This is a genomic window from Nostoc sp. UIC 10890, assembly GCF_054786515.1.
In genome coordinates this window covers 1,973,015-2,030,685 of sequence record NZ_JBSGKF010000001.1, presented here as the reverse complement: position 1 = coordinate 2,030,685, position 57,671 = coordinate 1,973,015, and the positions used below count along the sequence as shown (strand labels likewise).

The following is a 57,671-nucleotide window of genomic DNA, read 5'->3' as shown; positions in this document are numbered from 1 at the left end:
AGCTTGCCCAGCTTGCTGATAAAGTCGAGCATTTTCTAAGGCTATTGCTGCTTGAGAAGATAGTAGGCTAATCACTTGTAAACGGTTACTAGTAAATACTCCTTGATTCAGTTGATTTTCTAAGTAGAGAATCCCCACCAAATGACCTTGGTTAATAATGGGCGCACATAAAACACTTTGAGGTTGATGTAGGAGCATATATTCCCCAATTACACCAGGAATACTTGTTTTACAATTGTCTATGATGACGGTTTCTTGGGTATTCTTAACATAATTGATCAGTTTTCTAGGAATATCTTGGCAAGCATCTAGTAGTTGTGAATCAAGAATGGTTTTGACATCCGTCTGAGAATTTGTCTGTTGATCGATAAAGGTAATTGCCCGCACTTGCCAAATATCTTCTTGAGGAAGAATTAATACAGACGTTTTCGCACCAGAATTTTCTAGGATAATGCGAGTGAGACTGCTAATTAATACGTCTAATTCGATACAACTGGAGATAGTTTGAGCAGCTTTGAGAATGCAGGTTAAATCTAGAGCATCAGAAATATTAGTACTGCTGGTGGCGTAAGTTGATGTACGGGAAATGCTAGCTATGCTTTCTAAGGGATTGAAGTTGAATTCTTGCTGTTGCAAAATAGATTTGAGTAATTTGGGATAGCGTTTTTCCAAGTCATCAGTTTTGGCTTTTGCTCCCCAACGGGCATAACTGTAATATGCTTGTTGCAGATATCCTTCTGCGGCTTTTTCTTTACCCCATTCTAAGTAAAATTTGGCAGCAAGTTCATTCGCGATCGCAACTTCCTGAACATATTCATTGGCGATCGCTTCTTGGATAGCAATTTCATAATAATCTGCGGCTTGTAAGCGATCGCCAGTTACACGAGCTTGTTCAGCTAAAATTAAATTGTACTTGTGCTGATAATTGACTGGCGCATGATCTGCCCATTCTTGCATTTTTGCTTGGTTTTGGGCTACTTTCTGGAGATAAAGCTGTTCCTGCGCTTCATTTACCCCAGAACAAAGGGCTAACAAGCTCAGAGATTGATAGAAATTCCGCAAAGGAACAATTAATAAGCCTGCTGCTCCCTGTTCATACTGCTCAAATTTTTGGGAATATTCCCAAGCAGATTCGTATTCACCAAAAAGATAAGCCAGTAGCGTTTTTGCCAAATAGACATAACAAATACCATTGATATTGTTAGTTTCAATCAAATTTGGTAACATTTCTACTTCGTGAAAATGCTTACCAGTTAAACAGCAGGGATCGATTGCTTCTCCTTGTAAATTTAGAAGCGTTTGCCGCCAAATATTTCCCCAAACAAGAGATACTTCTTGTTTAATCTGCTGCATTAGTTCGCAATATTTATCCGCCTCCAACACAGCATTTTCTAGGTTTTCTCCACTCCAAAATAGAAATTGACAATAGCAATTAGCGCAATAGCCGACATATTCTAAATTTCCGGTTTCTAATCCACTTTGCAATCCATCCAAAAATAAACTTAATGTGGATTTAATTGAATCTTTCCAGTGTTTAATAAACAGGCTGAATGTTAGATATACTCTGCTTTTAAGCTCTTTGGTTTGAAATTTTTCTAAAAGTTGTACTGCCAGTTTTCCAAAGTTATACCCATCTTCAATTGCACCAATACTGCACAAAAATAATCCATAGAGACTGTAAGCAACAGCTGCCTGTGGTGAGTTGCCATACTGGATGCAAATTCGGATCATTGTAAAAATCTTCAGTGGCAACAACATCGGTTTGGCTATATAAACCGGGGCAAACAAACCTGATAAAATGCGGAGTGCAACTAATTTTTGGGGATCGGTTATTTCTGGCAAATCTGCCAATGCTGAAATCGATTGATGAACCAACATTTGTTGCAACTGGTGATGTTCATCAAAAATCATTTGAGGATTACCTTCTTCAGGTAACCTCAAATCTAGTAATTGGAGTGCTTCTCTACCTGTAGCGATTGCTTCAACGAATTTATTTTGTGCTGTATAAGATTGGATTTGAATCTCGTATGTACGAACTTTTTCTAACGGAGATTTAGCGTTTTTGAGGATAATCTCTACTAATGATTTTGATGACTCAAAGTTTGTATTGAGATATTCTGCTTCAGCCGCAGATTCGTAAACAGAAAGGGCTAAATCGTAGCTACTTTGCCAAGCATTTATCGGTAATAGAAGCATCGCCACTTTTAAATACTCAACTGCTGTCGCATAAGCAGTGGAGTTCTTGGCTTTACAACCAGCTATCAGATTTAACCGGGCTAGATGTTCTCGTTCACCAGGTTCCTCTAATAAATCCAGTCCGTAATTGAATTGGTTAGCGATCGCAAAAATTCTTGACTCTTGGTGCTCTGGAAGTGTATTCTGCAACAACAATCGCCCAATTTGCAGGTGTGTTGACTGTTTTTCGGCTTCTGGAATGAGTGAATATGCAGCTTGCTGGACGCGATCGTGTAAAAATTTATATACAACCATCTCAGAATGTTCTTGAGTAGCTGCTTGATTTTCTGAACCAACAAAAAACTTATAAACCTCACTTTGCGGCAAAATCAACCCTTCTTGCAAAGCCTTCCACAAGCAATCTGCGGTTTCTACCTCCGATTGTTTAGAAACAATCGTTAATGTTTTTAAATCAAACTGATTTCCAATACAAGCAGCTAGCTTCAATTGTTGTTGAGTTAATTCTGGCAGTCTTCGTAATTGAAATACCATAAACTCAACAACATCATCTGCGAGAGTTTGTTGATTTATTTGGGAAATGTCACATTGCCAACATCCCTCTACAAAATTGAATTGAATCAGTTTATCTTGATATAATGATTTGAGAAGCTGAGTTGCGAAAAATGGATTACCTTGAGCTTTACGATAAATCAATTGTGAAAGAGATAATGCCACACTTTCTGCACAATTTAACGTATCAGCTACAAGTTGATTTAATTGTAATTGGTTAAGCGGCTTCAGAATTAACCTATTGACAGTTACACCTGTTTTGTGAATTTTATCCAACATCACCATCAACGGATGTGCTGGAAATACTTCATTGTCTCGATACGCACCAATTAATAATAAATAGCCCTGATTAGCTTCATTCATTAATAATTGCATCAGTTTCAATGAAGCCGAATCTACCCACTGTAAGTCATCTAAGAATATGACTAAGGGATGTTCTTTAGTTGTAAATACTTGAAGAAATTTTTGAAATAATAAATTAAATCGGTTTTGTGCTGCATTACCTGATAATTCTGGTGCAGGTGGTTGTCTGCCAATAATTCTTTCTAATTCAGGAATGACTTCAATAATTACCTGTCCGTCTTCACCTAATGCTTGAACAATTTTATGCTTCCATTCTTGTATTTTAATAGCGCTTTCTGCTAATAGCTGCTCCATAAAATTACGGAAAGCTTGGACAAATGCGGAAAAAGGAATATTTTTATTAAATTGGTCAAATTTACCTTTGATAAAATAACCGCGTTGTCGAACAATAGGTTTATGAATTTCGTTAACAACCGCAGTTTTACCAATCCCTGAAAATCCAACTACCAGTGTTATTTCTGTTGCCCCTAGACTGACATTTTCAAATGCTTGTAGTAAGATTTGTACTTCTAATTCTCGACCATAGAGTTTATCAGGGATAATAAATCTATCGCACATATCCCTTTGGGCAATGGGGAAACTTTCAATTTGTCCTGTTGTCTTCAGTTGAGACAAACTAATTTCTAAATCATACTTCAATCCGAATATACTCTGATAGCGATCTTCAGCATTTTTTGCCATCAATTTGCTGACGATATCTGAAATTACAGGCGGTATTTGTGAGTTAATTTGATATATTAAGGGGGCTATTTTAGCAAGATGGGAATGCACCAACTCCATTGCTTCATTTGATTGAAAAGGTAAATTTCCTGTGAGTAACTCGTAGAAAGTTACACCAAGTGAATAAAAATCAGTCCGGTAGTCAATCCCCCGATTCATTCTCCCTGTTTGTTCTGGAGAAATATAAGCTAGTGTTCCTTCTAACACATTGGGGCTGATTAGCGTTTGCGTTTCTCTTGGTAATAGAGAGGCAATACTAAAATCGATTAATTTAACTTGTTTGGAATCAGGATTAATTAAGATGTTGCTCGGTTTGATGTCTTTATGAATAATGCGCTGACTATAGAGTATCTCTAAGGCGTTACACAGTGCGATCGCTATTTGCAAAAACTCTTGTAAAAACCTGATATCTCGCGTATGTTCACTAGTAAAATAGTCTTTGAGAGAAATGCCGCCAAAATCTTCCATCACCAACGCATAGCCATTTTGATACACATCCAGGCTGTAGGTTTGGATGATCAGGGATGAGTTGAGATTTTTGGCAATGGTGTATTGATTGCGAAACTGCACCAGTTCATTGAAGGAGGGATATGGATTTTTCAACAGTTTGATCACTACAGGTAATGAGTCAGTTTCTCGATACCCCCGATAAACTATAGTTCTCGAACCATTATAGATTTCTTCAATGACCTGATATCCAGAAATACTAACATGAGTGCTGAACATATTGCTAAATCCTAGTGATTTCTAAACTTATTGTTCCCAAATTAGTAACGATAATTTAATGTTTATTGGTAAATATTACTGTGAGTTAACTTTAGATTTAAAACTACCAGGCTGTTGATAAAACTCGGTGACAACCAAATTTATCTAGACGTTATTTCTAAAGTCCAGCAGTGGAGAAAAAACTTTTAGGCATCAAATGCAGACATAGGATACCCCACACAAAAGTATCGATTTTTTCAGCGGGGTTGCATATTTGTGGGATGATTTTACTATTTTTGTGGGATGGGCATCTTGCCCGTCTCTTGTATTTCCGGGCGGGCAGGATGCCCACCCCACAAGAATCATCCCTTAATTCAGCAACGCCTTTTCAGCAGGAAACTGCAAAACTTATGTACCATTTAAAAAAATGATTGCGACAGATATAGGTTGGATTGAAGAACTAAACTCAATCTTAAAAACCTAAATTTTTTTTGGGTTTGACTACGTTTAACCCAATCTACGCATCTGTCGCATTATTTTCGCAAATTGCTATAATCTAATAATTTTTCAAGCCAAAAATACCTTTGTTAGGGCTGGAGAAAGATTAAAGGGAAAGGGATTAAAAACCTTTCGCTCTTTCCCTTTAACTTTTAAAGAGCCAAGTTAGAGAGACGTGATAAATCGCCGTCTCTACAGAGGATTTACCCATCAATTATTGCGAATTGCGAATTGGTTTAATGGAGAGGCTCACTGCTCCCTTGCCTCTTGTTTAATCACGCTTTTCTGGAATTACCGCATAAGCATCAATTTCAAACAACATACCGTCAAGTGCAAGTCTAGGAACGGGAATAAGAGTGTTTGCTGGTGGTTTATTCCCCCAAAAATTAATAATTTCACGCCCTAACGGTATCAATTTATTTTGGTTGTAATCCGCTATAAGAACAGTAGTTTTTGCTACATCTTGTGGCTGTGCACCAACCGCTGCTAAGGCATAACGGAGGTTTTTAAAAGCCTGTATTAACTGCTGTTCAAAGTCAGCGGAGACGAGATTACCTTGTAAATCCGAACCAAATTGACCAGAAATATAGACGGTTTTCGCCCTTGCTGGTGTAATAGCTATATGACTATAACCATTTTGGGTTGGATTATATAAGGTTGGTGGGTTCACCAATTTCAACTCTTGCTTGTCTTTAGCGCTCACTTCATTTTGTGTTGCCACCATCAAGGCGGTAGTTACTCCGCTACCTCCAAGCCACAGAAGTGCATTTCGTCGGGATAAGTTTGTCACTAGTGAATTTACAGCATTGGTAATACGTCTAGTCATTAAAGCTCCTGAAATATGAGTTCTCTATTTTTGCTCATACTTAGTTCTATTATCTACCAAATTGGAGTAAAAAAGCACTAGTTAAGAGGTAAATTTAAGGGTGCTCACGTAATTGCAATATATGACATACTCCCCGCGCCGCCTCTTCGAGGATGGCGGAGGGAGGCTCCTCAGTGACACCCGGCAACCCATCGGACATTACATTTTGCAAAAATTAATCCACTCTACAAGTTGTGTGATAAAACCTACAATTGGTTCAAACTAGTTTTAGCACCCCGCCACCCATGTAAAAGAGGCATGGTAAACAATCCCCACGCCAAACCTGTAATCAACCCAAAAGGCGTCACCAGATAGTTATTAAAACCCCACCAACCGAAAATCTGTGCTGCTAATTCCAAGGGATAAGCCATCATCAGCACACTAGCTAAAGCAGCACCACTCCAGCCATACTGACTTAACCAGTAAAATCCTTTACCACCAGTTAGCCCATACAGCAGACGAGTAATCAGCAAACCCGTCACAGTGCCGTAGCAGCGCATACACACAGCCATAATAAACGGTGGTGCTAAATCTAACCCCATCTCTGGTTGTGGACACACATGATTACCCATGAAATAAATGATGTCCGCAATCCCAGGAAGCAAAGGTACTCCAGACGCAGCCAGAAAGGGAGCCACTGGCGGGCCAAAAACCATTCCTACCAACAAGAAATCAGCAATCAAACTGACCCAACTAACCTGCAACTCTTCACTGAAAGCTACTCTTGTCATCTCCCTTTCTCTGCATCCTTTGTGGTTCGTCTCTTAACTTATATTTTGCACCAGGCGACTAGAAGTCGCGGCTATACAGGCAAAACCCGCCTACGCGGGTTGAAAACTTTTAATCCGCCTGCGCGGACTTTGTTTAGATAGCCGCGATTTTTAATCACTAGGGCTACGGGCGTGTTTACAAACTATTTGTTTAGCCTCCTAACTTTTTAGATCCCCCTAAATCCCCCTTAAAAAGGGGGACTTTAAGAGACTCTCCCCCCTTTTTAAGGCTACGGTGTACACACAAGTCTGAAATAGCGGATTAACCAAGTTTTTACCCCACCCTAACCCTCCCCTTGCAAAGGGGAGGGAACCGGATTGATTTCTTTTTCCCCCCTTTGCAAGGGGGGATTAAGGGGGGTAATTCGATTTGTGTGTACACCGTAGCCTTTTTAAGGGGGATTGGGGGGATCTAAGACTTTGAAAACACGCCCTAGGTGCAAGATATGAATTAACCTACCTTATTGATGTATGGACTTGTCAACTTATCCAACTGCTGAATCAACAGACTAAGGAACAATCCTACATCTGTAACTACACCTACCGATTCTACAGAACCGCGATCGCTTAATTTAGTCACCACAGCTGGATTAATATCCACACACACCATTTTCACACCAGCCGGAGTCATATTCCCCACGCCAATGGAGTGCAGCATTGATGAAAGCATCAAAATCATCTCTGCACCTTCTAGGTGTTTGGCATATTCCTCCTGTGCTTTAATCAAATCCATTTGGGTGTCAGGTAAAGGCCCGTCATCCCGAATCGATCCCGCAAGCACAAAAGGCACGTTATTGTGGACACACTCATACATCACGCCACTTTTAATTGCTCCCGCTTCCACAGCTTTGGGAATGCTGCCATAACGGCGGATACTGTTAATTACCTTGAGGTGATGGCGGTGTCCACCACGGACGGCGACACCCCGCTTCATGTCCACACCCAAGGAAGTACCCATGATATTTTGCTCGATGTCGTGAACTGCGATCGCATTCCCACCAAGCAACGCCTGTACATATCCTTCCCGAACTAGTTGCGCCAGATGTTCGCCGCCACCAGTGTGAATCACCACGGGGCCAGCCGTGACAACTACTTTACCGCCAGCATCGCGGATTTTACGTAATTCCCAAGCTACTTGCTCAACGACTAATTCCACGCGCCGTTCGCTGGAAACACCTGCCGACATGAAGCTGAATTCTTGAGTGCTGCGTTGTTCGCGTGATTCAGTTTTGCGGATGGTGCGGATACCTAATACATCTACAATTACCTGTTCACCAACTTCTAAATCGCGGAGTATTTTACACCGAGCAACTAAGCCAGAGGGAGTTTGAGTAATTGCGATCGCGCCATCCATCCGCTGATTTTCTACCTTCACCCACTGACCCTTAATTCGGACTTCGGTAGGATAAATTGTACTGACGTAGAAATCATCGGGCGCAACCCCATTTTGAATCACAGGCTCCAGGATGGCATCTCGCTCGTCATGGGGTAAATCTACTGCACCCAAATCAATCAATAGGGAGATGATTTCTTCCATCACCTCATGAGATGGTGCTGATACCCTCACCTCTGCGGCTGAAGTACTTTGCCGTTGTTCTCCCAAGTTGAAATTCAGGACTTGGAAACTTCCCCCGGCATCTATAATCAAATCCAAGGCGCGGTTAATTAAGCCAGCATCCAGCAAATGTCCTTCCATGCGAATGATACGGCTTTCTACCGAGACATTGGCATGAATTTCATCCCTAACTGGCTCTGTTACCCGCAAAGTTAAGCATTTAGCCGCACCACCAGCTTTGAGAAATTCCGTCAGTGGTGTTTCCAGCACTTGGAAACCTAAATCTGCAAGGCGGGTTTTCAAAGCTTCACTCGCCTTGTTCATGATCACAATGCTGTCCACATTCACCGCATTACAAGCGAAGTTGACTGCATCGGCTTCCGCAAGGGCGATTCGCTTTTCGGGTGCGACTCGCATTTCAATTAAGCGGTTGGAGTAAGAATCAAAAGCGCCTGGATAGTACAGCAAATAGCCATTTGCTAAAGGACAAAAACAGGTATCCAGGTGATAGAAACGTTCATCGATGAGTCGCAGTGAGAGAACCTCAATATCCAGCCATTTAGCTAGATAAGGGTGAGAATCTAATTCCGAGCGGAAACCGTATCCCGCCCATAACCAGCGTCCTTCCCGATCTAGCAGTGCATCTCCTGCTCCCTCAAAGGGCAAATCTTTAGGAAGTTCATTGACTGTATAACCATTTGCCTCAAACCATTGTTTGAAGAAAGGTTCCTCTCCCTGACGTTCTTTATGTAAAAAGCGACTGAGGACGACAGTATCCCCTAGTACTAAGCCAGCGTTGGCGGTAAAAACCAAATCAGGCCAACCTTTTTCCGGTGGTACTAAGTCTACAATGGCGTGTTGTTTCAGAATCTCGTGTAGTCCCTGCCACTGTTCCACGGCGCGATCGCGCGATGATTTGTGAATATTCCCTTCCATCCAAGGATTAATCACATAGTCCACATCGTAGTGGTCAGGAGGACACATTAAAAAGCGAATCCGGGAAGTCATAAAAATCTTACAAGCGTTTTATATGCTACAAGCTTACTTTGAATACAGATTTTTGTTTTTCTACACTTGGTAAAATCTGCTACTAAAGCTTTACATTTTGATAGTCGAAGGCTTTACAAAGGCTTCGTTACTAATTCTATTACTCGAAGATGGTAATAAGTACAGAAGGTGGCAAAATGCCAATAATGCCAAAACTGCTCGGTTAAGGGGAAAAGGGAAAGGGGTAAGAAAAAACACTATGATAAGCAGCAAATAGCAAATATTAGTGGCGATCGCTCTCTTCTTCTATCTAGTTTGCACCAAAGCACGGGCGTCCGAAGTCAAGAAAATTTTTCGCTTAACTTCGGGCCAGGTATGTACCAAAAAACTCGACCAATGACCAATGACAAATGACAAATGACAAATGACCAATGACAAATGACCAATGACCAATGACCAATGACCAATGACAAATGACAAATGACCAATCAAGCAGCAACTACATAAGGCGAGTTGATCGCTACTACACGACCAGCATCTACCAAAGCTTGATACACGATCGCTGCTACTTCACCGCGTGTAGCATCGCGGGTAGGATTGAGTTGTTTCAGGTTCGGGTAATTGACGATAATTTCTTTGTCTATAGCTTTTATTACCTCATCCTTGGCATATTCAGGAATCTTAGATTGGTCATCAAAAACTTTGATGTTTGCTGTACCATCAGCAGATAACTTCAGTCCATTCACCAGAGAGACAATCACTTGCACGCGCTGAATATTTTTGTTAGGGCCAAAGGTATTGTCGGGAAAACCAGAGAGAAATGAACCTTGATATGCCTGCTCAATAACTTTAGATGCCCAAAAGTCTGCTGGTACATCTTTGAATTTGATCGCCGCGCGGTTGGGCGATGGGTTGAAAGCTTTTACCAGTAATGCGGCGTATTGTGCCCGTGTCATAGTTGCATCGGGTTTAAATGTGCGATCGGGAAAACCGTTAATTATCCCCAATTTGACTAATTCCCGAATAAACCCACCTGCCCAATGATTCGCAATATCGGTTAATTCGATAGTGGGAGTAGGCGTTGGAGTAGGTGTTGGCGTTGGAGTTGGCGTTGGAGTTGGTGTGGGAGTTGGAGTTGGAGTTGGCGTGGGAGTTGGAGTTGGAGTTGGTGTGGGAGTTGGAGTTGGAGTTGGCGTGGGAGTTGGAGTTGGGGTTGGTGTCGGTGTTGGCGTGGGCGTGGGTGTTGGAACCGAACTATCTGCAAACTCTACATTTCCAGTGACTTTAGACGCATCTATTTTATTTCCTAGAGAAATCAGCTTATTGGAACTGGCATTTTGCAAATCAAATTTACCGTTATTGCGTAGAGTATTTCCTCCTGGATTATTGGTACTGCCGATATCTGGTAGGGCAGTTCCAATTACTGTGATGCCATCATCAGTGTTATTTTCACTGACATTATTACGTAATAGAGGACGAGAACTACCAGAGATGACAATTCCAGAACGGTTTTCGTAAATTCTGTTATCTCGAAGGATGGGTGATGCAGTATCACTAATAGCGATGCCAAAACCTGTTTTAAAGAAGGTATTATTTTCAATTTGGCCTTTGGAATTTTTTGCGATCGCAATTCCATTAGCTGCATTCTCACTGAACACATTACCTAGAATAACTGGATTAGCCTCGCCTGTAGCAAATACACCCTCACGCTTACAGTTTTTGAAGGTGCTATTAGCTACAGTAGGGGCAGTTGATTCAATCCAGATACCACTACCACGGCTAGCCAGATTTGTTACAGTCACTCCCCGGAGTTCAGCTTTATCCAGTAACACAAATGTGACATTCTGACCAGCAAAAGTACGGCTTAGATAATTACCACTCCCTTCAATCAAAATGCGATCGCCTTTGTTGGTTTCATTACCTACCACTGTCACCCCAGATGGAACCGTTAGGGGAAAGACTTCACCGCTAGCAGCATTGTAATTACCATCTGCCAGTTGAATCTTGGTATCAACAGTAGCTACCTTGAGGGCTTGGGTAATAGTTTTGAAGGGGGCTTGTTGACTACCTGGGTTAGTATCACTGCCTGTTACTGAATTTACGTAAAAAATTTGAGCCATATTTATACTTTAAGAAAATACATAGCTATCGTAACGCTAACCATGAAAGTAGGTAGCGGTTGATGCATTAAGTAACTTAAAGTATTTTTCACTGCAAAGTTCAAAAGTTATGCAAATGCTTTTCGGCTTCACTACTAATCTGTCCCATTAATTTTGAGGAGAGAATAAGTTTGTAGTCAGGACTTTAGTCCTGGATTTTTAAGCACTAAAGTGATTATAGGAATCCGCTTTGATTTCTGAAATTATTTGCGTAGGTAGGCAATAGGCAATAGGCAATAGGCAATAGGCAATAGGCAATAGGCAATAGGCAACAGGAAACAAGCCTCTTCAAGTTGTACTGATTTTTTTCAAAAATCAAATAGGAGTCCTATACTACGAACTCAACTAAAAAAGGGAGAAGCAGGGAGAAGCAGGGAGAAGAGTTTCCCCTCTGCCTCTCTATCGTTATCCCCTCTTAATACGGCCACTTCCAATCGCGAATTTCCGGCATATCGTCGCCGTACTTCTCAATGTAATGCTTGTGTTCGATCAGCTTATCTTGCATCTGCTGTTTGACATAAGCTGCCTTGTATCCTAATTTCGGCACGCGATTAATTACATCAATTACCAAATGGAAGCGATCTAGATCGTTAAGCACAACCATATCAAAGGGAGTGGTGGTAGTTCCCTCTTCCTTGTAGCCACGCACATGGAGGTTTTTGTGATTAGTCTGGCGATAGGTTAGGCGATGAATCAGCCAAGGATAGCCATGAAAGGCAAAGATAATTGGTTTATCGGTGGTGAAAATTGTATCAAAGTCTTTTTCACTCAAACCGTGGGGATGTTCACTTTTTGGCTGTAGTGTCATCAAATCCACTACATTTACTACCCGTACCTTTAAGTCGGGGAAGTGCTGGCGCAGAATGTCTACAGCAGCCAAGGTTTCTAAGGTGGGAATATCCCCAGCACAACCCAGCACTACATCTGGTTCGCCGCCTTGGTCGTTGCTTGCCCATTCCCAAATACCGATGCCTTTGGTGCAGTGCTTGATAGCAGCATCCATGTTGAGATATTGCAATGCGGGTTGCTTTCCGGCAACGATAACGTTGACATAGTTGCGGCTTCTCAAGCAGTGGTCAGTTACCGATAGCAAAGTGTTGGCATCGGGGGGCAAATAAACACGAACGATTTCTGCTTTTTTGTTAACTACATGGTCGATAAAACCGGGGTCTTGGTGGGAAAAGCCGTTATGGTCTTGTCGCCAAACGTGGGATGTGAGTAGGTAATTGAGAGAAGCAATTGGTCTACGCCAGGGAATATCTCTGGTTGTTTTCAGCCATTTGGCGTGCTGATTGAACATCGAGTCAATGATGTGGATGAAGGCCTCATAGCAAGAGAAAAAGCCGTGGCGACCTGTGAGGAGGTAGCCTTCTAGCCATCCTTGACAACAAGTTTCGCTGAGAATTTCCATCACCCGACCATCGGGGGAAAGGTGGTCATCTTCTGGGAGTTTCTCGGCTACCCAACTCCGGTCTGTGACTTCCAATACACCGCCTAAGCGATTTGATACCGTTTCATCGGGGCCGACGATGCGGAAGTTGCGGCTTTCTTGGTTAAGTTGCATGATATCCCGCAGGAATTTTCCTGCAACTTGGGTAGCTTCAGCGATCGCCTTCCCAGGTTGAGAAACATCTACAGCATAGTCTTGAAAGTCGGGCATCTTCAGGTCATGCAGCAAGATACCGCCGTTGGCGTGGGGATTGTCACCCATGCGTCGATGACCTTTGGGAGCCAATTCTGCTAGTTCTGGAATCAGTGTGCCGTTAGCGTCGAAGAGTTCTTCTGGTTGGTAACTCTTCATCCAATCTTCTAGGAGTTTTAGGTGTTCTGGCTGTTTGGCTATGTTGCCAAAGGGAACTTGATGCGATCGCCAATAACCTTCGGTTTTTTTGCCATCTACTTCCTTGGGCCCTGTCCAACCTTTGGGGGTTTTCATGACAATCATCGGCCACTGAGGACGTTCGGTGAAACCATGTACGCGGGCTTCTCTTTGGATGCTTTGAATTTCTGCGATCGCTATATCTAGAGTCGCCGCCATCTGCTGATGTACATCTGCGGGATCGTCACCTTCGACAAAGTAGGGCTTGTAGCCGTAGCCTACAAATAAGCTTTCTAATTCCTCATGGCTGATACGTGCCAATACCGTTGGGTTAGCAATTTTATACCCATTCAAGTGGAGAATCGGCAGTACAGCCCCATCATGCACAGGGTTAAGAAACTTGTTGGAATGCCAGCTAGTTGCTAAAGCACCTGTTTCAGCTTCGCCGTCACCCACAACAGCAGCAACTATCAAGTCAGGGTTATCAAAGGCAGCACCGAAAGCGTGGACAAGGGCATAACCTAGTTCCCCGCCTTCGTGGATAGAACCGGGGGTTTCCGGTGCAACGTGACTGGGAATACCACCGGGGAAAGAAAATTGTTTGAAGAGTTTTTGGATTCCTTCAGCATCTTGGGAGATGTTGTGATAATACTCGGTGTAAGTGCCTTCTAAGTAGGTATTGGCTACCAGTCCAGGACCTCCATGACCAGGGCCAGCAATATAGATGGTGTTGAGGTCATATTTTTTGATGACTCGATTCAGGTGAACATAAATCAAGTTCAGCCCTGGTGTTGTTCCCCAGTGCCCCAAGAGTCTGGGTTTAACGTGTTCTAGCTTTAGAGGTTCTCTTAGTAGCGGATTGTCGAGTAGATATATTTGCCCAACGGAAAGATAGTTAGCTGCACGCCAGTAGGCGTTTATCTTCCGTAATTCTTCATCTGTTAAAGGCTTTGTTTGTGGAGTCGTTGCTAATGTCATTTCGACACTCCATTCCAAAAGGTTTTTGATGGGTTCATCAGTAAGTAATTATACTTGTTTTGCAAATGATGGCCATCTACCTATGATGATTTTTTCAGCCTTAGTGACTAAATTGCTTAGTTTTGGGCACAGGATGGAAAGCAATGTCTACAAAGGGCTATGCCTACTAGTGGTCTGCCAATCCAAAAATGCTGAGGTCTGGGGAAAGGGGAAAGGGTAAGGGATTTAAAACCTTTCCCTTTACCCCGCCAAGTTCACTTGGCGAACTACTAATGGTCTGTCCCATTAATTTTGCTGGGCTACGAGATCCCCGACTTCTTTAAGAAGTCGGGGATCTGACCACCGCTAACCACTCATAACTAATGAGACAGACCACTAGTCTGTCCAATTCATTTTGAGTCTCTACAGGGAATTTATCCATCAATTATTTATTGACAGACTACTACTCTGTTGATTAATACTATTAATACTGCATTTTATTCAGTTTGATTTATTAATGGATAAATCAAACTGCTCTGTCTTGAAATTTATGAACTATCAATTAATAATTATTTGCTCAAAATATGTCTAAGTTAAAATATTACCCGCTTGAAAAATCTGTTTAGCAGTGAGATTTAACTCTGGAAATGTTGGGGAATGGATAAGGTCTGTATTCCTAAACTTGCTAACTTGATACTCACCTTCATCCAAAGAACAAACTAAAATTGTAGATTGCTTTGGTTTGCCAATAAACTCCCTACCACCGAAAGCAGCATAATCAACAATCCAGTACTCAGTAATCCCCATTTCTTCATAATCCGCGTATTTTTTGAGATAGTCATCACGCCAATTTGTACTAACAACTTCAATAATTACAGGAATTGATGCAGGTTGAATAACAGTAGATTCTGTTTTCCACAGAGGTTCATTGATCAAATTAGGGCGATTCAACAACAGCACATCTGGCGAGTAACCTGATTCATTTACAGGTGGTTTGACTAGTACTGTCTTGGGTATGAAGTAGGGGAGATTTAAACGAATACATTCTCTAGTAAGTTCAAAAGCTAAAAATCCTGTTACTTCTTCATGGTCTCCTACAGGTTGAGGCATTTTGACAATTGTTCCGTTGTGCAATTCATAGCGCTCATTCTCCGGTTTCCACTTGACAAATTCTTCAAAAGTTACGATTTTTGGTAAAGCTTGAGTCACGTCGCTTTGCTCCGAATTAAAAATTAAAAATTCCCATTCAATTAATGACCTAATTATTAATTTCCAATAACCCAGGCGGCGGCGTGATTTCAATGCGATTAGATTTCAAGTCTACTACTGGTGCGATCGCTTCCACAAATGGAATCAAAACAGTCTTTTGCTTTTTGTCAGTAGTAAATGATTCATGGAACTTTACTTCTAACAAGTCATTTCCAGCCGGGATGATGTCTACCACCGTACCAACGAGTTCGCCAGATGCTTGCATGAAGACTTCCAAGCCAATCAAATCGAGGACATGATATTCATCTTCGCCTAATTGGGGGCGATCGCTTGCTGGCACCATTAACGTACAACCACGCAATGCCTCCGCCTGATCGCAATTTTCTACGCCAGCTAATTTAATTACATACAAGTTTTTGTTACTGATATAACGTCCTGTCAATAATTCGATTGGTTGTGGTTCTTTTTCACCTGAACGCAACAACCAACGTTTTCCCGGCACTTCAAATCTTTCGGGAAAGTCAGATACAGGATAAACCTTTAATTCTCCAGACAATCCTTGAGGGGAAACAATCTTACCAATTTCTAACCAATTATCGAGATTAGGGACTGGGGATTGGGTATTGGGAACTACGGGCTGGGGATTAGGGGCTGGAGATTGAACATTTTTAATTTTTGAATTTCCTCCTACTTTCTTGCCCCTCTGCCTCTGTGCCCCTCTGCCTCCAATATCTTTATTAGCTTCTTCGTGTTTCATTTCCATCTTTCCTACTAGTACAACACGGTGGAAATAAACCACCCATTCCAAATCAATGAAACGCTTAGAGGATGTTTTAAAAGTCCTCTGGTTGGTAGCAAAACGTTTTAGATCCCCCTAAATCCCCCTTAAAAAGGGGGACTTTTAGAGACTTTGCCCCCCTTTTTCAGGGGGGTTGGGGGGATAAACAAGTGCCTAAAATTACAGCCAACCACTTTTAAAACATCCTCTTAGGCTGTATTCATTTTTAATTTTTAATTTTTAATTTTTAATTCCGCCTTGCGGTGCTAGGCAGTCACAGGCGCACGCTTATAAGCTTCCTCAGTCACTTTTGCTAGACGTTGCATTGCTGTGGTAATCTCTTCATCACTACCGGTAAGGCTGATGCGGAAGCATTGGTGTTTGTGCGCCCACTCTTCCTCTAATCCAGGGAAGAAGGTACTTCCAGGGACAATAATCACACCTACTTGCTTTAATTGCTGGTAAAATTCCCAGTCACTAATGGGTAAATCCTGTAACCACAACCAAGCAAAAATTGCCCCTTCACCGCGATGGAGAAACCAAGGTAAATCCTTGGGCATCGCTTGTTCTAAACTGGTTTCTAAAACGGTAAATTTATTTTGGTAGAAGGGACGGATGACAGTGTGAGAAATTTCCACTAAGCGGCCAGAATTAATTGCAAGAGCTGCGATCGCTTGGCCGTAACGTGAAGAATGGAGACTCATATTTGCCTGAAAACACTCCAGCACTTCAATCCACTTTTCATCTCCAATGGCAATACCAATCCTTTCTCCTGGTAATCCCGCTTTTGATAAACTCATGCAGTGAAGGATGTTATCACCAAACACTGGTGTCATTTCAGTAAAGTTCAATGCTGGAAAGGGAGGTGCATAAGCTGAGTCAATTAAGACTGGCAGATTGTAAGGTGCAGCCAAGGCAGCAATCTTTTTCACCTCATCATCAGTGAGGACATTACCAGTGGGATTACAGGGGCGAGAGAAGAGAACACAACCTGTATTTTCTGTAATTGATAGTTGGCTGAAGTCGGGGCGATATTTAAATCGGTGGGCGGCTTCATCAATATCGAGAGTCGGTTTGTAAGCAATTAAGGCTTTTGGAACTAAGCAGATACCGCCGTAACCTGTGTAGTCAGGGCTGAGGGGCAAAACGATTTGTTTTAACTCACCACTGGGGGTGTAGCCACCGAAGCTATTAACTGCGTAGAAGTAGAGGGTTTGACTACCGGGGGTGATGAGGATATTGCGATCGCTTAAGTTTAACCCGTAGCGTTTGTTAAAATCATTTGCGATCGCTTCAATTAATGGTGCATAACCCTGACTTGAGCCGTAGCGACAAACTACCTCACCATATTCTGGACTAGCAAGAAGTTGTGCAGTGCAATCCCGCCATAATTGTTCTACCTCTGGCAAAATCAACGGATTACCAGCACTCAAATTAATAAACTGCTGCCCTGCACCCCCTCGTAATGTCTCGATAATATCCTTCATGATTGCTCTGACGCCAGTCAGGTTGGACATTTGAGCGCCAATTTGTGTTAGGGCAGGGTTCATAAGCTGTGACAAAATGTATTAATTGAGGGGTGAACAAATTATTTGGGAGTTGCTGCTGACATCCAGTTTACATCGTTGTCAAAACAGCTGTTGCCGTCTTTAACCAATCTAGCTAGAGAATGATATTTTAACAAAGGTAATAATATTTATCGTTATAGTGGCGATCGCGCTTAGTAAATCTGATGAAGTGATACAAAAGTGTATCATGCGCTCAATACTGATGAGGGGAGATGAGGTTAAAGGTTAAAGGTTAAAGGGTAAAGGGTAAAGGATAAAGAAACAAACCCCTTCCTCTTTACCCTTCTTCATAATGCCCAATGACAAATGACAAATGACAAATGACAAATGACAAAACTATACAGGAGTGCTGAAATTGGAAGTTAAAGCAGCAGTAGCTTACAGTGCAGGTAAGCCGTTAACGATTGAAACTGTTCAACTATCGGGGCCAAAAGCCGGCGAAGTTTTAGTTGAGGTTAAAGCCAGCGGGGTTTGTCATACCGACGCTTTTACCTTATCTGGTGATGATCCCGAAGGTTTGTTTCCGGCAATTTTGGGACATGAAGGTGCTGGTGTAGTAGTGGAAGTAGGGGCTGGTGTCACCAGTCTTAAACCAGGGGATCATGTGATTCCCTTATACACTCCCGAATGTCGCCAGTGCGAATATTGTTTGAGTTTTAAAACTAATCTCTGTCAAGCCATTCGCCTAACTCAAGGACGAGGTGTTATGCCCGATGGCACTAGTCGCTTCAGTCTCGATGGGCAAATGATTCATCATTATATGGGTACATCCACTTTTGCCAACTATACGGTGCTGCCGGAAATCGCCTTGGCAAAAATTCGGGAAGACGCCCCATTTGATAAGGTTTGCTACATTGGCTGTGGTGTAACTACTGGTGTTGGTGCAGTTATCAATACTGCCAAGGTGGAACCTGGGGCAAATGTCGTAGTTTTCGGCTTGGGTGGTATTGGCTTAAATGTCATCCAAGGGGCGCGGTTGGTAGGGGCAAATATGATTGTCGGGGTGGATATTAATCCCAACAAACGCGCTTTGGCAGAAAAGTTTGGTATGACGCATTTTGTCAATCCCCAGGAAGTAGAGGGTGATTTAGTTCCCTATCTGGTTGATTTAACAAAAGGCGGCGCTGATTACAGTTTTGAATGTATCGGTAATGTCAAAGTTATGCGTCAAGCATTAGAATGCTGCCACAAAGGTTGGGGCGTTAGCGTAATTATTGGTGTTGCTGGTGCTGGACAGGAAATCAGTACTCGTCCTTTTCAGTTAGTAACTGGACGCGTTTGGAAAGGTTCGGCATTCGGTGGCGCTAGAGGACGTACAGATGTGCCAAAAATAGTTGATTGGTATATGGAAGGTAAGATAAATATTGATGATTTGATTACTCATGTGATGCCCGTTGAGCAAATTAATGATGCTTTTGAATTGATGCACAAAGGTGAATCAATTCGGAGTGTAGTAACTTTCTAATTCGTAATTTGTAACTGATGCTTAGAGGTTGTTTTAAAAGTGGTTAGCTGTGACTTTCAGAACCTATTGGTCCCCCCTAGCCCCCCTTAAAAAGAGCTACGGTGTAAGTAAGTGGGCAAGAATAAATCAAACTACATTAAGTAATGTAAAATTCAATTGAATTAGCTCGTAGTAAGGGCTTGATCCCTTAAAAGAGGACTAAAGTCCCCACTACAAACCTTTAATTATTTACGCCGACTTACTTACACACAAGTCAAAAAAAGATCAATTTCCCATTTTTCTCTCGTTTATCTCGTTCCTATGCAGAGCATAGGAATGCCTGATTAGAGGCAGAGCCTCTAGTCAGATATTGAGTCAGAGACTCAATGAATGCATTCCCAGGCGGAGCCTGGGAACGAGAAAATACTTATCAAGCTAGGATTTTAGGACTTGTGTATACACCGTAGCCTTAAAAAGAGGGGAAAACTTCTTAAAGTCCCCCTTTTTAACGGGGATTTAGGGGGATCTAAAACTTTTCGCTACCAACAACAGGACTTTTCAAACAACCTCTTATATACTTTTGAGGAAATTTTGAGCGATCGCTTTTATCCAGGTGAGCCTGCGACAGATGATTTAATGGGATAAAAGCGATGTCTAGGACGGACTACGCTTACGCACTCATAAGATAGTATTGATCAATTTCTGCTGTAAGTATTTCAAAGTCCACAGGCTTGGTCAAGTGGCATTTAAAACCAGACTTAAGCGCAAGTTCCTTATCCATTTGGCCACCGTAGCCGGTGAGCGCAATCAGAATTGAGCGAGTAAATTTAGAGTCTTTACTCAGTTCTTGTGCAACTGCGAATCCATCCATCTCAGGAAGCCCGATGTCACAAATAATCACATTAGGCTCCAACTCCCTCGCAGTTTCTAACCCTACAATTCCATTCTTGGCAATGGAAACTTCATGCCCAAAATGCTCAAGTACTGCTTGTAATGATACGGCTGAATCGTCGTTATCTTCGATGACTAAAATTTTCAACGATTTTTTAGCCGCCTCTTTAATCTCCAAGTTGTTATCTAAGGTTGTCATCTCTTCGCATACAGGGAGAGTAACTTTGAATTCTGCTCCCAAATTAATCCCTCTACTTGAGGCTTCAACATTACCACCATGAAGTTCCACAAGACTTTTAACTACGGATAGTCCCAAACCTAACCCGCCCCTCGAACGATCTAAACTGCGATCGGCTTGGGTAAATGGCTCGAAGAGTTCTGGTAAGATTGTCGGGTCTATCCCTATGCCTGAATCTCTTACAGATAAGGCCGCTACACTGCCTGAGCCATTCTCACCAGGAATAAATGACAAATCCACCCAAATCGTCCCATCTGGCTTGGAAAACTTTAAGGCGTTATCAAGCAGGTTTCCAAAGACTTGGAAGAAGCGGGTGGAGTCAACATAAGCCCACACGGGTGTGTTTGGCAAGTCTTGTACTACAGTAAGATTTGATCTCTTTATTGCTTCTGTATGATCATTAAGACTCTGGCGAACTAAATCCACCAGATTCAACTTCTCAAGGTTTAATGAAATTTTCCCGTAGGTGATAGATGATACGTCGAGTAGCTCATCGATCAATTTTGAGAGGTGCTTAATCTGGTGTTGCATCATTAAAACTGTTTCCCCGACTGCACCAGTCTCGCCCAGCTTCAATTTGAGAAGCTGAACGCCGTTCGAGATGGGGGCAACAGGATTCCTCAGTTCGTGAGCTAGCATTGCAATGAATTTGTCTTTTAGGGCGTTTTGGTTCGTAAGTTTCTGGAAAAGTTGAACGTTGGCGATCGCAACTGCTGTAGTATCAGTAAGAATCTCCAGTAGTTCTATCTCTTCGGGAGTGGCTCGGTGTGTTGTACTCCAGTAGGCTCCAATTGCACCGAGTGGATCAGCAACCCGTATGGGAACCATCACTAAACTTTTGACAAAAGTTACTTTGTAGGCATCAAGAGGTATTCGAGCATCCTGGTAAATATCTTCAATCACGGCTGCTTGTTTATTGAGCATTGCCCAACCGGAGATGCAAGATTTCAGCGGAAAACGCATACCTTTCCAAAGTGGCCCGATGGCGTTTTCATCGACATAGTGGCAACATTCACCATCCCGCAGTACAAAAGTTACTCCATCAGCATTTGTGAGATCGCGAGCTGCCAAACGCACAATTTCAATAATTTCCTCAATAGTCCGCACACTGGCCAAATCCTTCACGACCGCAAGCAGGCTATTGTAAGACGAAATGCTATATCTCTGATGTGAATTCTGTTCTTGAGAGATGGAGGTTTGTAATATATTTTTCATAAACAACTCCGAATAAAAGGGGCGTCTGAGTAAAAATTCAGGTAAAGAAAGCGGGTAGGTTTCAGCAGACACCTACTCTTAATCGTAATCTTAACTTTGATGTTAGGAATACGACCCGATACCACATTTTGGATTTGTTATTTTCCTAGTATAATTACGCTATTTTCCAGTAAAATTAATCGTAAATATACTTAAAAAAGACGCGATAAATCGCCGTCTCTACAAGTGTTTTGGTCTTATCTGAACTGTATTGAGGTATAGCCCGTTGTAGACATTGCTTATAGGCGGCATTAATTCCTCGATGCAGACAAATTATTTGCTAATTGACAGATAATACTCAAATCGCTCCCGGAGTTGTTCAACTGTTAGATTCTGAGTCCAGTATTCCACTAGGGCATGACCAAATGCCCAGGCGTTGCGATCGGGTGAAGCGGAGTTTTCTAGCAGTAGCGGCCAGAGGGATAGCAATTCAAAGTTGAGCGGGTTAGGGTTGCCTGTATTCAAGAGTGAGAAAAGCTCATATCCCATTTGGAGTTTGCCAATCACAATCGGCAACTGTTCCACAGGAATTTGCTCTGCCAGCATATATGCTAAGGCTGGAGATCCGGTTGAGAGGGTAGAAACAAATTGGAGAACGGGACTTTTGAGAAATGCTGTTAATCCTTGTGTTGTCGTCATCTGGAAGGTGTAGTGGTCGATGATTTTGGCCGCGGCGATGATACGGGCTTCTAGATTCCGCAAAAAGCGGGCGAGACGGAGTTGCTTGCTAGGTGCGATCGCATCCACTAATCCCAATGAAAGCGCTTCTACTCCCCAAGCGGTTCGATTTGTTTTGCTGTCAGTTGTAACCACTGGTAGAACTAGATTACAGAAATTTCCTAGCAATTTGGCGCGATACTCAGTGGCTTCTCGAATAGAAACTTCTTTGGAGCGATCGCCCCATTCCCAATCATAAGGTGGTTGCCATTCGCGGATGGGACGCAGACGATCTACTTGAGTGACAATTGCGATCGCAGGTAAATCTGCAACTTCTGCTTTGATATCTTGCAAAAAGTCTACATCCATTTGCAGGGCAGGATCGAGGGCAGGGGTAGCTAACAGCAGCAAATCTGCGTTGATGGCATAATCAAGCACCAAATTTCGGAGATCGGCACGGTTGACTTGTTCATAACCAGGTGTATCCCAAAGCGTCAAGGTTTCTCCGCTTTGAGTCTGCCATTGATAATTTTGAATGCGATCGGTACTGGGCAAAACGTCAACGGCTGCGAGATCCGCCTGAAATAGTGTGTTAATCAAGCTACTTTTTCCCGAACCTGTGCGCCCTACTAGCAGAATATTCACAGGTTTTTGCTCAACCGCTTCGGCTGGTTGAGCTTGAGTTAAGATATCTCGGAGTGTTTGGGTTTTTGCCTTGGGTAGAGTTGGTGTGGAAACTACGGTTGCTGAAACTGGTAATGTGCTACGCCCGTAGAGTGCGATCGCTTGTCGGCATAAGTTTCTCAGGGCAGCTTCCCGAAATAACTGGCTCAAATTCCCCAATAATTGCTGAGTTGCTTGGTTACTAGAACCCTGACTGGCTTGTTTTGCCACCGCCGCCACCGGATTTAAAATCCACTGTGCCCAGTTCCAAGCTTTCCAGAATTTCCGAGCCGATGGTTCTAACTTTCGGTAGACTTCGTATCCTTGGTATGCTTGCCCAACCGTTACCTGATTTAGGACAGGCGATAACTTTTGCATCCACTGATCCATATCATCCACCGTTCCGCGAATTAGTCCGTAAGCTTGGGGGACGTAAATATTCAGCAGGGGATATTGAATTTGAGGATTGTAGATATGAGCGATCGCGACAACTAAATCTTGGCATCGCGTCCAAAAAGTTTGCCAGTCTTCCCAAATGGGGCGATCGCTTTGTGCTGCTTGCAGAATTTCTTGGAGTGCGGCTTCTGCTTGCTTTGTGGTGTCACTTCCCACTGTTCGTACAGTATCCTCTACTGTCGATTCTAGTTCTTCTTGGACTTGGGCTAATACAGCTTCTACTTGGTTGACAGCAGGTTGAGTCCATTTCACCAACAGCCAACGCCAACCAACGAATAAAAGGGTGAATACACCCCAAATCCAATTAATGCCCCACGCATGAATTTGCGAACCGGCGGATATCAGTAAAAAAATGATGATAAACGCGATCGGGATTGCTAAAACTACCCACTGCCACGGTTTTAATCGCACCATTGCCCCATACCTGCTTTGGTTAGACTTCTTATACAAATAGTAACTATGATGCCTTCTCTAGGAGAGGCTTTTTTGGCGTTGCATATTTGCGGGATGATTTTGCTAATTTTGTGGGATGGGCCGAAAAGCCATTGGTGTCAACTTAACGCGAAACCGCACGTCCGCCAGGTGAACAACACCCAATCAGCTTTTTTTAAGTATTAATTGCACCCCTAACCAAAATCACTGTACTTTCTACACCAGAGGCGATCGCTTCTGGAATATTACCCTGAATCGCCTGCTGCAACAATCCCTCGCGCGAAGCTCCCAAAACTACAACATCATAGCCTTCGGTTTTCACTAAGTTAATTACACCTTCCGCAACAGAATCAGCTTGTACTGGGAGCGCAACTACAGTACTGGACAATTTTCGCCGCCGCATCAAATGGCGGATGGCTTGTTCTAAAACTGACATATCTGGCTTGAGTTCTGATGGCTTAAATACCTGTGTCAGGCGAATTTGTGGATCATTTCCCAATGTAATTAAAGCCGGTAACAATTTAATCGCCAGAGGGGAATTGGGGCCACCAGCCATTGGGACTAGCCAGCGGTTGAAGGAGTGGGGAGTGGGGAACTCGGGGCCCCCTCTGGGGATTAGGGGCAATGGGGAGTGGGGAGGTTTGCCTAATTTTACTAAGACTACTTCGCAGGTGGCTTGGCGAATTACGGTGTCTACGACTGTGCCGAAAATCCGACCTGGGGTAGATGTGTTACCTTTCCATCCCATTAGAATTAGGTCGATGTGTTGTTCGTTAATTGTTTCCAAAATTGCCTGCGCTACGTCGTGGGTAACTCGAATCTGCGTGTGCAGGGGAATTTTCCATTTTTTTGCTAAGACTTCCGCCTGTCGTAGCAAGCGGCGACTTTTTGCCGTTCTTACCTGTGTTTCCGATGGGGAACTGTGGCGAGGTATCAGCATCACTTGCACGCAATCTATTTCATAATGGCGATCGCGGGCAATAGCTGCTGCCATTTGTAACAAAATACCCGCTGTTTCTGGATTAGCTACGGGCACTAATAATCTACCTCTGCCGATGCTGGGCGATCGCGTTTGGTAAACTATGTATGAAGGTTCTGGTCGCAATCCAGGAGTCCTGTTGTCACAATTGAGATGATCTGCTTCTGCCCGAATAATATCTGCACGGGTAATAATCCCAATCAGTTTCCGTCCATCCACCACTGGTAAGCGACTAATTTGATAGCGATCGAGTAAATACAGCACATTGCCCAAGGTGTGAATTGGTGTTACTGTCACTGGGACAGATGTCATAATTTCTTTTAAAAAAACATCGGCTAGGTTGCGATCGCGAAGTGTATGATTTGTACTCTCGCGTGTTTTTAGCAAATCTGATTGCGTCACAATCCCCACTAACTTGCTATCTTCTACCACGGGAAAACCGCGATGATGGGAACGGGCAAAAGCTTGCATTGCTTCTTCCAAACTCATCTCTGCATCTAGAGTTTCCACCCGTTCTTGCATCACATCTTTTGCGGTTAACTTGGTTAATGCTCCCTCCATCGGAACTTCTTTAGTGAGAGTGATGCCCTTTAACTCCAAAAGTTTCTCATAAAGCGAACCAGGCACAACCTTATCCGCAACCAAATAAGCTGCTACAGAAACAATCATCAAGGGTAACACCAGATTGAAATCTGTAGTCATTTCAAACACAATCACAATTGCTGTGATTGGAACCTTGGAAACGGCACTAAAAAATCCACCCATACCCGCTAAGGCGTAAGTAGTAGGAGAACCAGATCCAGTAACATACAACTCCGATACACCGATAATATGTCCCAAGCAAGAACCCAAAATCAGACTGGGAGCGAATAATCCCCCCGGTGCGCCTGAACCAAATGCTATCAGTGTGAGAATGAACTGGGCAGCAAAAGCGATCGCTGCTACGGTAGGATGGGCCCCTCCAGTAATTAAGGACTCTCGTAATCCTGTATTATCACGGAATGATGCCGGGAGTATGGCCACAATAATACCAGAGATAAATCCAGCTAAAGCCACCCGCAGCGGTAAGCTGATATGTAATCTTCTATAAAATTTAATACTAAATATTAAGCCGCGATTAAACAATGCACCAAACAACCCTGCCAAAATACCCAATAGCACAAAAAAGGGAATTTCGGGGATAGAAAATTGGCTAGAAGATTGCGTCAATTGCAGGTTAAGGTCAAGAGAGCCACCACCTAAGAGTCGGGATATTACCCCACCAATAAAGGAGGCGATAATGGCAGTTCCCAGAGTCAGCCCTGATAAATCCTGGAGTAACTCTTCAACGATAAATAATACACCTGCGATCGGGGCATTGAAAGCAGCCGCCAAACCAGCACCAGCACCCGCTGCAATCATTTGCCGTCGATGATCTGGGGAAGTGGGAACCCAACGACTCATCCCCGCTGCCAAACCAGCCCCCACTTGAACGGTGGGGCCTTGGCGTCCCAGCGTCATACCGGAACCGATGGCGATAATAGCACTGAGTAACTTTACACCTGCCACCCGCCAAGATAATGTCATCGGTACATTGGCCAGAGTTGCTTTCACTTGCGGGATACCGCTACCAGCGGCTTCTGGTGCCAACCTATCCACCAACCATCCAGCCACAAACCCCAGGATCAGACCAATTGCTGGTAGTGCCAGCCATACCGGGAAAAGATGGGTACTATGAACTCGCCATGTCCCCAGCCATCCCGAACCTACTTTCAGGAACACCGCAGATAGGGCAGCAACCAAACCGATAATACAAGCTTCGGCGATCGCTAAACCCTTTCTCGGCTGCCACCAGGTGCGAAAGCGCTGATTCATACCAATTTTGGATTTTAGATTTTGGATTTTGGATTGCTGTTACCGGAATCTCAGAGGATGTATAGCAGGAGGCAGGAGGCAGCTATGCTGGAGGCAGGAGGTAAAAGTATTACTATTCCTAGCCTTGGGGTTTTCAAAATGTCCTAACCTATGTGGCTACGGCTATAAAAGTCGTTGGAAAATGTAATTTGTTGCTACACAGCACTATCCTCAATTACGAATTACGAATTACGAATTACGAATTAATTACTTCTCCCCGTGGTGGATAGCCCTTCTACTATCAGAGACGGAGTATAACAAGAACCATTCCAATCGGCATCATTGCCCAGTGTAACCAATTGTTTGAGGGCTGTGTAGACATTACCTGCTACCATCGTATCCTTAACACGCCCAATTACCTGACCATTTTGGACGCGGTAGCCTAAATCAACGTTGATTGAAAAATCTCCAGAAATACTGCCGCCACCACCCAACATTTGATCCACAATCAAGCCATCATCTAGTTGTTCAATTAAGTCTGGTAGCGATGCCGAACCTGGCTGGATGAGAAAATTAAATAAACCAGGGGTGGGATAGCTGCCCAAGCCAGGGCGAAAACCATTTCCAGTGGTGTCAGTTCCCAATTGGCGTCCGGTGGTGCGATCGCCATAAAAATGCTGTAAAATCCCGTTTTGGATAAATACTAAAGATTTAGTCGGAGTACCTTCATCATCAAAGGGGCAACTATAAGGGCCCGCTTCTGGATCTTGGTAGAGGGTAAGACTGGGTGCAACTACTGCCTTACCCAAACGTTCTGCCCAAGGGGAAGCTACTTCTAAGACTCGCTTGCCATTCAACGCTGCTTGCACAGTACCCCAAAGCATATCGGCGGCTTTAGAAGTGAATAAAATCGGGACACGGCCAGTAGGAGGTGAGACATTTTCTCTGGCCCAAATTAACCGTTGTAAAATTTGGTTAGCTAATCTCTCCGGGTGGAGTTCTCCCCGTTTAGTTTGACCATCAGAAACACTTAAAAAATCATCGCCGCGTACCCATTCTGCTGATATGTAGCAGCTGAGGGTAGTATCCGTATAGTGACAATCTAAACCTTTAGTGTTGACTAGTCTAGTGGTTTCAACATCACATTCCCAGTCACCATTGCATACAACATCGGGATAGGCATCACGGATCAGTGCGATCGCTTCTTTGCCCCAATCTACCAAAACCTCTATAGGCACACTTTCCCCTAAATCTGGGTAGGAGGGCTGAAAGTTAGAGGCTAATTCCACTGTTTCTGGATGATTAAGTTCACTTAGTCCCAGAGCTTTTTCCACCATTACTTCGGCTGTGACAGAACCGTAAGCCACCGTGAGTCCTGGTTGCCCGTTTCGCCAAAGCCGTAGTGCTGTGCCTTCAGATTGACTGGTTTCTAGCTGTTTGAGTCGGTTTGCCTCAAAAAACACTGGACGAGAAAGCGATCGCGACTGATACACCTCAGCTGCTTCTGCTCCAGATTTTATAGCTAGTTCCAGCAGCTGTTCTGCTAGTGTATCTTGTGACAAATTTTCAGAACCCATGACCCTTAGTGAATTGTGGATTTTGAACCGCATATCAACGCCCTCTCTTGAAAAGTGCGATCGTCAAAAGCCGACGATCAGACTTTCTGCTGATGAACGCAGATAACTATCCAAAAATCATCAGCGTATTTCGATAGTTACGATTTAAAACCGCAGATCAACACTGATGGACGCAGTTAATTATCCCAAATCATTGCCATGTCTCAACGGATCTGGTCATTTGTCATTTGTCATTGGTCATTGGTCATTGGTCATTTGTCATTTGTCATTTGTCATTGGTCATTTGTCATTGGTCATTTGTCATTGGTCATTGGTCATTGGTCATTGGTCATTGGTCATTGGTCATTGGTCATTGGGCATGGTTATTCTCCTTGTCCCCATGCCCCATTCCCCATGCCCCATTCCCCATGCCCATTTTCAAAGATTAACCTCTTGCAACAGCCAAAAACCAGCAAAAGATTCTGCTTTGGGATCAGACTGCACACCGATAAAATGCACACCGTTAGCTTTTTGCTTGGCTTCTTCAAAACCTTTAGCTTCTGCTAAGATTTGAGGCTTCTTAATATTTGCCACAATCCAGCTCTCTGTTACACCAGTTTCTAAAAGCAATCTCGCCTCTTCGCTGGTGTCAAATCTTAAGAAAGCCAACTCCAAACCAGACATCCAGCCAGCTAAGGGCAACGCTCTCGGTGAGAAAATCAAAATACCAGGAATCCGAGCTTCCGGTGAAACTTTCGCCAACTCTAAAGGAAAAGCTTCACCAAAACCAATTTCCCATTCTGGCATCTCAGCAAAATCCGCAGCATCTAAGGTAACAAATACCCACTGCTGTCCTTCTAAAGCATCTGGTAAACGTTGCGGCAAAGGTTTTTCCAAGCGGACTGAGGGATTAGTCCCCCCTTGATATCCTGCCTCTTGAGGATACACTTCCTCCATTCGCTGTTCTAACCATTGGTTGAGAACCAAAGTACGGCGGCTAGGCTGGGCGGGAATACCCAAGTCTTGACAGGCTTTAGTAATCATATTGTTCATTTGGCGGCGGAAAAAGCGGATTTTAATTGGTGCTTTTCCAGCCTGGTTAATAGCCTCCTGCAATGCTGTCCGCAACCAGCCCGAATTTACCTGGGTACTGGGACAATATTGAGCATAGCGAAACAAAGAATCTGCTTTTGTGTCGATATCCAAGGGGCTTTCGCAAACTAAGACTTCCCAAATTTTTTTCTGATTAGCGTCCAAAATTGGACGGGAGTAAAAATCGATTTCCCAAATACTGCCCATGTTTTGCGGTAAAAATCTGGCTGTTATGTTTTCCTGATATGTTGATCATACGAGTGTTGGGGCAGCAGGGGAATAAGGGAGTGGGGAGTGGGGAGTCGGGGCAAGGGGGATGAACGAGTCTTTGAGGTGGATAATATAAATACTAAGCATGTCAGACTTAGAGATTTTATGTCCTTGATCCTTTAAGACTTGCAAAAAATGCAACAACAGTACCCTAGCGATCGCATGAAACTATTCAATGGCAATTAGGATAATGTTAAAAGACCCTACAGAGGTAGATGAATGCAACTAGAAGATTATTTTGAGTTTTTAGACCCAGATGACATCCGTCTCAAAGGCCATCGCATTGGTATTGATAATGTGATTCAATATTACCTGCAAGGATGTTCACCGGAGCAAATTCTAGAAGAATTACCTTCCCTGAATTTGGAGAAAATTTATGCGACGCTTACCTACTACCTGCATAATCGTGTTGAAATAGATGCTTATATGTTGCGGCTAGCAAAGTGGCGAGAACAGCGCTATCAAGAATTATCAGCTAATCCTTCACCTTTGATGCAACGTTTAAGAGCATTGAAAGCGCAACGTGAGCAGGAGTTGCTAAACTCTTGGTAAAGGTGCGTTTTCTCATTGATGAAAATTTGTCGCCCAAACTGAAGATAGCTGTTTTGCGCTTCAATCCAGCAATAGATATTCTGCGCGTAGGCGATGCCGAAGCACCGCCATTAGGTACGCTTGACCCAGATATCCTGCGCTACCTGGAATTATCCCAACGAATATTGGTTACAGACAACCGCAAAAGTATGCCCGAACATCTGGAAGAACACTGGAGAGATGGAGGACATATTTGGGGACTATTTTGGTTGCGTTCCAGTGGGAACCTCAGTATTTGGGCAGAAACAATTTATTTAATTTGGGAAGCGACTGAGGCAGAAGAGTGGATTGATAAATTGGATTGGATTCCACTTTAAAAGTTTGGCATTGCTGAATTTAAGTAGGAATTTAGAAATTAACTTTTGCTAAGTGGACTCATTGAGCCAATTCCACGACTTTACGTGAAAACTAGTGATAGAGAATGTTTTCATAGCCGTGGGAGCGTCAAAGTATCTTCCTCAATTCCCCCGGTTGATCCAAACGCCTCTGAGTCCAGCTGCTTTAGCTGCATAATAGTCTTCTACAATGCTATCGCCGATATGCCACGCCGCCTCTGGGGAACATTTATGTTTATCTAAGGCAATGGCAAAAATTTGAGGATCGGGTTTAGCTGCACGTACCTGGGTAGAAATGGTGACGGAGGTAAAAAACTCTCTCAATCCCAAACTTTGTAATACTGAGTAAATCCGAGAATCAAAATTGGACAGCACCCCCAAGCTAACTCCCAACCGCCGCCAGTTGATTAAAGCTGGTAAAACATCGGGATAGACAAACCACGGTTCACCAGTGCCAAAGTGAATGTAGAGTTCGCTAAAAAAAGCTGAAAAGTCAGAAAATTCCTTGAGAACACCTGCCCTTTCAAAAGTATTCAGCGCAATTATCCGCCACCAATCAAACTCGCGCTGGGGAATATCTTGCAATTCTGCATCTGGGAATATCGGCGGCGGCGCTGCTTTAAAGCTTTCGATGAAGGCTGTATTCAATGTTTCGGCTGAAACTGTAACATCAAATTCCTGGGCTATCTGACTATAAACTTTGCCCACACTACCTTTGACATCAAAGAGTGTACCCACAGCATCTAAAAAAATAACTTTCGGTTGTTCCATTAAAGTTTGAAAATTTTGAATGTTGAATTTAGATTTCGTCTTGTTAAAGAGCTTCTGTGGGTAGAGTCTAGCATCTGCTAAGTAGGATGGCAGAAGTGACATGACTCCGGGCTGAAGCCTCGGAGGATCTAAGAATCACTTCTTAGTTTTCCTAGTTGCTCCCTTACGGGTTTTCGACTTTGACCTAGACCGAGATATCTCAGTCCCCGGCAAACCGTCTGCGTAGGCATTTTGGGTTCCGACGTGTCCCGCCGTACTAATGAGGGCTATTCCTCTATTTCTAATTACTTGACCACTAGCAACATCACGATCTGTTTTGTATCCGCAACTAAAACAATAATGTACTCTAATACTTAAATCCTTTCTAACTTCTGCCCCACACTCAGGACATTCAAGAGCAGCCCATAGTTAAACGCATGGCGACAAACATCCATCCACTCAATGAGCGACTGTTCTTGAGTGATGTTTGGGTAGATTCGGTAGCGGTAATTCATGGTTAACATTCCACCGTTTTAACACACATTTAGTGGAGAATGTAACTCTAGTAAATTAAAGCCGTGCTAGAAGCACGGGGTTTTTTACCCAATTTTCTGATAACCGTAAATTTGTTGGTTCTTTACCAACGCCCTTCAGAAGTGCTGAGTGCTGAGTTGGGAATCTCACTTTTTTACTCAGAACTGGAAACTAGGAAGAGTCACAAATGACCAATGACAAATGACAAATGACCAACCTGAAGTTACCGAGAAAGTGTTTCTATTATCGGACGGGCTAGCCAATTAAAACCAACTTTCAGCTGATGCTCTAAAGTTGGCAACCTATATAAATAGGCAACGCGACGGGCGACGTATGCCAAAGGCCCATCTAGTTTAACTCCCAAACCAGTGAGAGTGGCGTTGTCTATTCCTAATGCCATCATTTCTCCTAACTGTTGGTAGTGGAAGGGAAGGAGGGGGCGATTAGTTAGAGTTGCCCAGATATTCCAAGCAGTATAATCAGCTTGTTGAAAAGCTGCTTGTGCGGTAGCGGGGACTTGTTGTCCTTCAGCATCATGACAATCTGCTAAATCTCCCAAGGCAAAGATTTCTGGATGATCAAGAACTTGCAGATTGGATGTAGTGGTGATTTGACCACGCTTATTTTGCTTGAGAGGAAGAGATTTCACTACGGGCGCAACCCTAGTTCCCACAGTCCAAATTACTAAATCTACGGGAATCGTGTCTAACTGGTTTTTGTACTCTAGGGAAATGCTATTTTGCTCGATTGATTCTACTTTGGTTTCTAAATCAAGAAACACACCACGGGTTTCTAAAGCTTTCTTTGCTGCTTCTCGGTTAAACTCTGGGGAAGTTCGCAAAATTTGGTCAGCGATTTCAACGATCCGAAAGCGTCCTCTTTCGCCTAGTCGGTCGGCTAACTTACAGGCTAACTCTACACCACTGTAGCCAGCGCCAACGATCGCTACCCGAATTTTATCAGCATCCGATTCTTCTAAAAATCGCAGGCGTTCTTCTAAACGATAAGCATCAGAGATTGTCCGGAATGTGTAAGCGTAGGCTGCTGCACCCGGTACTAAATCTAGCGGTGTCTCACCTCCTAGCGCCAGCACTAAGCGGTCGTAAGGGATTTCCGGCCCTTCTTGGATATTTACCCGTTGCTGGTCGATGTCAATTCCAGACACAACCCCTTGATAAAAACGCACCCCTGTACCTTGTAAAATTTCTTCAAAAGGTGGGGCGATTTCCCAGGTTTGCAGTTCGCCAGTGAGTAATTCGTAAAGTAAAGGAGAGAATAGGAAGCGATCGCTTTGATCTACTAGAACAATTTCGGGTTTTTGCGTAGATTCCCAAGGTAATTGGCTTAAGCGCAGGGCTGTGTAAAGACCACCAAAGCCTCCACCAAGGATACAAATTCTAGAAGTTTGTTGAGTCATCTATTCTATCTGTGGAACAGTCAATACTAGTTGAGCAACTAACTTCAGGGTAACTGAAAGTTTAGATTTCAAAACCCTTCATTTGTATGAAGGTTCCCATATTTTTATCAAGAAAGGCAGGAGAAATACTGCTTCCAGCACTGAGAGCAATTGACCGGAGCGAACTTGGGTTTAAGACAAGAACACCAAATTTTTAATTTGGTGGCTTTTATTCAGTACCCTCCTGAATCCCCAACAGAGGTAAGACCTTCTGCCTTCTGCCTCCTGCCTCCTGCCTCCTTCATCTGCCATGTGCGACTTTATCTCAAACCTAACCCCCAACCCCTTCCCTACTAGCGTTGGGGAGCAAAAATCAAAGCCTCTCTCCTTTTAGGAGAGAGGTTTAGAGAGAGGTCAGAATATTAAGTTGCACATCGCGTTACTTAGATAAAACCTGCCGTAATGCTGCTAAAAGTTGGTCAACACTTTCTTTACGACTATTAAAGCCCATCAATCCCACGCGCCAGACTTTACCCGCGAGTTCGCCAAGACCACCGCCAATTTCAATATTATGTTCATTGAGTAACTGCCGTGCGATCGCTTTCCCATCTACCCCTGCTGGTATGCAAACAGTTGTAAGCGTTGGTAGTCTATACTCTTGCTCAACGTGCATACTCAGCCCTAAACTCTCCAAGCCTTCCCAGAGATACTCTACGTTCTTTTGATGCCGCTGCCAGGAATTTGCTAACCCCTCTTCTGCAAGCAAACGTAGTGCTTCCCGCAATGCATAGTATAAATTAATGGGTGCTGTATGGTGATAGGTGCGTTCAGTACCCCAATACTTGCCCAGCAACAACATATCTAAATACCAGTTTGCAACCTTCGTTGGACGCTGTTGCAATTTCTCAACTGCACGCGCACTCATGGTAAAAGGCGAAGCACCAGGCGGGCAACCCAACCCTTTTTGGCTACAACTATAGGCGAGGTCAACTCCCCAAGCATCTAAAAACAACGGGACACCACCCAGACTTGTCACCGTATCTATTAACAGCAAAGTGCCAAATTCACGACACAAATCAGCGACCCCTTCCAACGGTTGACGTGCGCCAGTGGAGGTTTCAGCATGAACTAAAGCTAAAATAGCTGGACGATGAGTTTTTAGGGCAGTTTGGAGTTCATCAAGGTTGAAAACTTGTCCCCAAGGTTTGGTAATAGTTCGCACATCAGCACCATATCGTCCAGCCATATCCACGAGGCGATTACCGAAGTAACCAGCGACACCAATCAAAACCACATCACCAGGTTCTACAGCATTGGCGATGGTTGCTTCCATTGCCGCTGTTCCCGTACCGCTGACTGCAATGGTGAGTGGGTTTTCTGTTTGCCAGACGTAGCGTAGCAACGACTGAATTTCATCCATGAGTGCGAGAAAAGCTGGGTCAAGATGCCCAACAGGCGAGGTATTCATCGCTTGGAGAACTGTGGGATGGGCATTGGATGGCCCAGGGCCCAACAGCAGACGGGATGGGATTTCTAGCGGTTTGAGTTGCAAGCGCCCAGAGTCGTTGATTGAAATTGTTTGCGTCATAATCTGTCTTCGCCTAGACGATACTTACCGGATCATATAGGAATCCGATTTGATTCCTGAACTTACTTGTGTAATGAGGGGACAGGAAAGAAGCAATATGTACACTCACCGAAAGTCAAGATTATTTATATGCCAATACAGTTCAGAATGAGCAACAAAACCCTTGTAGAGACGGCGATTCATCGCGTCTTCAAAGACAAATTATCTACACCACTAACCTTAACTGAACCGTATTGATTTATATGCAGAATTTAAAAGTGCTTTACTGGGATTTGTGGATGATGCAGAATTCTACCTAAGAGTTTGCTCCTCCTGCCTCTATCCTAAATAGCTTTCATTGGCAGACTGATAACGAATGTCGCTCCCTGTCCAATTCCTGGACTTTCGGCCGAGACAGTGCCACCGTGTAATTCTACCAAGTGACGGACGATCGCTAATCCTAATCCTAATCCACCATGCGATCGCGTGGTGGAACTGTCAGCTTGACGAAAGCGTTCAAATACATGGGGTAGGAATTCGGCAGGAATTCCCCCTCCCGTATCACTCACCCGAATTTGTACGTAAGATTCAATTCGCTCTAATTGCACATCAACTCTTCCGCCCTTGGGTGTAAACTTGACGGCATTGGAGAGCAAATTCCACACAACCTGTTGCAAGCGGTTGGCATCACCCACAACTACCTCTACTTCTGGGTCGAATCTACAGTTAATGCTAATCTCTTTCGCCTGGGCTGCTGGGTACACAGTATCGATTGCCGCCTCTACAAGTGGTACAAGTTTTACCCGATTCATACTTAGATTGAGAGTGCCTCTAATAATCCGTGACACATCTAGAACATCTTCAATCAGTTGCGCCAGAGATTTAGTGTTCCGCTCAATTGTCTCTAGTGCCCGACCAGTCATAGTTTCATCAAACTTGCGAGTTCTAAGTAGCTGTGCCCAGCCCAGGATAGCGTTTAGTGGTGTACGGAGTTCATGGGAGAGTGTGGCCAGAAACTCATCCTTCATGCGGCTTGCTGCTTCTGCATCCGCGCGTGCTGCTTGTTCGCGTTTAAGTAGTTCTTCACGTTCTTGCTCTGCTTGCTTGCGATCGCTAATATCAATCATGAATCCATGTAGTAGCTGCGGCCCATTGTCATCGCGCACCACATTCACAATGTCATACAGCCAAACTACTCTGCCATCAGCAGCCAACATTCTGTATTCAAATTCGTAATTATTCAGTAACAGCGAAGATTCTTGACAATACTGGATAACCCACTCCCGATCTTCTGGATGTATATGTTTTGCCCAGAAATCATCGGTGTACCACTCAGACAATGGATAGCCCAGAATCTCAACAGTTTGTGGCCCTACATAAGTAAAATTCCCGGTAGTGGCATTTACCTCCCAAGGAATCATGCGGACTTTTTCGGTGAGTGTTTTTAACCGTTTCTCGCTCTGTTTGAGAGCTGCTTCTGCTAACTTATGAAGTGTAATATCTGTAATTAGGGCAACAAATCCTGCAACTTTTCCCTGCTGACTAAACTGGGGAATGTAAGTAACATTCATGTAATGGTTTGTGCCATCTTTATGAGGTAATTGGGTTTCATAAGTTACCTGCTCTCCTGAGAGTACTGCTTCTACATAAGGAAGAATCGACTGATAAACCGACTCTCCCAGAATTTCTCTAATGTGTTTACCAGAAATTTCGGAAGCAGGAATCCCAAACCAGTGTTCATATCCTTTGTTATTAAAGCGATAACGCTGCTCACCATCAACATAGGAAATCTGGACGGGCACCGCATTTGTAATCAGGCGCAGTTCATCTTCTCGTTGACGCAGTGCTGTTTCTGCCCTTTTCTGCTCTGTGATGTCGCGTTGAGTTCCCCAAGCTCTAACTAAAAGGCCATTTTCGACAACTCCCACCAGATTATTCAAAAAATATTTGGAATTACCTTGCTTATCTATTTCGTGGGACTCAGCATCGATTAGTCGGTAGTTAGAACGGATAAAATTACGCAGGTATGCAATATTATGTGGATCGGAAGCAACAAGAAAGTCTCCTAGTCTCACGCCGATAATTTCTTCGGCACGAGAACAGCCATACATCTGCGCCATCACATTGTTGCATTCTGCCAGATAAACATATTGGTAAAAATGTTGAATTTGTGTATCTTCTGGGCAATCTACTGAAATTGGTACTTCCAGTTCGATGCACCAAATACCTTCAGAACTCTGCTCTAAAAAAGTGCGGTAGCGTTCTTCGCTTTTAGAAAGGGCAAGCTCTGCTTGTTTGCGTTTGCTTAAATCAAGTACAAAAGAGATAATCTCGTTAGGATTATTTTCTGACAAAGCAGAACCTAACAGGATAGGAACGCGACTGTTATCTTTGCGGATGTATTCGTTCTCAAAGGGCTGACATACACCTTTGGTTGTGAGTTCTGCGATCGCACTGTTGTTAGCTTCAATATATTCTGGTGGTATCATATCGCGCCATCGGACTCGCCCTGCTTGCAAATCTTCTTGGGAATAACCTACCATCCGTAAAAAAGCATCATTAGCCTCTGCGTAGGCGTAGCCCGCCGTAGGCATCGCTCCATCCATATTGGCTACAGTTACCCCAATAATGTTGGACTCTATCAACCTTCTAAACCTTCCCTCGCTCACCTCTAGCTTCTGCAAACTCGTTTGAAGATGTTGTTTGGCAGTGCGTAACTCTGAGTTCAGCAAGTTAATAATTGTTGTCACCAGCACAAACAAGCTTAACCGCAGTATGTTGTCTAAACTTACAACCAGGAGCGAAAACACTGGCTCTAAGAAAAAGTAGCTGACGGCTAAAGTAGATAAAGCAGTCGCCAGCAACCCTGCTTCCATGCCACCATACCAGGCACTAACTGCCACGGCAGCAAAAAACAGCAGGAAAATACTTGATTTCAGTAGTGGCTGTAGCAATAGTGTCAGTAGCAATACGCTACCAACAGCCAATAGTGCCACAGCATAGGGTGCTAGAAGGGAACGTGTTCCTTTCAATTTAGCTTCTCCTTATATGCAGCTAGCTAAAGGATTATTCCCAAAATCAGCTAGAAAATGCGTAGGCAAGCTTGTCGTAGACATCGCTCAACATCTATTATGCATCGAAAAAATACACACCTAAGCAGTTGCTTGCTGCGAATCTATCTAAAGTAGTAAAACAGAGTTTTAGTAAAGGTTGAATAAGCTGATAATTGTCGCTCTAATTATATATGTCTTATTTTGGAGTCTCCGTCAAAAAGTATAGATTTATTAAGTTTTGAAATTAATTCCCTTGAGTATATAGGTCATCATTTCACCTTTACCTTTCACCTGAATTAAACCTCGTTTTTCCAATAAGTATTTATCCTTTAAAAGCTGATAACTTGCTTCACAAACCTGGATACTACCTGCAATACCATGCGATTCCATTCTACTTGCCGTATTGACTGTATCTCCCCAAAGGTCGTAGGCAAACTTTTTCAGCCCGATCACCCCTGCGACTACTGGCCCTGTACTAATGCCAACGCGGATGCAAAAGGATTGGTTATTTTCTTCGTTAAATGTAGCTACAGCCTTTTGCATATCCAAGGCCATATTAGCTATTGCCGGAGCATGGTTGTTAGACTGATTTGGCAACCCTGCAACAGCCATATATGCATCGCCAATAGTTTTGATTTTCTCTACCCCATGACGTTCTGCCAATTGGTCGAACAAACAGAATATTGTATTTAATAGCTCGACTAATTCCGCAGGAGATGTCCGACTTGAAAGTTCTGTAAAGCCAACAATATCGGCAAATAGCACCGTAACTTCCAGAAAACTATCGGCAATAGTTGTCGGTTGTTGTTTTAATTGTTCTGCAATCATCTCTGGCAGAATATTTAGTAGTAGCCGTTCTGATTTGTACTGCGCTAGTTCCATTGCCTTACGAGCGTAAAATTCTTTTTTTCGCAAGCGCTCGTATAAATAGACAGAGAAGACACAAATCATGCAAGTCCAAAATAAATATAAACCCTGCTCAATGTAGAAAGCTGATGGATGGGTTAATTGGGGACTATACAATAAATATAAAACTAAATAGCAAATAATTGTTCCTATTTGTGCTATTAAATGTAACCACCATTGTACTGGAACGATTGTAGCCTGAGTCAGAAACATCAAAGTCCAGATATTACTTCTAGGTTCGAGATTATTAAACAGCAAAGCTACATCAATTTGGACGGCACAAGTTACAGACCAGCATAAACTCAAAAAAATTAAATTTGGGTAACGACGACCTATAGATGTTTTACATAAACCCCAACAAATTAGCGTGAATAATTCTACTACAATACCGATTTTAAAAGCATATATCTTGCCTTGTAATTGGGAATTCGCCCAGAGAAAAAAAGCGATTAAAGTCAAGCCAGATACCAACATAATCTGTGCCTGTAATTGCAGCCGTTTCAGCAAAAAACTCTGTCGCTGTTCTTTGTAGGATTCGGCAAGGTTATTGTTGGTTTGCCGATAGGACATTCCGTGACTAATGAGCGCATCGAGTTGGTTTTTGTCGGAATTAATTGGATGAATCATGCACTTTTTGCGTTATTAGTAATCAAGGGAGTGGGGACTGGGTACTGGGTACTGGGTGCTGGGTTCTGGGTTCTGGGTTCTGGCTTCTGGAGGCTAGGAACTTGCGGACTAGTTTTCCTATACCTAATTTTCAATATCCAATCCCCAATCCCTAGTCCCCAATCCCCAATCCCCAATCCCCAATCCCCAGTCCCCAAAATGGCTCGTACCCCTACATTAAATTTTGATCGTGGCACATTAATTCTCCATCCACCACCACGTGGCAAAGGTTGGATGGACTATGCGACGTGGGATGATAGAGTTGAAAAGTTCCGCATTCCAGCAATTAGATACCGATCGCTAGTAGAAGCATTACAAGCGGAAGATGTTTATTTTATCGATGAGGCGAAGGAATTCTATCCTGTAGACTTGGTTCCCACTCTGGAAATGGAACCCTATCCTCACCAAACTGAGGCGCTAGCGGCTTGGAAACTGGCGGGTAGGCAGGGGGTTGTTGTGCTTCCCACGGCGGCGGGAAAAACTTATTTGGCGCAAATGGCGATGCAGTCAACGCCGCGCACAACGCTGATTGTGGTGCCAACCTTGGATTTAATGCATCAATGGTATGCACACTTGGTAGCGGCTTTCCCCGATGCTGAGGTGGGATTGCTGGGAGGTGGTTCGCGGGATAGAACGGCTATCTTAGTTGCAACTTATGATAGTGCCGCAATTCACGCTGAGACGTTGGGAAATCAATATGCGTTGATTGTTTTTGACGAATGTCATCATTTACCGACAGATTTTAATCGGGTAATTGCTGAATATGCGATCGCACCTTATCGCTTGGGACTCTCCGCAACACCAGAACGCACCGATGGTAAACACGCTGATTTAAATATCCTCATTGGTCAAGAAGTATATCGCAAACGCGCCGAAGATTTGGCGGGGAAAGCCTTAGCAGAACATGAAATTGTCCAAATTAAGGTAAAGTTATCGCAACTTGAGCGCGAAAGATACAACCAACTAATTCAAACCCGCAATGACTTTTTGAAGCAATCCAAGATTTCTTTAGGGAGTTTGCAAGGTTGGCAAATGTTCGTACAAATGAGTGCGCGATCGCAATCTGGACGGAGGGCGATGTTAGCGCATCGGGAAGCGAAAGATATCGCTTTGGGTACTGATGGTAAATTGCGAATTTTAATTAATTTATTAGCAGAACATTATCCGGCAAGAATTTTGATTTTCACTGCTGATAATGCAACAGTTTATCGGATTTCTCAAGAGTTGCTAATTCCGGCAATTACTCATCAAACTCCTGTGAAAGAACGGCATGAGATATTAACAAAGTTTCGAGAGGGTCAATATAATACTTTGGTTGCTTCTCATGTGTTGAATGAAGGTGTTGATGTGCCGGCGGCTTCTGTGGCGATTATTTTATCGGGAACTGGTTCGGCTAGGGAGTATACTCAGCGATTGGGGAGGATTTTACGGAAGGGAAATATTGAGAATAAACAGGCAATTTTATATGAAGTAGTGGCGGAGGATACGAGTGAAGAAGGGACTTCGGCTAGGCGAAGAGGGGAGAGGAAGGTAGAGGGAGAAAAGAAAGGGAAGTTACAGGTTGTGTATGGGAGTGGGAAGGAAAAAAGTTTGAAGGCTGCGGAACAGATAGAAATTAATTATTCAACTGAAAATCCAAAATCTAAAATCAAAAATTCAGCAGATGTTACCGACAGATTTACTGATGCATCGCCAAAACGGCGAGGAGATCATCCCGAAGAGACTGAAGATTGATCAAAAAACTTCGGAGTTGGCGATTGAGTTAATTAATTATTTTCAATCAGCAGTGGGGAAGACTCAAGGTGTGCTTGAGCGACAACTGACTGACTTTGAAGGAGATTCAACAGATTATCGGGTGAAGCGGGGATTAGCTTATATTCTCAAAAGCAGTTTTTGCACTTTTGAAGTGGTTAGTCCTCTGGAACCACAAATGTTAAGAGAACGGGTGTTTTCTCTAGCTGCAAAGTCTGTTTCTAGTCGAGAATCAACACAAGTTACTCTGAGTAAAATTGCTGATGAGTTAACTCAAGAACTTGAGCGGGAAGTTTTAACAGAACAAGTTCGGAATGGATTATATGCTGATTTATCTGAAAATAAAATTTTGACTGTTTTTGATGCACCAACAGCACCAGATTTGTTAAATAGATATAACTTATCTCAGGTGCAGGGTGTATTTTATAAAGCCAGTCAACTTGTATTAAATGCCCACCGGAATGTTCCGGGAGAATATAAGCTGTTATTTCGCTATCTAAAGTTGTTTCAATTGATGGCTTATATTGAGGGTGATGCTGACCACGGGTTTACAATTACCATTGATGGGCCGACGAGCTTGTTTAATCCGAGTACACGATATGGGTTAGCGATCGCAAAACTTATCCCCGCTTTACTTCATGTTACTAAATGGAGTCTTTCTTCCATTCTCAAAACCCGCGATGCTTATACAAATAGTTGGAAAACTGGACGTTTCACCCTCAATTCAGAATGTGGTTTAGTATCCCACTATCCACCGGGAAAGCCTTACGATAGTATGCTAGAAGCATCATTTGCTGATAAATGGGATGCGTTGAAAAGTGGTTGGGCATTAGAACGAGAAGTTGATTTGATCCCAATCCCTGGTAGTGTGATGATTCCCGATTTTCGCTTGGTGCATCCTGATGGACGCACTTTCTTATTAGAAATTGTTGGGTATTGGCGGCCGGAATATTTACAAAAAAAGTTTTCTCAGGTGCGGCGGGCTGGACGTGATGACTTAATTTTGGCAATTTCCGAACGACTTAATTTAGAAAAGGCGGGAGTAAAATTAAATGATGTCCCCGCTAGAATTGTTTGGTTTAAAGATAAGTTATTGCCGAAAGCTGTGTTAGCTGTGATGGATTAACTCATCGCACGTCTTTCCGACGCCCTGCTGCGAATGCTCCTTTTGGTAAATACAGAACTGATACTTTGAAAATAGATATCTTGCAACAATTTATGTGGGCAGTGTATCTATTTACCTTGTGGGCAATGTATCATAAGTTAGGTATTAAATAACTCTGAATCCTATTTAGCGATCGCCTCTATTTAAAGAATTAAATATTGAGATATATAGCTTTCATCGATCAACATGTTTATCAGCCATAATAGCTTATGGTAAATTAGTCACAATTTTGTGTTTCCCATAGATATTATTTGGTATTAAATTTTAATAAACTAATTAAATATCCAATGTAAAAAATGAACTATTCCTCTTACTTATCTATATAATTTTAAACATTCAAACTTAGATAAAAATCTAGAATATTAATACAACTAAAGTATATTTAAACCAACCAAAAGGCAGATTAAATCAACTATAATTACTTTTAATATATTGATTACAAAACAAAGGGCGTTACGACTGTAGGGTGCAACTTACCTAAAGACATAGATGATCGCAGAGTAAGAGTTTTAGATTTTACTCTGTGTTTATTTATTCAAAAAAAATAAAGAAGCCAGCCGTCAAAATTCAGCTTTATATCAAGCAACTGGCTAGTAGTATAGAAGCTTTAAGATGATGTTTAAAAAGTCCTCTTGTCAGTAGTAAAACGTTCTAGATCCCCCTAAATCCCCCGATAAATTGGGGGACTTTGACTCCGGTTCCCCTCTTTTTTAAGGCTACCGTGTATACACAAGTTGAATTACCCCCTTAATCCCCCCTTGTAAAGGAGGGAAACCGGAAAATCTTGTTCCCTCCCCTTTGCAAGGGGAGGGTTAGGGTGGGGTAAAACTGACGCATAAACCAGGTGAGTAAACTACTTCAGACTTGTGTATACACCGTAGCTTTTTAAGGGGTTAGGGGGGATCTAAAGTGCCTAAAGTTACAGAGAAATGCTTTTCAAACATCCTCTAACAACCATCGTCATTCAAAAACTAAATAGGTAGCCTCAATGAGGCTAAAGAAAGATTCCTAAATTTCGGCACCTGCTTTTGATTCAGCACCCATTGGCGAAACATAATCGCGGAAAAGAGTAATCTGTTGCTCAAATTCTAATCCTTGAATTCTGCCAAACAACGCTTTAGCTTCTGAAGAAAGTTGATAATCATCAGGCATGGGAATAATAGTGGCATTTTCCATACCTTGAGATAATCGATACCAAAATAGTAGCTTGGTGGTATCACCCAAAGAACCATATTCACGAGAAATTTGAGTATCCACTTTATTAATCAAATCACGCTGAACTTGTAATTGTTGTTCGTGAGATAATTCCTTAACTTGATTAAACAAACCTTCAGCGATTTCTGAAGAAGCAGTGCTAGCACCAGGAGCGGCTGGCGTAATTGAACCGCCTATTTCTTTATAGATAAACCAAAATAAAGCGAGTTGTTGATCCACATTTAAGTTTTGCCAAGCCTGAACATGTTCACGAATAGTTGGATCGTTAGTTTGTGTGTATGCCATGATTAGCTCCAATTACATTTACCAGTACTATTAGCAACATTAACAAATGTATATTTGTACTTTTAACCTACTGAAGACATATGTCTTAGAATCATAAAGAAGAACAATTTTTAGTCCGGTATTAAAAGCATTGCAGTTAGATAATCACCCAAAATCAATAGCTAAAATAATGCTTGGCAAGGGAAAGTTAAAGAAATTAGCAGTTGGAATACTAATTTATGTAGAGATTTTCAAGAGCTATTTCGGTGGATAGATGTTAATTTTATTGTGGCAGTACTTAGAAAAGCACTGCCTAATTTAGAGGCATCCAATTTATGAATGTAGATTGAGCTTATTTTCGCCGATTTTGATAATCTTCAGAAGACTTTGGATCTAACTCCCAGCGATCGCCATCACGATCTTCTAAAATATCATTGGTATGCAGAAACTCAGAATCATCCATTTTTAGCCCCACTGCGGTTCCTATATCCTCAGTTACATTTTGATCGGGAGTAGAAGCAGTACCACCAACAGCCTCATCTCCAACTGCATCTGCATCTTGCCAATAAGCATCAACATCTCCACCAGTGAGTTCAGGACTAGTTTCTGTGTACTCCTGTCTTTGTGCTGCTATTGAGCGCCCACCAATATTGTATCCCGGCAATTCTTTCACACCAGTACCGTAGGATTCGGTAATTTCTTCTGGCAAATCATTGCTTTTGTTTTCGTCATGATGATTTTTTTCTGCCATGATACTAGCCATTTTCTGCATTCTCACAATAACGTTTTCCTGTCACAAACTTGTCTAACTAGAGATGTATAGCTAATAAAATAATCTATCCCCTGGGAACGAAGCTAAACTAGCGATCGCGCCATAAGATTGTAAATATGAATTCATGGTCAAGCAACTTGTAGTTGAAGTTTTTAGTTATGAGTCAGGAGTTATAAAACCGAAACTATTCAGTAGCTAATTTCTTACTCATAACTATTTTATTCAGAAAAAATAAAAATCTAAGTTTAGCATTTTAACTTTTATTGATGTTTTAAAACATCTGAATGCTAAACAACAAGATATTCAATTATTTTGAGCAGCGGAGGTACACAGTGGAATACGACGAATTCATTACACACGTACAAAGCCTTGCCCAATCAGATTCTCGTGAAGAAGCAGAACGTGCTACCCGTGCCACATTAGAAACCCTTAAAGAACGGATAGCTGGTGATGAAGCACAAGAACTAGCTGCAAATTTGCCCCAACAATTAGGCGATTATTTGCGAGGAAGAGAAGGAGATAGTGGTAAAACCTTCAACTTGCAAGAGTTTATTACGCGTGCAAGTCGAAAAGAAAATATAGAACCAACCACAGCGGCAATTCATGTTCGGGCTGTATTTGCAGTGTTGCAAAATGCCATTAGCCCAGAAAAGTTTGCGGCTTTCCACGCCTATTTTTCTCACGACTATGAAGAATTATTTACTATTTCACCAACAGGTGAAGTACCCGCATAGTAGGAAAATCAAAATTTGTCTTCTTAAAACTCGTGGCTGTTAAACTGTCCTGATCGATAAATATTGTAGCTAGTTAAATACTAGAAATAAACAGGTAATACCATTTTATGACTGACCATAACAATCATTCCGGTAAGAAAAAAGTTGCTATCCTCATTGAACAAGCAGTAGAGGATGCAGAATTTACAGTTCCTTATAATGGACTAAAACAAGCAGGAATGGAGGTAGTAGTCCTCGGTTCCCGAATGAATGAAAAATATAAGGGCAAACGCGGTAAACTTAGCATCCAAGCTGATGGTACTACAACAGAAGCGATCGCAGCTGAATTTGATGCAGTGGTGATTCCCGGTGGTATGGCGCCCGACAAAATGCGACGCAACCTCAACACAGTACGCTTTGTACAAGAAGCTATACAACAAGGAAAATTAGTGGCTGCGGTTTGTCACGGGCCACAAGTTTTGATTGAAGGCGACTTACTCAAAGGTAAACAAGTCACTGGGTTTAGCGCTATTGCTAAGGACATGATTAACGCTGGCGCAAATTATGTCGATGAGCCGGTGGTTGTTGACGGAAATTTGATTACATCTCGTGAACCCGGAGACTTGGCAATTTTCACCACAGCTATTTTGAGCCGTTTGGGTTATGGTGGCAAAGATGCTGCATTGCCAAATGAAAAAGACACAACTGCTGAATGGTGGAAACTGGCTGATGCTTGGGGTGGCTCAACTAAAGGTGATATTAGCAGAGGTTTAAATACTGCCCTGACTGGTGAACGTTATTCACTGGAAGCATTGGATAAGTACTTTGAAAAGGAATCAGATAGCCAAATCAAATCACTCTTTCAAGAGATGATTGGTAATAAACAACGCCACATTGAAAAGCTAGAAACCTATCTTCAGCTATTGGGTGAGAAACCCTCTTTAGGAGCAAATATTGCCAATCAGTATGCCAAAGTGAAAACTGCCTTGACAGGAAGTGATGACATATATCAGTTGCGTTCTGCTTTAGGAGATGTACAAACTGGTATCGGCGATATTGGCAATTTGTGTGCAACCTACACTGACCCAGTAGCAACTGCTATTTTCAAAGAAATTTACCACGATTTATTGAAATACGAACAGCGATTAGTAGAGTTGTATCGGGCGCGTATAGGTGCTCAGATTCAGCCTCCTAAGCCGACTACAGGGGCAGCTGTATCAATGTAAGGTTTTTTGGAATGCAACCGCAGAGATGTGATGGAGAGATAAAAAAGTGACTTCAACATCAGGTGATAAACTCATTACCAGTCAGAGTGAAGCTAGTGAAGTAGAGCGTTGGGCATCTCTCATCGGTGGCGGTGCGATGGTGCTGATGGGTTTAAAACAAGGTTCTTTGCGGGGAGCGCTAACGGCTTTAGCTGGTGGCGGTTTGATTTATCAAGGTGCAACCAAGCAAAGCACAATTCAGCAAGCACAGGAAGCAATAGGGATAAACCAACCCATCAAAGTTGAAAAGACGGTAACAATTAATAAATCGGCAGAAGAATTGTATCGCTTTTGGCACAACTTTGAGAATCTGCCCACATTTATGAAACATCTTAAATCTGTCAAGGTGTACAACGAAAAACGTTCTCATTGGATAGCCAATGCACCTTTAGGTAACAGTGTAGAATGGGATGCAGAAATTCTCGAAGACCGGGAAAATGAATTTATTTCTTGGGCTTCTGTGGAGGGTGCAGACGTTGATAATTCTGGTTTTGTCCGCTTCAAAAAAGCACCAGGCGATCGCGGAACGGAAGTAAAGATTGTCTTAGAGTATAACCCACCAGGTGGGGCGTTGGGAGCTACCATAGCTAAACTTTTTGGTGAAGAACCAGAACAGCAAATTGGTGATGAATTGCGCCGCTTTAAAATGCTCATGGAAGCAGGCGAAATTGCCACAACTGAAGGTCAAACTTCTGGACATAATTAGTTTTAAAAAACGCCTGAAAATGGCGAAAAGTTTGCCAAAGCAGAATTGATTAACTACGAAGGAGTTAATGCTGGCGAAGCGTTGAAAGATATACCTAGTAGTCGTGATCACGATTGTCTTTAGATGAGCCATTCCACGGCCATCACATTTTTCAACAAGAAAAGGATAACTCCATCAAAGTTATTCTGAAACCCTGAATGGTAAATAGTCATTCAGTCATTTGAATTGTACACTCAACAGAATGCAATTGAGGTTTTTATGAATCGAGTAATTTCATGGTTGCGGAATATTCGGATTTCCCAAGTACTTGTAGTTTTCCTGGTAGGATTTATGTTTTTACTGGGTCAAGCTTTTAGCTTTGCTAACATAGCACAAGCTGATGTTAAGACCCCAGAGGGTACTTATTATAAAGGTGTACCAGATCAGCAAGGTGAAATCAGAAACGATACCCAAATTAGAAATGCCCAAAATCCGTTAAAAGAAGCTGCTGACAATATCCGTGAAAAGCTAAATTTGGACGAAGAAACTCCTAGAGCTACAAAAGATTTTCTGAAGTCTACAAAAAGCAACGTTGGAGAAAAGGGTCAACCATTAACTGAAACTGAAGAAGGTTATTACCGAACTCCTGCTACCAGATAACGAATAAATAGGGTCTAAGAGGATATTTTAAAAGTCCTCTTCTCGGTATCACAAATTTTAGATCCCCCTAAATCCCCCCCCCGATAAATTGGGGGACTTTGATTCTGGTCTCCCCCTTTTTAAGGGGGATCTAAAAGTGCCTAAAGTCGCAACAAAACACTTTTCAAACAACCTCTAAGCTTATTATAAAAATTTTTAAGTCTCATGGTTTGACTAATATATTGTTGTATAAGCTTTGAGTAGTTACTGAGACGCGATAATTATCGCTTCTCTAAATTAGACCAAATCAAGATATTTATCTTGATATTATTTAGCCATAAATTCTAATTAAGGAATAATAGTTATGAAAGCAGTTTGCTGGTATGGAGCAAACGATGTGCGGGTGGAAACAGTTCCCGACCCCAAAATTATCAATCCACGTGATGCCATTATTAAAATTACTTCCACAGCAATTTGTGGTTCTGATTTGCATCTTTACAATGGCTACATTCCCACAATGAAAAAGGGCGATATCCTGGGTCATGAATTCATGGGGGAAGTCGTAGAACTGGGAAATGCAGTTAAAAATGTGAAAGTAGGCGATCGCGTTGTTGTTCCTTTCACCATCTCCTGCGGTAACTGCTTTTTCTGCAATCGGGATTTATGGTCACTGTGCGACAACTCTAACCCCAATGCTTGGTTAGTAGAAAAGCAAATGGGTCATTCACCATCAGGTCTATTTGGCTACTCTCACTTATTTGGTGGTTATGCTGGTGGTCAAGCAGAGTATGCACGAGTGCCATTTGCCGATGTCGGTCTGTTCAAAATTCCCGATGGTTTAACGGATGAGCAAGTACTATTTTTAACTGACATTTTCCCCACTGGATATATGGCAGCTGAGAACTGCAACATCAAACCTGGTGATATTGTCGCCATTTGGGGTTGTGGCCCAGTGGGACAATTCGCTATTAAAAGCGCATATCTTCTTGGTGCAGAACGGGTTATTGCCATTGACCGCATTCCTGAACGCTTACAAATGGCTAAAGAATACGGCAAAGCTGAAGTCCTTAACTACGAAGAAGTGGATGTTGGTGAAGCACTCAAAGAAATGACTGGCGGTCGTGGCCCCGATGCTTGCATTGATGCAGTAGGAATGGAGGCACACGGCACAGATTTTATGGCGTTGTACGACCAAGTAAAGCAAGCAGTACGTTTAGAAACAGACCGTCCGACGGCATTACGACAAGTAATTGTGTCTTGTAGGAAAGGTGGTCACGTATCAATTCCGGGTGTATATGGTGGCTTTGTAGACAAAGTGCCAATGGGTGCTGCTATGAACAAGGGACTAACCTTGAAAATGGGACAAACACATGTCCACAAGTATCTAAAACCTTTGCTAGAACACGTTCAAAACGGTGAAATTGATCCGACCTTTATCATCACTCACAGATTACCTCTAGAACAAGCGCCCCACGGCTACGAAATTTTTAAGGACAAGAAAGATAACTGCATCAAAGTCGTACTGAAACCGTAAAGGGAATAGGGATTAGGTTACAGGGTACAGGGTTACAGATTATGCCCTATCACCTGTCACCTTTCACCTCTCCCCTAATCCCAATGCCCAAAGTTAAAACTATAAAGAGGCAAAAAATATGTCTGATACAACCGTTATCAAAGTAGACTCTAGCCATTCTCCTAAAGGTCAACTTGGTCAGAAATATCTTGCATCTGGCAAAAGTATTTCCATGCGCCTGTGGGAGAATGAGCAACCAAATGAACCTAAAGATTTAACAGCACGGGAATATGAGACTGTTGGTTACGTAATTAGTGGTCGTGCAGAATTACATATTGAAGGGCAAACCATTTTACTAGAGCCTGGAAGTTCTTGGATAGTACCAAAAGGAGCCAGCCACACCTATAAAATTCTAGAACCATTCACTGCTGTTGAAGCAACCAGTCCACCCGCTCAAGTTCACGGGCGAGATGAAAACTGATTTGCAGTGATCTAAAATTTTGCGATCGCTAAAAAATTATAGCCGCTTTCAATGGTATGGAAACATAGAGCATTCGTAGGGGAACAAGAATAGACCTCTTGCAAAAACATATTTTTGCAAGAGAGGGAAAAGGGTAAAGGTTAAAGGGAAAGGATTTTGAGTGTCTTTACCCTTTTCCCCGACTTTTGCAAGAAGTCTAATATTGTTCCTCTTTTTACTGTGCATGAATATTAGCGATGAAGTGACACTTCCCCCAGTATTTCCAAAAGCGATCGCTCCATAACTTCACTGACAAATTTATTGCCTTGCAAGTTGAGGTGAATATGGTCGTGAAACAAACCTTGCGGGTTGGTGGTTGAATTGAAGCTTGGCAAAAAATCTATATAGTTAATTTGCTGCGCTTTGGTAAAATCGCTCAAGCGCTGACGTGCTTTAATTTCGTAATCACGGGGGCCAGGTTCACCAATTTCTCGCAGTAAGGGAGTCATAACGAGCAGAAAATGGCTGTTAGTTTGACGAGTCAGGGCTTGAATTTTAGCGATCGCCTCCAGATTAATCCCCACGCGATCGCCTGGTTCATTTTGCACTGCTTTCATTTCGGGAATTGGCTTTTGCTTAACGATATAACGCTGCCACACTTCCACTAATGCCAGGGGAGGTTTACTATCTGGATAATTGCGATCGCGTCCTACTGGTAAAGATGTCGGAGGAGTAGCAAATAAATCATCGGTATTAATTAATAACACCACTGCTTGCGCGTTTAAATTGCCAAACTTCTCCAAATAAGCTAATTCGTTCCTTGGCCCCCAAGAGTTAGCTGAAGCATTTAGTACTTCTACTTCCTGGTAATTACTATTAGTGGATGATGTCAAAGAACGCATCATCAAACTAGATATTGTATTAGTCTGATCTGTCCACCATCCACCGTTAGCAATAGAATCACCCAGCAGTAAAACTCGCAGTTCAGAAGATGCAGGTATCTTTTTTATCGGACTACCCCGCATAGAATATTCATTAATTTCAATGCGATTACCAAAACGACGGGTACGCTGGTTAGGAGCTAATAAATAACCAATCTGCTCATCGCCAATATAAATCAGGGGATTACCAAAACCAAACAGCGATCGCAGTCCGATCTCCACTACTACAAACAATCCCACAACCACCGCCGCAATTATTATCAGTGCCACTTTCACCTACTCACAACCTTTTATACACATTTGTCAATTGTCATTTGTCATTAGTCATTTGTCATTGGGCATAGGAAGTTAAAATTAGAAGGTTTCGGTTCAAAGTTGAGCTTCCAAAGATGAAAGTTGAGTTTGTTAACTACCCAATGCCCCATGCCCAATGCCCCATTCCCCATTCCATTTTGTATAAATAAAATTAATACCTCTAAAGAAGTAAGTAATTTTGGGGTTTTAAAAATTGTGAAAGTTAAACAAAATAGTATTGGGAATTTAACATCATCTGCAAATAGAAGGACTACAATCAAAACGGACAAATGTTTCATGCTCCAACAATAGAGGATTACAAAGCTATGTCCGACTTAAATCGAGGAATTATGAAATTTGAGGGTGCAGATTCCCCAAAAGTAGTCACCATCTCTACCGTGTTGCTTTTGGGATCGATCGCTGCTCTCATAATCTGGGCGCTGCAAGCTGCCTATGCGCTAAACTAAAACCATTAGTAGCCTAGAAGGACACTTGTCTTAAACGGTTTCCGTCGTAGCCAAGTGTCCATTTAGCAACTAGTAAATAAAAGCGCCCTAATCACCATCAAAAATTTCAGAAAAACTTTAGATTTGAGATTTGAGGTTTTAGATGGAAAATTTAAATCTAAAATCCAAAATCCAGAATGTTTGAACCTTGGGGTGTCTTAGTTATTTTAATTATCTGCCCCCTCTTGGGCGGATTACCGCTGATTGCATGGATTACTTACGCCCTGAAGCGGAAGCAATTATCACAGCTCGGTACAAAAAATATTAGTGTATCGGCTGCCTTTTATCATGGTGGTAAAGTTGTCGGAATTCTGGCAGTCTTGTCAGAGGCTTTGAAAGGAGTTGCAGCAGTCTTACTCAGCCGCGCTTTCTTCCCAGATGGCTCGTCTTGGGAATTAATTGCCCTGATCGCTCTGGTAATCGGTAGATACTGGATAGGCAGAGGGGCAGGTACGACAAATGTTGTCTGGGGATTTGTCGTACATGATCCACTGGTGGCAATATTTGTATCTTTCTTTGCAGGTATTAGTTTTACAATTCTGCAATCAAGAAAGGTGGTTAAATTTGGAGTTTTACTGCTCTTTCCTCTGTTTGTGACCCTGCTGCACCTGAGCGATATCCCCAGAATGCTGGCTGCTGTTGCTTTAGCTGCTTTAATGGCCTGGATTTATACCAGAATTCCTGATGATATGAATCTGCCAGCCCAAGAGGCACAAACAGAATCGCAAGCGATGTTGGAATTTTTACGCGGCGATCGCACAATGGTTTCTTTAGATGAAGAGTTGGATGCTGCCATCGTCGGAGAAAAGGCAGCTACGTTATCTCAAATTAAGCGCTGGGGCTATTCAGTTCCGAAGGGGTGGGTACTCGCCCCAATTGACGATCCCCAAGGGTTGACAGAATTTCTCCAGCCATCAGAATTATCCCCCTTGGTGGTACGTTCCTCGGCTATTGGAGAAGACTCAGAAAACGCTTCCGCCGCTGGACAATATGAAACAGTTTTAAATGTTACCAGCCCAGAGGCATTACAAGCAGCGATCGCTCAAGTTAAAACTTCTTATAATCACCCATCTGCTGTCCAATATCGGCGCGATCGCGGCTTAAATGATACAGCAATGGCTGTGTTGATTCAGCAACAAGTTCAGAGTGTATATTCTGGTGTCGCTTTCAGCCGCGATCCCATTACCCAGCAAGGTGATGCGATTATCATTGAAGCCCTTCCAGGTAGCCCGACGCAAGTCGTTTCGGGAAAAGTCACACCAGAACAATATCGCGCTTTTGTCGTTGAAACGGAAAATTCTTACTCTGTACAATTAGAGGGTGAAGGACGAGTCCCGCAATCATTAATCAAGCAAGTTGCATACTTAGCCTACCGACTCGAAAAGCGTTATCATGGCACTCCTCAAGATATTGAGTGGAGTTATGACGGTCAAACACTCTGGGTTTTGCAATCTCGACCGATCACCACTCTGTTGCCCATGTGGACACGCAAAATCGCCGCTGAAGTGATTCCTGGAGTAATTCACCCTTTAACATGGTCAATTAATCGTCCCTTAACTTGTGGAGTTTGGGGAGAACTGTTTACTTTAGTTTTAGGCGATCGCGCCTTGGGGTTAGATTTTGCCGAAACAGCAACTCTGCATTATTCCAGAGCCTACTTTAATGCATCCCTCTTAGGAGATATTTTTATCCGGATGGGACTACCACCGGAAAGTTTGGAATTTTTAACCAGAGGAGCGAAATTAAGTAAACCGTCCTTGCAATCAACCTGGGAAAATTTGCCAGGACTAGGGAAGTTGCTGAAGCGGGAATTAAGTTTAGAAAAGGATTTCAAGCAGGATTATCATCAACGCTTCATTCCTGGGTTGTCACAGTTGGCACAGGAAGATATAGATAACTTGGAACCAGCCAAGCTGTTAGCAAGAATTGATTTTATTCTGGAGTTACTGCGTCATGGTACGTATTACAGCATTTTAGCTCCCTTAAGTGCAGCCCTGAGACAGGCGATTTTCCGGGTAAAAGATAGCCAGATTGATAACAGTGTTACCCCAGAAGTAGCGGCATTGCGATCGCTCAGTGCAATAGCTACAGATGCCAAGCAGGTATTGCAGGAATTTGAGCCACAGCAGGTATTTGAGCAATTAAAGCAAACCCCAGAAGGAGAAAAGATCCTAGAAGAATTTAACGAATTGCTTCAGGATTACGGCTATTTAAGTGAAGTGGGAACTGATATCTCCGTTCCCACTTGGCGGGAAAATCCCCAGATGATCAAGCAGATGTTTGTGCAGTTAATGCAGGGGAACGAACCACAAGCAGGGGCAAAAGATGCGATTAATAGTATCTTTGCTGTTAAGCGCAAACGTTCTTTTGTGCAACGCCGTGTAGATATCAAAGGACGAGTTACCGAAGTTTACTCACGGCTTTTAGCTGAATTGCGTTGGAGTTTTGTCGCTTTAGAAAAGGTTTGGTTAAAGTCCGGCTTACTCAGGAAAACAAGCGATATCTTTTTTGTCAACTTTGATGAAGTGCGGCGTCTAATCGTGGATGAAGATGCCAGCTTAATTGAGCAGTTAGATGAGTTAGTGGAATTTAGGCGATCGCAATTTGTCCAAGATAGCGAGATTATTCAAATACCCTTTTTAGTCTACGGCAATACACCTCCTCATCCCTTAGCTGCCTCTCCACTGTACTCTGACCAAATTTTACAAGGCATTGGAGCCAGTCACGGGCAAGCCGAAGGCAGAGTGAAGGTGTTGCGAAACTTACAAGACATTCCAGAGATTGACCGAGATACGATTCTGGTTGTGCCTTACACAGATTCCGGCTGGGCGCCATTGTTATTAAGGGCTGGGGGATTAATAGCCGAAGCTGGTGGCAGGCTGTCTCACGGTGCGATCGTTGCTCGTGAGTATGGAATTCCCGCTGTAATGGATGTGCGAGGTGCTACATGGATTTTGCAAGATGGTCAACGGGTACGGATTGATGGGTCTAGAGGTATTGTGGAATTATCTAACGATTTAAGACCCGAATGATTACCACTTCTCTGAAAAACTTGCCTGAAGAGTCTGTTTCTCACAATCCCGAAATCAAGAAAAAGGTAATGCTACGCTTCGGCGATTTACCTCACCTGACTAACTTTTCTCAAGCACGTTTTGCTCCTGGACAAACCGCACCAGCACACGCGCATCAAGATATGTGCGAAGTCTTCTTTGTGGAAGCTGGTTCAGGAGTAATTCACATTGATGGTAAAGAATACCCCCTACTTCCGGGAAACTGCGTAGCCATAGAACCAGGAGAAGTACATGAAGTTGTCAATAGTGGCTCAACTGAGCTTGTTTTGACATACTTTGGTTTACGAGTGGAAATATCAGCTTAAATCGTCATCATACTGAGTAGCACAAACTGAATTATCGAATGGAGGAAGCGATTAAACAGGAACATATTCCAACCACAGTAAAACTTCCAACCACAGTAAAACCTCGCACAAAGAATGATAGTTGATAGCAAAAAATACTGTTATCATTCCTTCAGCGAGGAAATGCCAAAAGCCTTGTTATGTAAGCTTTTAAGGCTCAAGCCTCTGCTGTTAACTACTTCTCAAGAAACATCTTTTCTTCCGTGATGGCCTCTACCGTACCACCGCAATAACACTTGTGCTAGTTTCTGGGGATTGTGACGTACAAAACCTGTTTCATCTTCATACAAAACATTAGCTGGAACAATTCTTCGCCCTAGCTGAATTACGGCTTCTCTATCGAGGAAAACAGGATGGGAGTTTTGTTGAGCGTAGCGGATGAGTGATTGCTCTGATGGCGATTTTTTGTGTATTAGTACAGCATCGAATAGCCGCCTTTCTCCACAAGCAGCATCAATTGCTCTGATGTGATCGGCAACAGTGTAGCCTTCAGTTTCACCTGGTTGAGTCATTATATTGCAGATATAAATACGGGGGGCATCTGTTTGAGCGATCGCATCGGCAATTTCTGGTACTAGTAAATTAGGAATCAGGCTTGTATAAAGGCTACCTGGCCCAATGATAATGTAATCAGCTTCTTTAAGTGCCTTAATAGCTGCTGGCACCGCCGGAGGATTAGCTGGAATGCAGCCAATTTTGACAATTTTACCGCCAGCTTTGGGAATGCTAGACTCCCCGTCAATACGACGACCATCGGCTAATTCTGCCCAGAGGCGAACATCACTAAGAGTTGCTGGTAGTACTTGTCCTCGTACCGCTAGCACTTTAGAACTGGCTGCAACTGCTTGTTCTAAATCTCCAGTAATATCACTCATTGCCGTTAAAAACAAATTGCCAAAACTGTGACCGGTTAATCCATCTCCAGCCCGAAAACGGTATTGAAACAATTCTGTTAATAACTTTTCTTCATCTGCTAGTGCAGCCAAACAATTGCGAATATCCCCTGGTGGTAGGACTCCAAATTCTTGGCGCAATCGTCCAGAAGATCCACCATCATCGGCTACAGTTACAATCGCAGTAATATTAGCGCTGTAGGTTTTCAGTCCCCTCAACAACGTAGAAAGTCCTGTACCACCACCAATTACTACTATTTTCGGGCCTCGGTACAATCGACGATGAGCCATCAAGACATCAATGAGTTCCTCGCCACCTTCTGCTCTTAGTACCTTAGTAATTGAGCCTACGGTGCGAGTTTGCCCCCAAAGCACTAACAGTAAACCGCCAAGCAGCACCAAAGGGCCGCTAATATAGTTGGGTAGGATGTTGGTGATTACTCCCAGGAAACCCCTAACCAACTCGATCATCCAAAAAATTGGGGTCAGCTTAATCCAAATAGCTAACCCCAAACTCGCCAGCAGTACACCCCCAACACTGATCAACAACCAACGTTTTACCGATAGTCCAGGGGATAACCATTTGAACCACTGGTTAACCCGATAGGAAGTACGAGAACGCGATTGCTTTTGCAGGGCGTTGAGGGCTTGTCTGAGAAAACCAATTGACATACCTGATTCGGAGCAGTGCTACAAACAATAATTAACAGAAAATGTACACCACTTGGTTTAAAACCCTAGGCGTGAAACTATTATATTTGTCAATCCCATTAGACTTAAGAGCAAGTGGTCAAGATTGCCAGTATTCCTAGTTAAACAATACCCTGGCTTGGTAAAAGTGAATTTAATGGAAAAACGAATTTTAGGGTTAGATCCAGGACTAGCAATTCTAGGATTTGGGGCAATTAGCTGCATACAAAATCCCAAAAAGGTGCAAGAGACTACAGTAAATATGCTGGATTTTGGAGTAATTAAAACATCGGCGGATGTAGAAATGGGACTGCGCCTATGTACCTTATTCGATGATTTACACACCGTGATGGAGGAATTTCAACCGGATTTGGTTGCGATCGAGAAACTATTCTTCTATCGTATGTCAAGTACAATCCTGGTTGCACAGGCGCGGGGTATAGTCATTTTGGTGTTGGGTCAGCGTCGTCTTCCCTATGTAGAGTTTACTCCTGCTCAAATTAAACAAGCTTTAACGGGATATGGCAATGCCGATAAGTCGGAAGTACAAGAAGCGGTGGCGCGGGAGTTAGATTTAGATGAGATTCCCAAGCCTGATGATGCTGCGGATGCTTTAGCGGTGGCTTTGACGGCTTCTTATCAGTTGTAGGTGTTTTCAGGAGGTCGAACGCAAGAGCGTGTCGTAGACAAGGCAGGATAGCGCAGCAGGAGAGTCCGGGAGCGTCGGCAGCAGGAACCCACTCTTACTTATAGTAGGAGTGAATGTATGTTTCAACCAATAACGTGGCTAAATATTCAGGTGCAATAGCGGGCTTATAAAAAGCTCTATTCCTGGGTTTTAGACTAATAAAGCTGTTTAGTAATAGCCCATTATTCATTAACCAGCTATCTGGAATTTAGCGAGTAAACAAGGAAGTATTAGAACTTTCTTTACTACCAATTAGGGGAGCAAATGTTAATTTGCAGCTTATATTAATTAGATGGGGTAATGATAATTTTCCAAAGTTTACCAATTCCTAATAACTAGCTAAACCGAGAAACTGTGGCTAAAGTCATGGTCATATTCATGACTTTTTTCATTAGATATTGTTTAACAAATTTATATAATAGTCGTATCAAATCAGAGTAATAGTTCGATTTTAAACCAAAAGTGCTAGATAATTAGCAGAAGCTAATCCCTAATCATCACTTTTCCCTTTTTTATATCTAATCAGACTACCAAAGCTAA

The 57,671-nt window shown here is 42.8% G+C and carries 41 protein-coding genes (1 of these 41 cut by a window edge); 17 read left to right on the top strand and 24 right to left on the bottom strand.

Going from position 1 to position 57,671, the window contains the following annotated elements; translation table 11 throughout:
* The 9 genes from ACWATR_RS08105 to ACWATR_RS08065 all read right to left on the bottom strand — a co-directional run.
* Positions 1–4,554: the 5' portion of a trifunctional serine/threonine-protein kinase/ATP-binding protein/sensor histidine kinase gene (locus tag ACWATR_RS08105; RefSeq protein ID WP_460331241.1), read on the bottom strand. 885 nt of this gene lie to the left of the window's left edge; 4,554 of the gene's 5,439 nt are visible here — the first part of the coding sequence; the start codon lies at positions 4,552–4,554; the stop codon falls past the left edge of the window.
* 748 nt (positions 4,555–5,302) lie between these two features.
* The gene (locus tag ACWATR_RS08100; RefSeq protein ID WP_460331238.1) at positions 5,303–5,857 is read right to left on the bottom strand and encodes a RidA family protein; all 555 of its coding nucleotides are present in this window, start codon (positions 5,855–5,857) and stop codon (positions 5,303–5,305) included.
* A gap of 245 nt (positions 5,858–6,102) precedes the next feature.
* Positions 6,103–6,627: a DUF2085 domain-containing protein gene (locus ACWATR_RS08095; protein ID WP_460331236.1), complete on the bottom strand. Its 525-nt coding sequence runs from the start codon at positions 6,625–6,627 to the stop codon at positions 6,103–6,105.
* Between the two features lie 490 nt (positions 6,628–7,117).
* Positions 7,118–9,229 carry a bifunctional arginine dihydrolase/ornithine cyclodeaminase gene (argZ, locus tag ACWATR_RS08090; RefSeq protein ID WP_460331234.1) on the bottom strand — a complete coding sequence of 704 codons (2,112 nt, stop codon included), beginning with the start codon at positions 9,227–9,229 and terminating at the stop codon, positions 7,118–7,120.
* A gap of 467 nt (positions 9,230–9,696) precedes the next feature.
* Positions 9,697–11,328: a DUF1565 domain-containing protein gene (locus ACWATR_RS08085; protein ID WP_460331232.1), complete on the bottom strand. Its 1,632-nt coding sequence runs from the start codon at positions 11,326–11,328 to the stop codon at positions 9,697–9,699.
* Between the two features lie 454 nt (positions 11,329–11,782).
* Positions 11,783–14,164, bottom strand: a complete 2,382-nt coding sequence (locus ACWATR_RS08080; protein ID WP_460331230.1) for a phosphoketolase family protein — start codon at positions 14,162–14,164, stop codon at positions 11,783–11,785.
* A 567-nt stretch (positions 14,165–14,731) separates the two neighbouring features.
* A complete protein-coding gene (locus ACWATR_RS08075) occupies positions 14,732–15,352 on the bottom strand; it encodes a Uma2 family endonuclease (RefSeq protein WP_460331228.1) in 621 nt (206 codons plus the stop codon).
* Between the two features lie 49 nt (positions 15,353–15,401).
* Positions 15,402–16,109, bottom strand: coding sequence for a ribosome maturation factor RimM (gene rimM, locus ACWATR_RS08070; protein WP_460331226.1), 708 nt, complete (start codon positions 16,107–16,109; stop codon positions 15,402–15,404).
* Positions 16,110–16,396: 287 nt separating this feature from the next.
* Positions 16,397–17,680 carry a valine--pyruvate transaminase gene (locus ACWATR_RS08065; RefSeq protein WP_460331223.1) on the bottom strand — a complete coding sequence of 428 codons (1,284 nt, stop codon included), beginning with the start codon at positions 17,678–17,680 and terminating at the stop codon, positions 16,397–16,399.
* Positions 17,681–18,053: 373 nt separating this feature from the next.
* Here ACWATR_RS08065 and ACWATR_RS08060 point away from each other — a divergent pair, with 373 nt between their 5' ends.
* Complete coding sequence (locus tag ACWATR_RS08060) at positions 18,054–19,163, top strand: S-(hydroxymethyl)glutathione dehydrogenase/class III alcohol dehydrogenase (protein WP_460331221.1); 1,110 nt, start codon at positions 18,054–18,056, stop codon at positions 19,161–19,163.
* A gap of 649 nt (positions 19,164–19,812) precedes the next feature.
* On the opposite strand, the gene ACWATR_RS08055 is transcribed toward ACWATR_RS08060, so the two are convergent.
* Both ACWATR_RS08055 and ACWATR_RS08050 read right to left on the bottom strand, forming a co-directional pair.
* The gene (locus tag ACWATR_RS08055) at positions 19,813–21,486 is read right to left on the bottom strand and encodes a hybrid sensor histidine kinase/response regulator (protein ID WP_460331218.1); all 1,674 of its coding nucleotides are present in this window, start codon (positions 21,484–21,486) and stop codon (positions 19,813–19,815) included.
* Positions 21,487–21,798: 312 nt separating this feature from the next.
* Positions 21,799–23,715 carry a GTPase family protein gene (locus ACWATR_RS08050; RefSeq protein WP_460331216.1) on the bottom strand — a complete coding sequence of 639 codons (1,917 nt, stop codon included), beginning with the start codon at positions 23,713–23,715 and terminating at the stop codon, positions 21,799–21,801.
* A 45-nt stretch (positions 23,716–23,760) separates the two neighbouring features.
* Between ACWATR_RS08050 and ACWATR_RS08045 the strand changes: the two genes are divergently transcribed.
* On the top strand, positions 23,761–23,919 hold the full coding sequence (locus tag ACWATR_RS08045) for a hypothetical protein (RefSeq protein ID WP_460331213.1): 159 nt from the start codon (positions 23,761–23,763) through the stop codon (positions 23,917–23,919).
* Here the strand turns inward: ACWATR_RS08045 and ACWATR_RS08040 are convergent.
* From ACWATR_RS08040 to ACWATR_RS08030, 3 genes are all read right to left on the bottom strand, one after another.
* Positions 23,909–26,566 (bottom strand): chloride channel protein, encoded by a 2,658-nt coding sequence (locus ACWATR_RS08040; protein WP_460331210.1) that lies wholly within the window; start codon positions 26,564–26,566, stop codon positions 23,909–23,911. The two genes, ACWATR_RS08045 and ACWATR_RS08040, sit on opposite strands and share 11 nt — an antisense overlap.
* A 242-nt stretch (positions 26,567–26,808) precedes the next feature.
* Positions 26,809–28,122, bottom strand: a complete 1,314-nt coding sequence (locus ACWATR_RS08035) for a TldD/PmbA family protein (RefSeq protein ID WP_460331207.1) — start codon at positions 28,120–28,122, stop codon at positions 26,809–26,811.
* A 417-nt stretch (positions 28,123–28,539) separates the two neighbouring features.
* Entirely contained in the window at positions 28,540–29,400 is an 861-nt protein-coding gene (locus ACWATR_RS08030) for a Tab2 family RNA-binding protein (RefSeq protein WP_460331204.1), read from the bottom strand.
* A 282-nt stretch (positions 29,401–29,682) separates the two neighbouring features.
* Between ACWATR_RS08030 and ACWATR_RS08025 the strand changes: the two genes are divergently transcribed.
* Both ACWATR_RS08025 and ACWATR_RS08020 read left to right on the top strand, forming a co-directional pair.
* A complete protein-coding gene (locus tag ACWATR_RS08025) occupies positions 29,683–30,015 on the top strand; it encodes a DUF433 domain-containing protein (RefSeq protein WP_460331201.1) in 333 nt (110 codons plus the stop codon).
* A 2-nt stretch (positions 30,016–30,017) separates the two neighbouring features.
* The gene (locus tag ACWATR_RS08020) at positions 30,018–30,371 is read left to right on the top strand and encodes a DUF5615 family PIN-like protein (protein WP_460331198.1); all 354 of its coding nucleotides are present in this window, start codon (positions 30,018–30,020) and stop codon (positions 30,369–30,371) included.
* Between the two features lie 141 nt (positions 30,372–30,512).
* On the opposite strand, the gene ACWATR_RS08015 is transcribed toward ACWATR_RS08020, so the two are convergent.
* The 4 genes from ACWATR_RS08015 to ACWATR_RS08000 form a co-directional block, all read right to left on the bottom strand.
* Positions 30,513–31,160 carry an HAD-IA family hydrolase gene (locus ACWATR_RS08015; protein WP_069071389.1) on the bottom strand — a complete coding sequence of 216 codons (648 nt, stop codon included), beginning with the start codon at positions 31,158–31,160 and terminating at the stop codon, positions 30,513–30,515.
* 353 nt (positions 31,161–31,513) lie between these two features.
* Positions 31,514–31,654, bottom strand: a complete 141-nt coding sequence (locus tag ACWATR_RS08010) for a helix-turn-helix domain-containing protein (RefSeq protein ID WP_460331195.1) — start codon at positions 31,652–31,654, stop codon at positions 31,514–31,516.
* Between the two features lie 242 nt (positions 31,655–31,896).
* Positions 31,897–33,090: an NAD(P)/FAD-dependent oxidoreductase gene (locus ACWATR_RS08005; protein WP_460331192.1), complete on the bottom strand. Its 1,194-nt coding sequence runs from the start codon at positions 33,088–33,090 to the stop codon at positions 31,897–31,899.
* Between the two features lie 418 nt (positions 33,091–33,508).
* Complete coding sequence (locus tag ACWATR_RS08000) at positions 33,509–34,657, bottom strand: alanine--glyoxylate aminotransferase family protein (protein WP_460331190.1); 1,149 nt, start codon at positions 34,655–34,657, stop codon at positions 33,509–33,511.
* Positions 34,658–34,880: 223 nt separating this feature from the next.
* On the opposite strand from ACWATR_RS08000, the gene ACWATR_RS07995 reads away from it, so the two are divergent.
* Positions 34,881–34,988, top strand: coding sequence for a DUF1499 domain-containing protein (locus ACWATR_RS07995; RefSeq protein ID WP_460340277.1), 108 nt, complete (start codon positions 34,881–34,883; stop codon positions 34,986–34,988).
* On the opposite strand, the gene ACWATR_RS07990 is transcribed toward ACWATR_RS07995, so the two are convergent.
* Both ACWATR_RS07990 and ACWATR_RS07985 read right to left on the bottom strand, forming a co-directional pair.
* Positions 34,981–37,668: a PAS domain S-box protein gene (locus tag ACWATR_RS07990; RefSeq protein WP_460331188.1), complete on the bottom strand. Its 2,688-nt coding sequence runs from the start codon at positions 37,666–37,668 to the stop codon at positions 34,981–34,983. The genes ACWATR_RS07995 and ACWATR_RS07990 overlap by 8 nt on opposite strands.
* Before the next feature lie 252 nt (positions 37,669–37,920).
* Positions 37,921–39,222: an adenylate/guanylate cyclase domain-containing protein gene (locus ACWATR_RS07985; protein WP_460331186.1), complete on the bottom strand. Its 1,302-nt coding sequence runs from the start codon at positions 39,220–39,222 to the stop codon at positions 37,921–37,923.
* 198 nt (positions 39,223–39,420) lie between these two features.
* On the opposite strand from ACWATR_RS07985, the gene ACWATR_RS07980 reads away from it, so the two are divergent.
* Positions 39,421–40,995, top strand: a complete 1,575-nt coding sequence (locus ACWATR_RS07980; RefSeq protein WP_460340274.1) for a DEAD/DEAH box helicase — start codon at positions 39,421–39,423, stop codon at positions 40,993–40,995.
* Positions 40,925–42,139, top strand: coding sequence for a DUF790 family protein (locus tag ACWATR_RS07975; RefSeq protein ID WP_069071382.1), 1,215 nt, complete (start codon positions 40,925–40,927; stop codon positions 42,137–42,139). The genes ACWATR_RS07980 and ACWATR_RS07975 overlap by 71 nt, the downstream gene beginning before the upstream one ends.
* 1,047 nt (positions 42,140–43,186) lie before the next feature.
* On the opposite strand, the gene ACWATR_RS07970 is transcribed toward ACWATR_RS07975, so the two are convergent.
* Both ACWATR_RS07970 and ACWATR_RS07965 read right to left on the bottom strand, forming a co-directional pair.
* Entirely contained in the window at positions 43,187–43,678 is a 492-nt protein-coding gene (locus tag ACWATR_RS07970) for an orange carotenoid protein N-terminal domain-containing protein (RefSeq protein WP_460331182.1), read from the bottom strand.
* 331 nt (positions 43,679–44,009) lie between these two features.
* Positions 44,010–44,420, bottom strand: a complete 411-nt coding sequence (locus tag ACWATR_RS07965; protein WP_460331180.1) for a DUF6335 family protein — start codon at positions 44,418–44,420, stop codon at positions 44,010–44,012.
* A 341-nt stretch (positions 44,421–44,761) separates the two neighbouring features.
* On the opposite strand from ACWATR_RS07965, the gene ACWATR_RS07960 reads away from it, so the two are divergent.
* The 6 genes from ACWATR_RS07960 to ACWATR_RS07935 all read left to right on the top strand — a co-directional run bounded on the left by ACWATR_RS07960 (position 44,762) and on the right by ACWATR_RS07935 (position 49,725).
* Positions 44,762–45,163, top strand: a complete 402-nt coding sequence (locus ACWATR_RS07960) for a DUF2267 domain-containing protein (RefSeq protein WP_460331177.1) — start codon at positions 44,762–44,764, stop codon at positions 45,161–45,163.
* A gap of 107 nt (positions 45,164–45,270) precedes the next feature.
* Positions 45,271–46,368 carry a DJ-1/PfpI/YhbO family deglycase/protease gene (locus tag ACWATR_RS07955; RefSeq protein WP_435024821.1) on the top strand — a complete coding sequence of 366 codons (1,098 nt, stop codon included), beginning with the start codon at positions 45,271–45,273 and terminating at the stop codon, positions 46,366–46,368.
* A 46-nt stretch (positions 46,369–46,414) separates the two neighbouring features.
* A complete protein-coding gene (locus ACWATR_RS07950; RefSeq protein ID WP_460331174.1) occupies positions 46,415–47,113 on the top strand; it encodes an SRPBCC family protein in 699 nt (232 codons plus the stop codon).
* A 258-nt stretch (positions 47,114–47,371) separates the two neighbouring features.
* A complete protein-coding gene (locus tag ACWATR_RS07945; RefSeq protein ID WP_460331171.1) occupies positions 47,372–47,752 on the top strand; it encodes a hypothetical protein in 381 nt (126 codons plus the stop codon).
* A 343-nt stretch (positions 47,753–48,095) separates the two neighbouring features.
* Positions 48,096–49,265 carry a zinc-dependent alcohol dehydrogenase gene (locus tag ACWATR_RS07940; RefSeq protein WP_460331168.1) on the top strand — a complete coding sequence of 390 codons (1,170 nt, stop codon included), beginning with the start codon at positions 48,096–48,098 and terminating at the stop codon, positions 49,263–49,265.
* 118 nt (positions 49,266–49,383) lie between these two features.
* A complete protein-coding gene (locus ACWATR_RS07935) occupies positions 49,384–49,725 on the top strand; it encodes a cupin domain-containing protein (RefSeq protein ID WP_460331165.1) in 342 nt (113 codons plus the stop codon).
* Between the two features lie 230 nt (positions 49,726–49,955).
* On the opposite strand, the gene ACWATR_RS07930 is transcribed toward ACWATR_RS07935, so the two are convergent.
* On the bottom strand, positions 49,956–50,921 hold the full coding sequence (locus ACWATR_RS07930) for an SGNH/GDSL hydrolase family protein (protein WP_460331162.1): 966 nt from the start codon (positions 50,919–50,921) through the stop codon (positions 49,956–49,958).
* A 308-nt stretch (positions 50,922–51,229) separates the two neighbouring features.
* Here ACWATR_RS07930 and ACWATR_RS07925 point away from each other — a divergent pair, with 308 nt between their 5' ends.
* From ACWATR_RS07925 to ACWATR_RS07915, 3 genes are all read left to right on the top strand, one after another.
* On the top strand, positions 51,230–51,406 hold the full coding sequence (locus ACWATR_RS07925; protein WP_460340765.1) for a hypothetical protein: 177 nt from the start codon (positions 51,230–51,232) through the stop codon (positions 51,404–51,406).
* 176 nt (positions 51,407–51,582) lie between these two features.
* On the top strand, positions 51,583–54,477 hold the full coding sequence (locus ACWATR_RS07920) for a glycerol-3-phosphate acyltransferase (protein WP_460331159.1): 2,895 nt from the start codon (positions 51,583–51,585) through the stop codon (positions 54,475–54,477).
* The gene (locus ACWATR_RS07915) at positions 54,474–54,821 is read left to right on the top strand and encodes a cupin domain-containing protein (protein ID WP_069072789.1); all 348 of its coding nucleotides are present in this window, start codon (positions 54,474–54,476) and stop codon (positions 54,819–54,821) included. The genes ACWATR_RS07920 and ACWATR_RS07915 overlap by 4 nt, the downstream gene beginning before the upstream one ends.
* Positions 54,822–55,042: 221 nt before the next feature.
* On the opposite strand, the gene ACWATR_RS07910 is transcribed toward ACWATR_RS07915, so the two are convergent.
* Positions 55,043–56,425, bottom strand: a complete 1,383-nt coding sequence (locus tag ACWATR_RS07910) for a gluconeogenesis factor YvcK family protein (RefSeq protein WP_460331156.1) — start codon at positions 56,423–56,425, stop codon at positions 55,043–55,045.
* 175 nt (positions 56,426–56,600) lie between these two features.
* Here ACWATR_RS07910 and ruvC point away from each other — a divergent pair, with 175 nt between their 5' ends.
* Positions 56,601–57,092, top strand: coding sequence for a crossover junction endodeoxyribonuclease RuvC (gene ruvC, locus ACWATR_RS07905; RefSeq protein ID WP_181931011.1), 492 nt, complete (start codon positions 56,601–56,603; stop codon positions 57,090–57,092).
* The last annotated feature ends 579 nt before the right edge of the window (positions 57,093–57,671 follow it).

Bases quoted from the DNA above. Each gene is read 5' to 3' on its own strand.
- ACWATR_RS08100 (WP_460331238.1), bottom strand. From the start codon at position 5,857: ATGACTAGACGTATTACCAATGCTGTAAATTCACTAGTGACAAACTTA.
- ACWATR_RS08095 (WP_460331236.1), bottom strand. From the start codon at position 6,627: ATGACAAGAGTAGCTTTCAGTGAAGAGTTGCAGGTTAGTTGGGTCAGT.
- argZ (WP_460331234.1), bottom strand. From the start codon at position 9,229: ATGACTTCCCGGATTCGCTTTTTAATGTGTCCTCCTGACCACTACGAT.
- ACWATR_RS08085 (WP_460331232.1), bottom strand. From the start codon at position 11,328: ATGGCTCAAATTTTTTACGTAAATTCAGTAACAGGCAGTGATACTAAC.
- ACWATR_RS08080 (WP_460331230.1), bottom strand. From the start codon at position 14,164: ATGACATTAGCAACGACTCCACAAACAAAGCCTTTAACAGATGAAGAA.
- rimM (WP_460331226.1), bottom strand. From the start codon at position 16,109: ATGAAACACGAAGAAGCTAATAAAGATATTGGAGGCAGAGGGGCACAG.
- ACWATR_RS08065 (WP_460331223.1), bottom strand. From the start codon at position 17,680: ATGAACCCTGCCCTAACACAAATTGGCGCTCAAATGTCCAACCTGACT.
- ACWATR_RS08055 (WP_460331218.1), bottom strand. From the start codon at position 21,486: ATGAAAAATATATTACAAACCTCCATCTCTCAAGAACAGAATTCACAT.
- ACWATR_RS08050 (WP_460331216.1), bottom strand. From the start codon at position 23,715: ATGGTGCGATTAAAACCGTGGCAGTGGGTAGTTTTAGCAATCCCGATC.
- ACWATR_RS08045 (WP_460331213.1), top strand. From the start codon at position 23,761: ATGATGCCTTCTCTAGGAGAGGCTTTTTTGGCGTTGCATATTTGCGGG.
- ACWATR_RS08040 (WP_460331210.1), bottom strand. From the start codon at position 26,566: ATGAATCAGCGCTTTCGCACCTGGTGGCAGCCGAGAAAGGGTTTAGCG.
- ACWATR_RS08035 (WP_460331207.1), bottom strand. From the start codon at position 28,122: ATGGGTTCTGAAAATTTGTCACAAGATACACTAGCAGAACAGCTGCTG.
- ACWATR_RS08030 (WP_460331204.1), bottom strand. From the start codon at position 29,400: ATGGGCAGTATTTGGGAAATCGATTTTTACTCCCGTCCAATTTTGGAC.
- ACWATR_RS08025 (WP_460331201.1), top strand. From the start codon at position 29,683: ATGCAACTAGAAGATTATTTTGAGTTTTTAGACCCAGATGACATCCGT.
- ACWATR_RS08015 (WP_069071389.1), bottom strand. From the start codon at position 31,160: ATGGAACAACCGAAAGTTATTTTTTTAGATGCTGTGGGTACACTCTTT.
- ACWATR_RS08010 (WP_460331195.1), bottom strand. From the start codon at position 31,654: ATGAATTACCGCTACCGAATCTACCCAAACATCACTCAAGAACAGTCG.
- ACWATR_RS08005 (WP_460331192.1), bottom strand. From the start codon at position 33,090: ATGACTCAACAAACTTCTAGAATTTGTATCCTTGGTGGAGGCTTTGGT.
- ACWATR_RS08000 (WP_460331190.1), bottom strand. From the start codon at position 34,657: ATGACGCAAACAATTTCAATCAACGACTCTGGGCGCTTGCAACTCAAA.
- ACWATR_RS07985 (WP_460331186.1), bottom strand. From the start codon at position 39,222: ATGATTCATCCAATTAATTCCGACAAAAACCAACTCGATGCGCTCATT.
- ACWATR_RS07980 (WP_460340274.1), top strand. From the start codon at position 39,421: ATGGCTCGTACCCCTACATTAAATTTTGATCGTGGCACATTAATTCTC.
- ACWATR_RS07975 (WP_069071382.1), top strand. From the start codon at position 40,925: ATGTTACCGACAGATTTACTGATGCATCGCCAAAACGGCGAGGAGATC.
- ACWATR_RS07970 (WP_460331182.1), bottom strand. From the start codon at position 43,678: ATGGCATACACACAAACTAACGATCCAACTATTCGTGAACATGTTCAG.
- ACWATR_RS07965 (WP_460331180.1), bottom strand. From the start codon at position 44,420: ATGGCTAGTATCATGGCAGAAAAAAATCATCATGACGAAAACAAAAGC.
- ACWATR_RS07955 (WP_435024821.1), top strand. From the start codon at position 45,271: ATGACTGACCATAACAATCATTCCGGTAAGAAAAAAGTTGCTATCCTC.
- ACWATR_RS07945 (WP_460331171.1), top strand. From the start codon at position 47,372: ATGAATCGAGTAATTTCATGGTTGCGGAATATTCGGATTTCCCAAGTA.
- ACWATR_RS07940 (WP_460331168.1), top strand. From the start codon at position 48,096: ATGAAAGCAGTTTGCTGGTATGGAGCAAACGATGTGCGGGTGGAAACA.
- ACWATR_RS07935 (WP_460331165.1), top strand. From the start codon at position 49,384: ATGTCTGATACAACCGTTATCAAAGTAGACTCTAGCCATTCTCCTAAA.
- ACWATR_RS07925 (WP_460340765.1), top strand. From the start codon at position 51,230: ATGTTTCATGCTCCAACAATAGAGGATTACAAAGCTATGTCCGACTTA.
- ACWATR_RS07920 (WP_460331159.1), top strand. From the start codon at position 51,583: ATGTTTGAACCTTGGGGTGTCTTAGTTATTTTAATTATCTGCCCCCTC.
- ACWATR_RS07915 (WP_069072789.1), top strand. From the start codon at position 54,474: ATGATTACCACTTCTCTGAAAAACTTGCCTGAAGAGTCTGTTTCTCAC.
- ACWATR_RS07910 (WP_460331156.1), bottom strand. From the start codon at position 56,425: ATGTCAATTGGTTTTCTCAGACAAGCCCTCAACGCCCTGCAAAAGCAA.
- ruvC (WP_181931011.1), top strand. From the start codon at position 56,601: ATGGAAAAACGAATTTTAGGGTTAGATCCAGGACTAGCAATTCTAGGA.